The following is a 54,216-nucleotide window of genomic DNA, read 5'->3' on the forward strand; positions in this document are numbered from 1 at the left end:
CCCAGCACCGTCGCCTCGCCATGGCGCACGGACAGATTTTCTGCCGAAATCAGGGGGGTCAAGGCTGCGCCTCCGCCGTGTTTTCCGCGGCCTTGGCGCGGCAAGCCGGGCACAATCCCAGCGCCTCGAAACTGGCGCGTTCGACCGAAAAGCCAAGATCGCCTGCCACCTGATCCAGCGCCATGCGCAACGGTGCGGCCCCCGCCTCGGCCACGGTGTCGCAATCGCGACAAATCAGGAAGACCGGTGCATGTGCCTCGCCCGGATGCATGCAGGCGGCAAAGGCGTTGAGCCGCTGCACCCGATGTGCCAGCCCCGCCTCCACCAGAAATTCCAACGCGCGATAGGCTACCGGCGGCTGATTGCCAAACCCCTCGGCGGCCAAGCGATCCAGCACCTCATAGGCGCCCATGGCACGATGCGCCTCCAGCAAGATTTCCAGCGCGCGCTTGCGCACCGGGGTAAAGCGCAGCCCGCGCCGCTCAGCCTCTGCACTGGCGCGCGCCAACACCTCGCCTGCGCAATGGGCATGGTCGTGCTGCGCAAAAGCGCAAAGCGGATCGGCGGGGTGTTCTTGCGTCATGTTATTTTATCACATTCTGCTTGACCTGTTACGGTATAACATAGATAACCCTCTCCCGACCCGCAAGTTCCCTCGAGGTTTCGATGAACAAGACCCTGATCCCCGCCCTTGCCCTGTTGCCCCTGCCCGCCTTGGCCGAGGTGCCGCAGGTGGTGACCGATATTCCCGCCGTCCATGCGCTGACCGCACAGGTGATGGGCGATCTGGGCCGCCCCGCCGTGCTGTTGGAACAGGGCGCCAGTGCCCACCATTATCAATTGAAGCCCAGCCAAGCCGCCACGCTGCAAGAGGCCGATCTGGTGTTCTGGGTCGGGCCGGAGCTAACCCCGTGGCTGGAGCGTGCGATCGACGGCCTGGCCTTGGGCAGCAAGCCGGTCGAATTGCTTGGGGCGCCCGGCACCCATCTGCAGGATTTCGACGGCCATGAAATCCACCATGACGCCGAAGACGGGCATGATGATGACGATCATGCCGCACATGAACACGCCGAAGAAGACCATGCCGCGGCGGCGGATGACGATCACGATCATGTTCACGAGGGCATGGACCCGCATGCCTGGCTTACGCCCGAAAATGCCGAAACCTGGCTGGGCGTGATCGCGCAAGAACTGGCGGCGACCGATCCGGACCATGCCGCGACCTATGCCGCCAATGCCGCCGCCGCCCAAGACGCGGTGCGGGCGCTGGATACAAAGCTGCAAGCCATGCTGGCCCCGGTCGCAGGCAAACCCTTTGTCACCTTCCACGCGGCCTATGGCTATTTCACCGCCCATTACGGGCTCGATGTGGTGGGCGCCGTCAACCTTGGCGATGCCAGCGCCCCCGGCGCGGCGCATCTGAGCGCGTTGCGCGCCGATCTGGCGCAAAAGAACGTGGTCTGTGCCTTCCCCGAAGCGCAGCATGACCCCAAACAGATCGACATCTTGCTCGACGGCACCTCGGTCAAGCGCGGGGCCGTGCTCGACCCCTCTGGCTCGGCGCTGGACTATGGGCCGGGGCTTTACACCGCGCTGATGACCGATCTGGCCACGGCGCTGGTGGATTGTCTCGCCCCTTAAAGCGATGCCAACCCCTTGTTTCCCCGGGGCGGGCGTGAAACTCTCCCGGGGTCAAAAGGAGGGGACATGCCAACCGATATCCGCCGTTTCGGAACCACGACGACCGGGCAAACCGTCGAGGCGGTGACCCTGCGCGCGGGGGAACTGACCGCGCGGCTGATCACCTTTGGCGCGCGGCTGCAAGATTTGCGTCTGGCGGGCACACCTTGGCCTCTGATCCTTGGCTCGGACAGTTTGGCCGCCTATGAAAGCGGCGCGCTGCCATGGGGCGGCGCGGTGGTCGGGCCGGTCGCAAACCGGCTTGGCGGCGCAGCCGTGACGATTGCAGGCGCGCCTTGGAAGGCCCTACCCAATGAGGGCGCGCATCTGTTGCATTCGGGCGCGGCAGGCATATCCGAGCAGAACTGGCAGATCGAGGCCGCCAGCGACACAGAGGTGACCTTTCGGCTCGATCTGGCGCATGGGGCGGCGGCGCTGCCCGGCAACCGGGTGCTGCGCGCACGCTATGCGCTTGTGCCCCCCGCCACGCTGGCGCTCACCCTGTCTGCCGAAACCGATGCCGAAACGCTGATGAATTTAGCCCATCATCCCTATTGGACCCTTGATGGCCGTGCCGATATCGCGGGGCACCGCCTGTCGGTGGCCGCCACGCGCATGCTGCCCACCGATGCGCAGAACCTGCCCCTGCCCCCGGTCGATGTAACCGGCACCGGCTACGATTTGCGCGCGCCCCGCCCTCTGGCCGATCTGCCCCCGCTTGATCACAATTACTGCCCCGGGGGCACGGGGCTGCGCCCGGTGGCACAGCTTACCGGCGCATCGGGCGTGACCTTGGCGCTGGAAAGCGATGCACCGGGGCTGCAGGTCTATGACGGGCGTCACCTGAACACCGCGCCCGCGCTGGGGCTGACCGGCGCGCCCTATGGCCCCCATGCGGGTCTCGCGCTTGAACCGCAAATGTGGCCCGATGCGCCGCACCACCCAGACTTTCCCCCAATCACGCTGCGGCCCGGCCAGATCTGGCAGCAAGACAGCCGGATGCACCTGCACCGCACCGCCCCCTTTTCCGAGCCTGCGAGGACTGTGTCATGACCACCCCGCCCGCATCCGAAGTCACCGCGCTGTTTGCCGATCTGGCCACGCGTTTTGGCATGAGCCGGGCCGCCGGTGCCTGTTTGGGCACGATCTGGCGTGCGGCACAGGCCCCCTCGGCCGATGATCTGTGCACCGCCTTGGGGCTATCACGTTCCAATGTCTCGGTCGCGCTGAAGGAATTGCGGCAGGCCGGGCTGGTGCAGGTGGCCCGCGCCCCCGGCACCCGGCGCGATTTTTATGTCGCCGATCCGAACCCCTGGGCGCTGTTGCGCGCCGCCATCGCGGACCGGCACCGGCGCGAGATCGCACCGCTGACCGAACGGCTGACGACGCTGGCCGCCGCCGAGGCCGACCGGCCCGATGCCGATCCGCGGCTTGCGGCCTTGGCCGATATGGCGGCAGTGGCTGAAGACTGGTTTGGCAAGCAAATGCGGCGTGATGCGAACGAATTCGCGCAATTCCTTGGGGCCGACAAAGCCGAGAAGAAAAAGAAAAAACGCGGCAAGTAAGCCAAGGCGGCAAAGCCCCGGACAGGGAACCGCCCCGGCAGGAAACCGGGGCGCGCGGTCGCATCGCACGGTGTGACGGAGCACGATCAGAAGCGGCGCCCCGCGATCAGGCGCGGCGGCGCGCGGCGCGTTTCGTCATCCCGCTTACCCCTTTTTCGGCCTGCGCAACCTTGCGGGGCGCAGCCGCCGGGGCGGCGGCAACCGGACGCGCGGGCGGATGGGTCTCGGCCCGGTCTTGAGCGGCGCGTTCCTCGGGCACTTCCATCAGATCTTCGATAAAAAGGCTCACAAGCTGGCTGCGCGCCGACACCCCGGCCTTACGATAGATCGAAGCGGTTTGCGCCTTCACCGTGCCTTCGGAGGTGGCGCGCAACTGCGCGATCTCGGCCAAGCTAAGCCCCTTAATCGCAAACAGGGCCACGTCGCGCTCTGCCGGGGTCAGCCGCCATTCGGTGAAACGCTCTTCCAGCAGATCGGCGAATTCGCCCGAGGCCCGGCGCAGCCCTTCGCGCGCCACCCGGGCCTCGCGGCGCATCGCCAAAAGCAGATGCGCCCCGAACCCCAGCCCAGCCAGAAGCGCCACCGCCGCGCCGATCTCGAACATCTCGTGCAATTGCCACGGCACCGGTGGCAAAGCGATGCCCAAAAGCGCCGCCAGAATATCTGAGACATAGTAAAGCGCCGCCACCGCCTGAAGCGCGAACAGCACCGCCACCACAATCCGCGACCCGATCCAGTTGCGCGCGGGGCGCACCGGGGCGGCGGCATCGATCTCCTTTTCGCCCATCAGTTCATCGTCCCCGCAGAAGCAGACCCGCTGTCCCCGCCAGGTCCGCCGGACGGCGCCCCCCCAGCCGGCCCCGGACCAGCACCGGGGCCCGATCCCGGACCGGGGCGATCATGGCCACCAAAGCTGCCGCGCGCGGGCGGTGAACCGCCGGGGGGCGCGGCCCCATCGGGCGGAGGCGGCCGACCCGGACGGCCCCCTCCGCCCGGCCCGCCGCCACGCGGAGGGCGGGCATAGTCGCGCAAAATTTCATCGTTGCGGGGGTCCAACACGATCTCGCGCCGCCCCGCTTCGCCCTCGGCCACGATCCGCATCCGGCGCAGCCACGTGGTCGAAATCTCGATATCGGTATAGCCCTCGGCCTGAAGCTCCGAGACGATCTCTTTTTGGCGGTCGGCATGGGCAGGCCCCGCCATCAAGACGACAAGCCCCAGCATCACCTGCCCCAGCGCGATCTTGCCCCAAAAGGCCAAACGGCCCGGCGTGGTATCGCGCGCCGCGGGTGGCACGAGAATTTCTTGTTTCATGTCGCGCCGTTGCATCTGCCCCGCCTTGTTCGTGTCTACCCTTGCGCCAGACCGGCAGGGGTGACCTGTCCGGTTCGGAGCCTGCGCCGTCCTATTCTGCCCGGTCCTTCCCCGGCGCGGCGCGCTTCGCCGGGGGCGCCTGCGCGGCCGCGCATGGGTCGTGCGTGAGCGACAGCCAACAGCCCCGGCCCCCCCGGTCGAAGCGATGCCCCAACCCGCAGCAGTCAAACCGGGCGAAGCATGGGTCGCGCCTTGGGGAACGGACCACATCCAGCAAACGCCGATCCCCCCCTGAAAGCAAGCATCACCACCCCGGTTTCGGCACGATCTCGCGGCATATAAACCCCCGGTATACACGCCGGCGCCGCTTGACCGCGTCCCAAGGCCCGGCCAAGCTGCGCGCATGCATAATAGACCCATTTCAAAAACCCTTTCCCGCCGCCAAGCCGCTGCCCGCGCGCGCCGCAAACCGCCCGCATCGCCCGGCCCGGCGCCCCTTTCGCCGGCGCCCGCCGCCCGCACCGCTTCGGGCGCGGCGATCCTTGGGCTTTGGGGCTGGGCGGAACGCATCGTCTTGATGGGAACACTGGTGTCCATCGGGCTTGGTCTTTGGGCCTTTGGCGAGGAACGCAGCACGCGCCAAGCCGAAGCGCTCAGCCGGGCGTGGGAGGTGGTGACCACGCCGGTGCCGGGCAATTCCGGCAAACGCTCGGCGCTAGAATATCTAGCCGCGCAGGGGCTGACGCTGCGCGGTATCGATCTGTCTTGCGCGCGCATGGGCGGCAACTGGCACGAGACCGAGCTTTACTGCCAAAACCCGGTCGATCTGGAGGGCCTCGCCCCCCGCGCCCCCAAAGGCGCGCAAGTCGATCTGCGCATGGCGCATCTGGAAGGCGCGGCGCTGTCAGGGGCCGATTTCGCCGGGGCGAACCTGTCTTACGCGCATCTGGTGGCGGCCAGCCTTGACGGGGCCAATCTGCGCGGCACCACGCTTTTTGGCGCGCAACTCGACAAGGCCTCGCTTTACGAGGTGGACTTGCGGGGCGCCACGCTCGGGCTTTCGCAAATCCGCGGCGCCAATCTGCAAGGGGCCGATCTGCGCGGCGCCACGCTGATGGCGGCGGATCTGTCAGGCGCGCATGTCAGCGGCGCCGATTTCCGCGACGCCGATCTGACCCAACTGGTGGCAGAGGGGATCTGGGCTTGGGAAGATGCGCCCCCGAAGGGGCTCACCAGCAGCGGCGTGAGCGTGAAATTTTGCACCCGCGACGATATCTTCAGCGAAGCGCAGCGCTTGTTGTTGGGCGATCCCTGCCAACCCGTAAACTAACGAACCCCGATTAGACCTTCATCTCTTCGCCAAGGTGCTTGGCGACGGTGAAGATGTCTTTGTCGCCCCGGCCCGAGAGGTTGATCACGATGATATGGTCTTTCGGCAGGGTCGGTGCCAGCTTCATCACATGGGCGAGCGCGTGGCTGCTTTCCAGCGCCGGGATGATCCCTTCGGTGCGGCAGCAGAACTGGAACGCCTCCAAAGCCTCGGCATCGGTGATGCTTACATATTCCGCGCGCTTGATGTCGCGCAGCCAAGAGTGTTCCGGGCCAATGCCGGGGTAATCGAGGCCCGCCGAGATCGAATGGCCCTCCAAAATCTGCCCGTCTTCGTCTTGCAGCAAATAGGTGCGGTTGCCATGCAGCACGCCCGGCCGCCCGCCGGTCAGGCTGGCGCAATGCTGCATCCGGTCATCCACGCCCAAGCCCCCGGCTTCGACCCCGATGATACGCACCTCTTTGTCATCCAAGAACGGGTGGAACAGACCCATCGCGTTCGAGCCCCCGCCCACGGCAGCAATGATCGTATCGGGCAAGCGGCCCTCGCCCTCTTGCTGTTCCAATTGCCAGCGGGTTTCGCGCCCGATGATCGATTGGAAATCGCGCACCATCGCCGGATAGGGCGCAGGGCCCGCCACCGTGCCAATGCAATAGAAGGTGTCGCGCACATTGGTGACCCAATCGCGCAAAGCATCGTTCATCGCATCTTTCAGCGTGCCCCGGCCAGAAGTCACCGGAACCACCTCGGCCCCCAAAAGCCGCATGCGGAAGACGTTCGGCGCTTGGCGCTCGACATCGGTCGCGCCCATATAAACGATGCATTGCAGACCGAATTTCGCGCAGACGGTCGCCGTGGCCACGCCATGCTGGCCGGCCCCCGTTTCGGCGATGATCCGGGTTTTCCCCATGCGCCGCGCCAGCAGGATCTGGCCCAGCACATTGTTGATTTTATGCGCGCCGGTATGGTTGAGTTCTTCGCGCTTGAGATAGACCTTGGCCCCGCCCAATTCCTCGGTCATGCGCGGCGCGAAGTAAAGCGGCGAGGGGCGGCCCACATAATCACGCCAGAGCAGATCCATCTCTTCCCAGAAGGTCGGATCGGTCTTGGCGTGTTCGTATTGCGCCTCAAGCTCAAGGATCAGCGGCATCAGCGTTTCGGAGACGAACCGGCCCCCATGAATACCAAAGCGCCCATTCTCATCGGGTGCGGTCATGTAGCTGTTGGGCAGATCGTCAGCCATTGGTCTCATTCCCCTGATACTCCACAACCGCCAATAGCCTGCCAAGGCAGCCGGGTAAAGTTCCCCTTATGGATAAGGCGAAAATACCGCAATCAAGGGCGGCTCACGGGTCTTGTGCGGCCCCGATGAAGGCGGCGATCTTTGCGGCGTCCTTTACCCCGGGCGCGCTTTCCACGCCAGAAGAGACATCCACCTGCGCCGCCCCGGTCAACCGCACCGCCTCGGCCACATTGTCGGGCGTGAGCCCGCCCGCCAGCATCCAAGGCCGCGCCCAGTCGCGCCCGGCAATCAGCCGCCAGTCGAAGGACAGGCCATTGCCGCCCGGAAGCGCCGCGCCCTTGGGGGCCTTGGCATCGATCAGGATTTGATCGGCCACCGCCTCGTAATCGGCAATGGCGTTGAGATCTGCCGCCTCGGCCACGCCGACCGCTTTCATCACCGGCAAGCCGGTGCGCGCGCGCAGCTCGGCCACGCGGGCCGGACTTTCTTTGCCATGCAGTTGCAACAGATCCAGCGGCACTTCGGCCAAGATCGCATCGATCAGCGCATCCTCGGCATTGACCACAAGCGCCACCTTGGCCAACCCGATGGGGGCCGCCAGCGCCAGATCACGCGCTTGGGCAATCTCGACATGGCGGGGCGAACGGGGAAAGAACACAAGCCCCATATACCCCGCCCCCGCCTGTGCGGCGGCGGTCACATCTGCGGGCTGCGTCAGCCCGCAGATCTTGCAGCGCACCCCACCGGGGCGACCGCGATTGACGGCAACAGTGACCATTGCGCGGCGCAGGCGGCGCTTAGCCGCGCGGCTTGTCAAGCAGCGCCAGAACGTCGTCGCGCGGCCCTTGGGTCTTTTCTTTCAGACGGGCCAGTTCCCGCTCCAGATTCTGCGCGCGCTTGGTCGCTTTGCGCGCGGTCTTGCGGAAGCGACGCTCGCGGAAGAATTCCCAGAAAAAGCCAATCAGCAGCCCGGCCCCCAGCCCCGCAAAGATCACGAGGTAAAGCGGCACATCCACACGCCAATTCATCCCCAGATAGGTCTCTGCCTCGGCAGGCAAAAGTTGCAGTGCCACGATGCCCCGGTTGGACATCGCAAGAACGACCAGAACAAGGGCCAGCACCAACAGGAACAGATAGCGGATCAGGCGGATCATCTGGGGTTTTACTCCTCTGCCCCGTTCAGCCGGTCACGCAAAAGCTTGCCGGTCTTGAAAAAGGGGACGTGTTTTTCTTCGACCGCGACCGAGGTGCCGGTGCGCGGATTGCGCCCGGTTCTAGCATCGCGTTTTTTCACAGAAAAGGCGCCGAAACCGCGCAATTCGACCCGATCACCACGGGCCATGGCCTCGATGATCTCTTCGAAGATCGTATTGACGATTTTTTCGACGTCTCGCTGGAACAGGTGAGGGTTTTCCTCGGCAATCTTAGCGATCAATTCAGATCGAATCATAATGTCCCCCCATAGGCTTATCCGACCATCAGCCCCGTTTTATCTTACCCCCGACTATAGGGGGATTTTGCGGCGTCTCAAACAGCAAAGGCTTGGAAAAACGTGGGATTTAAGGGCGGATGCGGGGATTGACGCCCATGTTTTGCGCTTTGGCGCCCCCCGAAAAGCCCGCACCCCCACGCCAAGCCCCCGTCAAAGCCCCGCGACAGCCCGCCGCGCAAGGACAATGCGAATCGAATGCCCATAGCAAAAGGCCCCGCTTGCGCGGGGCCTTTCACCAGCCTGTGCAGGCAAATCTTATTCGCGGCCTTTGAGCGCAGCGCCCAAGATGTCGCCGAGCGAAGCGCCCGAGTCAGACGAACCGTATTGTTCCACGGCTTCTTTCTCTTCGGCGATTTCGCGCGCTTTGATCGACACGCCCAGTTTGCGGGTTTTGCTGTCGACGTTGACGACACGCACATCCACGTGGTCGCCCACTTGGAAACGCTCGGGGCGTTGGTCGGCGCGGTCACGGGCCAGATCCGAACGACGAATGAACGACTTCATGCCGTTGTATTCGACTTCGATGCCACCGTCTTCGATCGCGGTCACGTTCACGGTGATCACCGAGCCACGTTTCACGCCATCAACCGCATCCGAGAAGGTGTCGGCATCAAGCGCTTTGATCGAGAGCGAGATACGTTCCTTGTCGATATCCACTTCGGTGACCGCGGCTTTGACCACGTCGCCTTTGCGGTAATCTTGGATCGCTTCTTCGCCGCGTTTGTCCCACGACAGATCCGACAGGTGAACCATGCCGTCGATGTCGTTGTCGAGGCCGATGAACAGACCGAATTCGGTGATGTTCTTCACTTCGCCTTCGATCATGCTGCCAACCGGGTGGGCGTCAGCGAACGATTCCCACGGGTTACGCATGCATTGCTTGAGGCCCAGCGACACGCGGCGTTTCGCGGTGTCGATTTCCAGCACCATGACGTCAACTTCTTGGCTCGTCGAAACGATTTTGCCGGGGTGGACGTTTTTCTTGGTCCAGGACATTTCCGAAACGTGGACCAGACCTTCGACACCGGCTTCCAACTCGACGAATGCACCGTAGTCGGTGATGTTGGTCACGCGGCCTTTGTGCACCGAGCCCAGCGCGAACTTGGTTTCCACCGTGTCCCACGGGTCGTTTTGCAGCTGCTTCATGCCAAGGCTGATGCGGTGCGTTTCCTTGTTGATCTTGACGACTTGCACCTTGACGGTTTCGCCGATCGACAGGATTTCCGACGGGTGGTTCACGCGGCGCCACGCCATATCGGTGACGTGCAGCAGGCCGTCAACGCCGCCGAGGTCAACGAACGCACCGTATTCGGTGATGTTTTTGACCACGCCATCGACCACTTGGCCTTCCGACAGGTTGCCGATGACTTCGGCGCGCTGTTCGGCACGCGATTCTTCGAGAATGGCGCGACGCGACACAACGATGTTGCCACGACGACGGTCCATTTTCAGGATTTGGAACGGCTGTTTCAGACCCATGAGCGGGCCAGCGTCACGCACCGGGCGCACGTCGACTTGCGAGCCGGGCAAGAAGGCCACAGCACCGCCCAGATCGACGGTGAAGCCGCCTTTGACGCGACCGAAGATGGCGCCATCGACACGCTCTTCGTTGGCATAGGCTTTTTCGAGACGATCCCAAGCTTCTTCGCGGCGGGCTTTCTCGCGCGAGATGACGGCTTCGCCACGCGCGTTCTCGACGCGATCCAGATAAACTTCGACCTCGTCGCCAACGGCGATCGTGGGAGCTTCACCCGGGTTCGAGAATTCTTTCAGGTCAACGCGGCCTTCCATCTTGTAGCCGACGTCGATGATGGCTTGGCCCGCCTCGATGGCGATGACTTTGCCTTTGACGACCGACCCCTCGTTCGGGGTGTCGATCTCGAAGCTCTCTTGCAAGAGGGCTTCAAATTCTTCCATGGTTGCTTTGGCGCACATGCGTCTGAGTTTCCTTTACATCATGGTTTGACTGGCCATGCGGTTGGCTCCGCCGGTCTTTCGTTGCGAATGTCGCAAGGGGGCAGCACGCGGCTACCCCCTTCGACGGGGCTGCTATAGGCGCGAATCACCCGCAGGGCAAGGATTTGTTGGGTTTTGGCGGCGCTCAGGCGGTGGCGTGCAACAGAGCATCGATTTGATCCGCATATTCCCCATAAAGCGGGGCATCATGATCGGCCCCGCCGGTTTCGCGCAAAAACAGCGTCCGGTCGCGCGCGCGACGTTTAAGCTCGTGCAAACGTTGACACAGCATCCGGCGCGACCAATCCTCTGCGGGCAAGGCACGTTCGGCGGCAACCATTGCATTGGCATCCTTGCCGGTTAGCGCGCATCGAAATGCTTCGATCGCCGCAAGACGCGGCCTTGTTCCGGCGGCTTCACGATACAAATCGCGGCCATGATGCTGATGCAATCGCGCCGCAAGGATCTCATGGACAAGCACAGGATGATATCCCTTCGTGATCTCCGCCGGATCACAAAGATCGTGAAGCTCCTTTCGCATCTCCACCGCAGCCGAGATCACCTCGTCCAACTCTGCGGCCTCCAGATCTTGGGTGAGCAGGCACAGGGCAAGCTCCCAAACCAGATCGACATCCGTCCGCCCCAGCGCCTCGCCCAGAAGCATCATCCCAATGCCCTTAACGAAAGGGTCAGGGCGTTTGACAGCCGCAAAATCCGTGCAGAAAAAGACCAAATGCGTGAACGCATAGCTGAGATCGCGGTTAAACGCCCACGCCTGCAGCGCATCTTGCAAGATGGCCGCGCCTTCCCAATCCGGCCAGCTCGCACCACGGACCTTCGCGCGCAGATAGTCTTGCTCAAGGCGCCGATAAGGCGTGGCTTCGCACAGCTTGATCCCGTGATCGCACCAATCGAACAAAAGCCGCTCCCACGCCGGGTGCTTTGGTGCCAGCGCGCGCAAGAATACATAAGGCGTAAGGGCACGCCCGACTAAAAACGGATGCCCGCTCAACGCCAGATGCGTATCGTTGCCAAGCCAATGCATCAGTTGTCCGGCAAGCGCACTCAAACCCGGTTGCGGCCCATGGACTTGCGCCAGAAAATCGAGCGCCATCGACACCTCTGCCACGGCCTTTGTCGCTTCGGGGCCGTCCGCCGGCAACGCGTCCAGAAGAACCGGCGCAAGCCGCAAAATCGCCTGCATCGTCCGTCTCTCCGCTTTTCGTGAAAACGCCGGGCGCGATGCGCCCGGCAACGGCTCAAGGCCGAACGATCTGGGGCTTGTCTTTTTCCACTTCAGAGCCGGTGTATACGTAGTCCGGGCTGACAAAGGTCCAGGCGGCCAAGTCACCGGGGCTGATCTCTTCGAGCTTCGCAGAATGCTCCAGCATCTCGCCCAGCGTCATCTTGGTATTCACAACGCCGGATTTCTGCAGGTATTCAATTGCTTTCGCACGGTTGCTCATGTCTTTACCTCCATTCACTCGTACAAATTCAACCTCTGGGAGAATCTTTATATCCCAGTAAGGAAAGCGTGACCCCTTACCCCCCTATCCATCAAGTCGGGAAATCCTGACCCCATAGGGAAAGGGCGGCGCATCGCACCGCCCCTTTTGAAAACGCTCTAATACCGGCGCTCAGTCGATCCGGGTGACCAGATCCGAAAGCGGCTTGCGCACCTTTTTCATGCCCAAAAGCCAATCCCCCTCGTTGGCGCGGTAGCCCAGCGGCATCAGCGTGACCGAGCGCAGCCCCTTGTCGCGCAGGCCAAGGATCTCATCGACCTTGGCGGGGTCAAAGCCTTCCATCGGGGTGGCGTCCACCTGTTCTTCGGCAGCTTGGGCGAGCGCGATGCCAAAAGCGATATAGGCTTGGCGCGCGGCATGGTCGAAGTTCACCTCCGCCGGGCGGGGCAGGAATTGCGCCTTGAGGTTGTCATAGTAAGGCGTGACCATCTCGCGCGGGATCGCCCGCTCCGCCACGGTTTGATCGACCACCGCGTCGATCCGCGCTTCGGTGTAATTGTCCCAAGCGGCGAAAACGATCAGATGCGAGCCGTCGGTGATCTGCGCTTGATCATAGGCGGCCCCGCGCAGTTGCGCGCGCAGATCGGCATTGGTGATCACCAGAATTTCAAAGGGCTGAAGCCCCGAAGAGGTCGGCGCAAGCTGGGCGGCTTGCAGAATGCGGGCCACCTTCTCTTCCGGCACCGCTTTCGCCGGGTCCATTTTCTTGGTGGCATAGCGCCAGTTGAGCGTGTCGATCAGCATGCGGTGTCCTTTGCGGATGAGGGGAGAAGGTGCAAGTTATACGCACATCCAAATCACGCAACACCAAGTTCTGCGCGCCGGCGCAGGGACCCCATGCATAAGCGCGCAGATTAAAGCCCCGTCACGAAGAAGCTGGAAATATCGAAATAGAGATCGCGGTTCACGCCCGCTTTTTCCAGCGTCAACACATCAATCGGGCGCCCACCCGGCGCCATGATCATGCCCTGCGTTTGCACCTGCCAGCCGGGAAAGTGCTGCGCGACATAGGCATATTCGGCCGCCACGCTCTCTGCCGGAATGGCGCTGGCGGGGCTGGTGCCGGGGGGCTCGACCGAACCGGGGGGGTCAGCCTGATCTTGCAATGGCGCTCTCGGCGCAGACCGGGGCGCCATATCCACCGCGGCGACGCAGCCCGAAAGGGCAAAAATACCAAGCGCGGTCAAAACTTTGGCGATCGAAGTTTGCATGAAATTCCCCGGCTCTTTTGGCTTAGCCCTGCGGCCCTTGCGCGATCCGCGCGGCGATCACCTCACAGGCAGCGGCCACGGCGGCCTCGATGCTCATGTCAGAGGTGTCGATCTGCACCGCATCCTCGGCGGGTCTGAGCGGCGCATCGGCGCGGTTCATGTCGCGGTCGTCGCGCGCACGCACCTCGGCCAAGACCTGAGCTTCATCGCCGCCCAGTTCCAGCCAACGGCGATGCGCGCGCACTTCCGCTGACGCGGTGACAAACAGCTTCACCTCTGCTTGGGGGCAAATCACCGTGCCGATATCGCGGCCATCCAGCACCGCGCCACCATCGCGCCGGGCAAAATCGCGCTGAAACTGCAATAGCGCGTGGCGCACCTCGGCAATCACCGCGACTTTGGACGCCGCCTGCCCCGCTTCCAGCGTGCGCAGGTCGTCGCGCGCCAGATCCTCGGAGCACAGGGTCTGCGCCACGGTGATCGGGTCCCGCCCTTCGGCCTCGGCCTTTACGCCCACGGCGCGATAAAGGGAGCCGGTATCCAGATGCGCGAAGCCGAATTTTTCCGCGACCGCACGCGAAAGCGTGCCCTTGCCCGCCGCAGCCGGCCCATCAATCGCGACTGTGAACTGCATATCGCGCTCCTTTACTTAGCCTGCGCGGGTGATCGTGGCGCCAAGGCCGCGCATCAAATCCTCAAACACCGGGAAAGAGGTCGCAATTGGCGAGCCGTCATCCACGGTGATCGGCGCTTGGGCTGCCAGCCCCAGCACCAAAAAGCTCATCGCGATGCGGTGGTCGATATGGGTCGCCACAGTCGCGCCGCCCGGCACGCCCCCCGGCCCAAGGCCATGCACGATCAGCGTGTCTTCATCCTCTTCGATTTTGACACCGCAAGCTTCCAGCCCGCGCGCCATCGCATCGATCCGGTCGCTTTCCTTCACCCGCAACTCATGCACGCCGGGCATAGTGGTGGTGCCATGCGCACAAGCCGCCACCGCCGCCAGCACCGGATATTCGTCAATCTGGCTGGCCGCACGCGCCGCAGGCACGGTGATGCCCGTCAGCTCCGAATAGCGCACGCGCAGATCGGCCACTGGCTCGCCGCCCTCTTCGCGCTCGTTCAGGAATTCGATATCCGCGCCCATTTCGCGCAGCGTGAGGAAAAGCCCGTTGCGGGTCGGGTTTTGGCTGACGCCCGGCACAAGGATATCCGAGCCCGGCACCAACAGCGCGGCGCAGACCGGAAACGCGGCAGAAGACGGGTCGCGCGGCACGGCCACCTTTTGCGCGGTCAGTTCCGGCTGGCCCTTGAGCGTGATCCGGCTGCCCTCGGGCGTTTCTTCCACCGTCACCTCGGCCCCAAAGCCACGCAGCATCCGCTCGGTGTGATCGCGGGTCGGCGTTTTCTCGATCACCACGGTTTCGCCCGGCGCATTCAGCCCCGCCAAAAGCACGGCGGATTTCACCTGCGCCGAGGCCATCGGTGTGGTGTAGCACACCGGCATCGGTTCTGCCGCGCCGACCACCGTCATCGGCAAGCGCCCACCCTCGCGCCCATAGGCACGCGCACCAAACAAAGCAAGCGGATCGGTCACCCGGCCCATCGGGCGTTTGCGCAGGCTTGCATCGCCGGTAAAGGTCGCCGTCAGGGGCGAGGTCGCCATGCACCCCATGATCAACCGCACACCAGTGCCCGAATTGCCGCAATCGATCACCGCCTCGGGCTCGGCAAAGCCGCCCACGCCCACCCCTTCAACCGACCACGCGCCGGGGCCATGTTGGGTGACACGCGCGCCAAAGGCCTGCATCGCCTTGGCGGTATCAAGCACATCTTGGCCTTCCAAAAGCCCGGTGATTTCGGTGCGCCCCACCGACAGCGCCCCCAAGATCAGCGCCCGATGCGAGATCGACTTGTCGCCCGGCACCTCGGCCACGCCCGAAAGCGGTCCGCCCTTGCATGCGGTCATCAAAATGGGGTCGCCGTGAGCGGACATGAAAAGCCTCCCTGATGGTTGCGCCCCTGTTAGCGCAAGGTTGGGGCGCCCGAAAGCCCTTACGCACCCGGCTCAGGGTTTGCGGAAGGTGGCGTAATCGGGCACGCGGCCCTCGCGCAGGGCCTTTTGTTCGTAGCGGGTCGACATCCAGTCGTCCCACGGCGTGCCGGAATGGGCGATGAGCTCAAACCCGGCCTTGGGCACCTCTTCCATCGCTTGGCGCATGTAATCGGGAATATCGGTGGCGATGCGGAATTCCGCCCCCCGCGCGAGACACCGAAACAGCGGCACCAAATGTTCTTGCGTGACGAACCGGCGGCGGTGATGGCGGCGTTTGGGCCACGGATCGGGATAATTCAAAAACGCCTTGGCGACCGAACCTTCGGGCAGCACCTCCATCACGTCGCGCGCGTCGCCCGGCCAGACGGCCACGTTTTCCACGCCCGCAGCGCGGATCTTGCCCAAAAGCATCGCCACGCCATTGATAAAAGGCTCACAGCCCAGAATATTTATGGCGGGATAGCTGGCGGCCATATGCACCATATGCTCGCCCCCGCCAAAGCCGATCTCCAGCCAAAAGGGCGCGTCATTGCCAAAGATATCGGCCGGTGTGACCGGCTTTCGTTCGGGGTTTTCCTCGCGCGACAGGTTCTTGGGCGTCAGCGGGTCCAGATCCTCGCCCAGATACCCGCGCTGACTGGGCCGCAGCGTCTTGCCCGCGCGGCGACCATAGAAATTGCGCCACTGGGGCCGCGCGTCGGCGGTCTCGTTGCGGGCGGGCGTTTCGGAGGGGGTATCGGATGGATCGGTCATGGCCGCGCCATAAGGCGGGGGGCGGGCTCGGGTCAAGGGGGCGCGTGGATTGTTTGGCGCGGCTAGCCCGCGCGATCCGCCCTATTGGCGCGCAAGATCGTCACCAAACCGCTGGCGACGATGATCGCTGCCCCCAACAAAGTCAGCGCGTCGGGCACCTCGGCCCAAAAGAGCCACCCCAAGCCCGTCGCCCATAAAAGCGCCGTGTAATCGAGCGGGGCGATCACCCCTGCCGGGGCCAGCCGAAAGGCTTGGGTGATCAGTGCCATGCCTGCGGTGCCGAAAAGCGCGATCATCGCAAACAGCCATAAATCGCCCGCAGACACGGGCGCCCAGACGAAGGGCACAAGGCAGGCACTCATCGCGCCGCTGGTCACGGTCAGGTAAAGCAGCATCGTCCACAGGCTTTCGCGCCGGTCCACCCAGCGCGCGCCCAGCATCAAGGCCGCGTAAAGAAGCGCCGTCGCCACGGGCAGCAAAGCCACCGCGCGAAACTCTGCCGCGCCGGGGCGCAATACGATCAGCACGCCGATGAACCCTGCGACCACCGCGCCCCAGCGCCGCCAGCCGACCTTTTCGCCCAGAAAAAGCGCCGAAAGCGCGGTGATGAAGAGCGGCGCGACGAACACCAGCGCCGTGGCCTCGGCCAAGCCCATCTGTCGGATCGCCGAAAAGAAAAGCACCGTCGCCCCGATCCAAAGCGCGCCGCGCAGCACATGCGCCCAAGGCCGGTAAGAGCGCAGCGCCCCCGCGCCGCCCATCCGCCACGCCAGCGCCACCGCAACTGGCAGCGCGATCACGTTGCGCAAAAACAGGATTTGCAAGGGCGCGTAGCTTTGCGTCAGCACCTTGGCCAAGGCGTCATTGACGCTTAGACACGCCACGCCGACCAGCATCAACGCGATGCCCCTACCCTGCTGGCCCTGCGCGTTGTGCACGTCGCCCTCCTAAGACACGACCCCCAGTGTGGGGCCAGATCCTTCATGCCTTGCGGGCGGCGCAAAAGCAAACGGGCCCCGCAGGGCCCGCCGGTCGATCCATTGTTTGATCTGGGGGTGCTGCTTAGCCGTTGTAATCGGCGTCGGACACTTTTTCCATCCAGGTGACGGGCGAGCCGTCGATGCTTTCTTGGATCGCGATATGGCTCATCGCGGTTTCCGCCGAAGCGCCGTGCCAGTGCTTTTCACCTGCCGGGAACCAGACCACATCGCCCGCGGTGACCTCTTCCACCGGGCCGCCTTCGCGTTGCACGCGGCCCCGGCCAAAGGTGATCAGGATGGTCTGCCCCGCCGGATGGGTGTGCCATGCGGTGCGCGCACCGGGTTCAAAGGTGACATGGCTGCCGCTGGTGCGCCCCGGTTCTTCGGCGGTGAACAGCATGTCCACGCGGACGGTGCCGGTAAACCAATCCTCGGGGCCTTTCATCGAATGGGTTTCGCCGGAGCGGATGATTTTCATAAGAGCAGTCCTTTCTTCTTCTTTGCGCTTAGCCGCGCAATTTTTCAAAACGATAGGTCAGCGCCGGCCCCCCGGGCTGGTCATAGGCCAGTTCCGCCGTGACCATGGCAAAAGGTTCAACAAAGCGGGCCGTGCGCAGCCCGCCTGCGGGGCAAGGCGCAAAGCCAATGTCGCGGATCAGCGCATGCGCGATCTCAAGCGCTCCGGGATCCTCGCCATACACCAGCAATTGCGGCGGGTCGTCTTGCCCCTTCCGGGCAAAAACCGGCGCGAAGCTTTCCGAGGGCGAGGTGTTGAAACAGCCGACCCAGCGCGCTTGCGGCCGGGCCTTGGCCAATTCCTCGGCCCCAGAAGTGGTGGGGCCAAGGACCAAAGCGGTATTGGTGTCATTGAGCGGCACGGAACAGTTCAGCACCACCTTGCCCGCCAGATCGCCAGCTTGTTCCAGCACATCCGCGACCCGGCTCCAATGCACCGCCAGCAACAAAACGTCGGAACGCGCGACAACATCGGCCACCGTGCCGCTTTGGCCGCCCGTTTCACGGGCAAACGCGGCCAGCTTGGCGGGGCTGCGGGCATAGGCAAAGGCCAGATCATGCCCGCATTGGGCCCAAAGCTTGCCCAGCTTCGCCCCCATCAACCCCGATCCAAGAATGCCGATCTTCATCGCCTGTCTCCGCCGCCGTGCTGGATTTAGTCTGCGCGGTCTTCAAACACGGACTTCGCCACCGGCAGCGCCGAAAAGACCTTCGGCCAGCCCGCGTAGAACGCCAGATGCGACAGCATCGCCCCCGCCTCTTCTTGCGTCAAACCATTGTCCATCGCGCGGTTGAGGTGAAAGGTCATCTGCTCGGGCTGGCCCGCCGCGATCAGCGCGGCCACCGTCACCAAAGAGCGATCACGCGGCGCAAGGGCCGGGCGCAGCCACAGATCGCGGAACAAAATCTCACGCGTGGTATCCACCACCCCTTGCGAAACATTTCCGTAGGTGCCCGAGACAAAGCTTTCGCGCGCCTCCTCGGCTTCTTGATCCAGCGGCAAAAGCTCCGCTTCAACCGGCGGCAGCGCCTCGGCGGTGATCCCATGCGCCTCATAGAGCGGGGCCAGCGCCTCGGTCGCGGCGATGGCATTGCCCCATCCCGTGTAGAACGCCAAGTGGGTAATCGTTTCAGAAAGTTCCACGGGCGTCACCCCGGCGGCCAGCGCCAATTCCCCATGCGTGGCCAGATTGTCCGCCTCGTGCCGGGTCATCAGCGCGGCAAAGGTCACAAGCGCGCGGTCGCGCTGCGACAGCTCTTCGCCGCCCCAAACCTCGCCCAGCAGGTTTTCGGTGGCATAGGCTTGCAGCGCAGGGGCCACACGGCCAAGGCTGTCGGGCATGGTGCGTTGCAAGGCTTCGCCCGAAGCGCCGGTGGCAAACAGGGCAATCGCGGATGCGGCGAGGGTGGTTTTCATCTGGGCCTCCATCAGGTGGTCGTTACCCAGCGTCATGTGATCTTTCCGCCCCGAAGATTAATGGCGAAAATGGTCACCCCACTTATGAACCCAATTCATGGAACCGTATCACCTTTGCGGCGTTTGGTATCTCAGGCCCGTTCGCGCAGCGCCTCCAGCACCGCCGTAAAGGCAGATGAGGGGCGCTGACGGCTGGGGTAATAAAGGTAAAACCCCGGAAAAGCAGGCGAATATTCTTCAAGACAGGCGCGCAGCGCCCCGCTTTGCAGATCATCGGCCACAAGCCGGTCGGGCAAAAGCGCCAGCCCATGCCCGTCGCGCGCGGCCCGCATCACCGGCATGACGGTGTTGAAACAGCACTGTCCGCGCACCTTCACGCGGATTTCATTGCCCTCTTTATCTTCGAATTCCCAAGCATAAAGCGCGCCATGGGTGGAAAGCCGCAGATTGATGCATTGATGATCGCTCAAATCTTGCGGGATTTGCGGCACGCCTGCGGTTTCGAAATAGCTGGGCGCGGCTACGCACAACATCCGCTCGTCCGGGCCGATCCGCGTGGCGATCATCCCCTCGCTCACCGCATCGCCATAGCGCACCCCGGCATCGCATTGCGCGGCGGCCAGATCGGTAAAACCATAATCCATCACCAATTCGATATTGATGCTGGGGTATTTTTTCAAAAGCGGCGACAGCTTGGGCCAAAGCACGGTGTCGATGGCATAATCGGTCGAGACGATGCGCACCGTGCCGGTGGGCTGATCGCGCGCATCATCCAGCGCGCGCAGCCGCGCCTCGATCGTTTCAAAACAGGGGTTCAGCGTCGCCAGCAGGTCTTCGCCTTCAAGCGTGGGGGCGACCGAACGCGTGGTGCGCGTCAAAAGCCGCAAGCCCAGCCGCGCCTCAAGCGCCTTGATCGTGTGGCTGAGCGCCGATTGCGACACGTTCAGCCGTGCGGCGGCGCGGGTGAAGCTGCGCTCTTCGGCCACGGTGGCCAGCGCGATCAGATCGTTGATGTTTTCACGCAGCATGGCAGGAGGGTCACTTGGCGGGGCAGCGGGCATTGGCACTCCTTGAAATATATGCGCCCCGTTCATGAAGTCCATGCATAGATTGGGGACGGGACGAAGGCGAAGATAGCGCCACCGCCGGCCGCGCAGAATGACCGATCCACGCATAGATTGATGAGCCCCGCTCATGGATGCATTCGACGCCGCGCCGATTATCTTTGCCGCGCCCTGCCCCATGTTGAAGGCCATTGGCCGCTTTGCGGCCGCATCCCCCATTCCAACAAGAGGCGTGCCCATGTGCCAAGCGTGTAATGATAAGATCGAACTTCTAACCCGCGAGGGCGCGGATCGGCGCAATTTCCTGCGCGGCGGGGCGGCACTGGCCGCCGCACCGCTTGCCGCCTCTGCACTGGCCGGAACGGCCGCCGCGCAAGACAGCCAAAACACGCTTGAGGCCTCGGAGGTGCAAGCCTGGGCCACCAAGGACACCTCAGGCAGTTTTGCGCCGCAAATGATCAAACGCCGCGCCGCGGGGCCGAAAGATGTGGTGATCGAGATCATGTATGCCTCGATCTGCCATTCGGACATTCACACCGCCCATGGCGATTGGGGGATGCCCAGCTTCCCGCTGGTGCCGGGCCATGAAATGGTGGGCCGCGTCATCGGCGTCGGCGCCGAGGTGGTGAAATTCCGTGAAGGCGATTACGCAGGCGTCGGCTGCATGGTCGATAGCTGCGGCGAATGCGAAAACTGCCGCGCCGACCGCGAACAAAACTGCCTCAACGGCACCACCTTTACCTATAATTCCGAAGACAAAGTCTCGGGCGGCGTCACCTATGGTGGTTATTCGAAAAAGATCGTCGTCACCGAAGATTTCGCCCTGCGCATCCCGCCGGGGGTCGATCTGGCCGGGTTCGCGCCGCTTTTGTGCGCGGGCATCACGACCTTTTCGCCGATCAACCACTGGGATCTAAAACCCGGCGAGCGTTTCGGCGTGATCGGCATGGGCGGGCTGGGCCATATGGCGGTGAAACTGGCCGTCGCCAAAGGCGCGGAGGTTGTGGTGTTCACCACATCCGAAGACAAGATCGCTGATGCGAAAGCCTTTGGCGCGAAAGAGGCCTATCTGTGGACCGATGAAGCGGCCCTGGCGAAAAACCGCGCCAGCTTCGATCTGATGGTGTCGACGGTGCCGGTGGCCTATCCGATGCAGCAATTCATGAACCTGCTCAAGCTCGACAAGACGATGGTCAACGTTGGCGCGCTGTTCCCGATTGAAGGCGCGCAGGGCATGTTGATGGGTTTTGGCCGTCAAAGCCTTGCCGGGTCGATGATCGGCGGCATCGCGGAAACGCAGGCGGTGATCGACTTTGCCGCCCATCACGGCATTGCGGCGGATTATGAAATGATCTCCCCCGATCAGATTGGGGAGGCGTTCAAGAAAGTGGTCAACAAAGAAGCCCGCTATCGCTATGTGATCGACATGACGAAAGCCTGATTGCGCTGCCGGGGCAGCCCCTGCCCCGGCCCCATATTAAGAAAGGAGCCGCCATGTATCGCCGCGCGTTTCTGTGCCTTGCGCTTTTGGCGTTTGGCTGGGCCGGGCCGATGCAGGCCGAGCCCTCTGCCGCTGAGGATGCACCGACCATGACCAAAATCCGCGTAATTTTGCCCGATGCCACGCTGACCGCCACGCTTGACGATACCGCCGCAGGCCGCAGTTTCGCGGCTCTTTTGCCGCTGGATCTGACACTCGAGGATTACCACGGGATCGAGAAAATTTCGGACCTGCCCGGCAAGCTCGATACCACGGGCGCACCGCGCGCCTACAAGCCTGAAACCGGCGACATCACGCTTTATGCGCCTTGGGGCAATCTGGCGATTTTCATCAAGCCGTTTTCAAGCTCGGCGGGGCTGGTGCGGCTGGGCGCCTTTGAAGGCACGATTGCGCCGCTGAAAAAATCTGGCGCGCTGTCGGCCCGGTTTGAACTGGCCGAGTAAACGCGCCGGAACCGCATAAAAACCGGGGCCGCCGTTGGGCAGCCCCGGTTTTTGTTTAGCTGCGCTTACTCGGCGTATTCGGCGTCGGTCACGTGCTCGCTCCAGGTCACGGCAGACCCATCGACCGTTTGCTGAATGGCCAGATGGGTCATGGACGTGGTCGCGGTCGCGCCGTGCCAATGCTCCACCCCCGGCGGGCACCACACGACATCACCCGCTTGGATCAGCTGTTTTTCCTGCCCACGCTCTTGCACCCACCCGCTGCCCGCGGTCACGATCAGCTTTTGGCCTGCCGGATGGGTATGCCACGCAGCCCGCGCGCCGGGCAGGAACGTCACCTCCCCCGCGCTGACATCGCCCATATCCGGGCCAAAGACCGGTGCGACCAAAGCCGTCCCGGTGAAAAACTCGGACGAGCCAAGCTGCGCCGCGCGGCTTTCGGCCGGGGTAACGGTCATGTCTTGGGCGAAGGCGGCGGGGGCCGCAAGCAACAGCGCAAAGGTCGCGAGGTGAAGTTTCATCTGGTGATCTCCCTTGAACGTCAAGCGGCCCTTCGGCCGGCAGACGGGCGCCGCCCGCTTGCGAAAGATCAGCTAGCCCGGCAGGCGGGGCAAAAAATGCCGCCAAACCGGATGCATTCATGAGTGGATTTCACGAAACCCAACACGCGGCTGCGCGCTGCACGCCCGCCGCTAAACGGGGGGCACGGCAGGCCGCACGGCAAAAGGGGGGCGCATGGGCCACGCCCCCCTTGCAGATCCGGCCGGAAGGCCGAACCTGTTACCAGGGCAGCGCGCCCTGATCGTTGAAGAAGCCGCCGGTCGGGCCGTCGTCTTCCAAAAGCGCCATTTGCAAGATCACCACTGCCGCTTGATCCACGGTCCGATCGGGCATGAAATTCGTCGCCGCTGTCGCGGTGTAGCCCGGGCAAATCGCGTTCACCTTGATCCCTTTGTCGGCCAGCGCCTTGGCATAGCCAACCGTCAGCGCGTTGACCGCCGCTTTCGAGGCCGCATAGGTCGGCATGATCTTGTCGTGGTGGTCCCAAGCCGGATCATGGCGCAGCCCGAAGGAGGCCAGCTCCGACGACACGTTGACAATCCGCGGCGCGGCGCTTTGTTCCAAAAGCGGCACCATCGCCTCGGTCAAACGCAGCCCGCCCACGACGTTGATCGCCAGCGTCTGCTCCATCTTTTCAACCATGCTCATGCCCGGCACGTAATCCAGCCCGACCCCGGCATTGTTCACCAAAATATCGATATGGCCATAATCGCCTTGCAGTTTTTCGGCCAAGGCCGCCACGCTCATGGCATCGGTGACATCAAGCTGCACCGGGGTGACCGAGCCGCCCTCGGCCACAAGCGGCGCGGCGGCCTCTTCGCCCGCCTTCAGGTCGCGGCACCCCAACAGCACATGCACGCCCGCGCGCGACAGCCCCGCAGCCACCGCCGCGCCAATGCCCCGGTTGGCGCCGCTGACCAGCGCGATTTTTTGCTCTTTGTCTGACATTACCCTGTCTGCTCCGTGTCTTGCGCGACGCGGGAGCCTTGCGCCCGGTCCGCCACAGTCCACCCCGGCAGTCCTCTGTCCGGGGGGCTTGCACCCACAAGCCGACACGCTTTATAAAACCTCAAGTTAAGTTGAGGTCAAGGACGGAATCGCATGCCCGCAGCGACAAATGCGCCCAACAGGAAATCCCGCCGGGCCCCGGCGGCGGTGTTAAGCGTTGGGCAGGTGGCCGCGCGGGCCGGGGTGGCCGTTTCGACGCTTCATTTTTACGAGAAAAAAGGGCTGATTGCGGCCTTGCGCAGTTCGGGCAACCAGCGCCGCTATGCGCGTGATGTGCTGCGCCGGATCGCGGTCATCCGCGTGGCGCAGGATCTGGGATTTTCGCTCACGGAAATCGCCGCGCTGTTGCGCCCTTTCCCACCCGACAAAACCCCCGATGTGCATGAGGTGCGCGAGATGGTGGCAGGCTGGAAAGCGGCGATTCAGGCGCGCATCGACGGGCTGAGCGAATTGCGCGATACGCTGGATGGCTGCATTGGCTGCGGCTGCCTGTCGAAGGAAATCTGCCCGCTGCGCAACCCCGATGATGCGCTGGCGCGCAAAGGCACCGGGGCGGTGTTGCTGGGCGCAGGCCGGGCGCAAGCGGAATAAGGCTGGAACGCAGCCCGCCAAAGGCGTAAACTCTACCCCGTCACGCAAGCACGGAGGGATCGATGTTGGATCTTGTAAGCCTCCGGGCCGGGGCCGTTTAAGCGGAAAGTTCCGCGACCGCCTCGCCCACCTGACCTGTTCGCGGCGCCGCTTTGGCGCCCTTCTTTCAGTGTCTTGCGAGGATATTCCCTTGACCGATCTTGATACGCTCGCCGCTCTTGGCTGGGCGCCCGACTTCTTGCGCCAGCTTACGCTTGAAGAGCTTTCTGTTTTAACCCCGTGCCGCGTGGCCGCCGTGCACCGCGACCGCGTCTCCGCCCTTTGCCCCGGCGGCCCGGTCAGCTTGCACCCGCCCGCCGATCTTACGACCGGTGACATTGCCGTTGGCGATTGGGCCCTTTGTCTGGGCAACCAACTGGTGCGGCTGCTGACCCGGCGCACGCTTTTGGCGCGCCGCGCGGCGGGCACCGGGGTGCAACGGCAATTGATCGCGGCCAATGTCGACAGCTTGTTCATCGTCAGTTCCTGCAATGCCGATTTTAACCCGGCACGGCTGGAACGGTATCTGGCGCTTGCCCGCGCGGCCAATGTGGCGCCGGTGATCGTGCTGAGCAGGGCCGATCTGAGCGCCGCGCCCGATCATTGGCAAGATCGCGCGGCGGCGGTGGACCGGCGCGTGCCGGTGGTGATGGTGGATGCGCGCGCGCCCGGCACGGCATTGGCCGATTGGTGCGGGCGCGGGCAAACGGTGGCGCTGCTCGGCTCGTCTGGTGTGGGTAAGACCACGCTGGCCAATGCGCTGACCGGAGGCACCGCGGCGACGGGCGAAATCCGCGAAGATGACGCCAAGGGCCGCCACACCACAACGGAGCGGCAATTGCGGGCGATGGCGGCCGGGGGCTGGCTGATCGACACCCCCGGCATGCGGGCGCTGCGGCTCAGCGATGCCGCCGAGGGGATTGCCACCACCTTCGACGAAATTGAAACGCTGGCGCAAAGCTGCCGCTTTGGCGATTGCAGCCATGACCCCGAACCGGGATGTGCGGTGCAAGCGGCCATTGCGGCGGGGACGCTGGACCCGGCGCGGCTAGAACGCTGGCACAAGCTGCAACGCGAGGATCGGCACAATTCCGAAACCTTGGCCGAGGCTCATGCGCGCGACCGTGCCTTTGGCAAGATGGTGCGCACTGTGATGCGAGACAAAACCAAGCGGCGCGGCGGCTAGACAGGCCGTTTCAGCATGCAAGCCCCGGGCATGGCCTCACCCCCAGCCCGGGGCGATCTTTTGGGCCCGGAAGTTAAGCGGCCGAGGCCACCCCTTCGAAGACCAGCCCCGCCAACGGATCGGCCCCGTTCCATGTGCCCTCAGACCCGATCACGCGCAGCCGGGCATACATATCCTCGGTGAACCATTTGTCGTCATAGGCCGAGCGGATGGCCTTGCCATGCGGGGTTTCGCCCCGCGCAAAGGCATCCATCGTCGCGCGATTGGGCCAAATCGAGAAGGTCATCTGGAAGAACAGCGGAAATTCACCAAGCCCAAGCTTGAAGCGCACATTGGGATCGGCGCCGATCATCGTCTGGATTTTCGGCACCCGGCTCCAGAACGCCACCGCCGACCCCGGGCGCACCTGCGCGCGCGTCAGCGCGACCACCGGGCCATCGGGCGTGCTGGCATCATCGGGCACCGGGCGCAGACGTTCGGCACCGCCCCATTGGCCACGCGCCCGCGTCGGCTCCATGAACACGGTCCAGCTTTCGGCGGCGCGGCGGCGATAAGCATTGAAGAACGGATGGGTCATCACCTGCATGCGTGCGGTTTCCGCATCGGGCCAGACCGTCAAGATGCCCCAAACGGCGGTGTTCGGGATCGGGGTGAAGCCTTCTTGGGTGCCCGACCCCATCAGTCGGTAAAACTCCAGCCCCTCCATCCGCGACAAAGACCAATGGCCCAGCGCCATTTGCCCCACGGCCCACAAGCGGTCCATCACTTTTGGAAAACGGAAAACGGTCAAGCAGACAACTTGCATGAAAAACCCCTGTGGCTGAACTTGGCCCACCTTTCCGCTTTGCCCCCCAAAAGGAAAGCGTCGTGCCCAGGCTAAAGCCGCGGCATATTGCCTAGGGCAGCGCCAAACGCCCCTGCCCCCGCGAGTCAGGCGCGCTGCCCGCCACGCAACGATATGTCCGAAAGACACGCTGTAGAGAAAGATTCTACAGTGACCACATTTTCTTTCGCCACCCCGACAAGACGAGTAACATTCTTGTCATTCCGTTACCGCAAACCTGCCCCGCGCGCAGGTCTAACGTATTGATTTTGTTTCATTTCATAAAATGACCCGAGGTCAAGATTTCTTGCTTCACTGGTCTGTTTAAGTTACCAAAAATGCATCTGGAGGTCTCTCCACCAAGCGCCAAGGCATCCACTCTGCCGCAACGGTGCCCCTCAGGCGAGCTTCCCCACTCCGACCGCTCAGGCCGTAAGCGGGCGCTTTGCGCCCGGCAGGAAAGGACTGCCCAATGAATGCCTTCGTCGACACCTCGATCCACAGCCCCCTGATTGGCCCCTGGGACGGTTTTTCCGAAGGCACTTGGCGCGAAAGCATCGATGTGCGCGGCTTCATTCAGGAAAATTACAGGCCTTTTGAAGGGGATGCGGGTTTTCTTGCGGGCCCTACGGCGCGCACGCAAAAGCTGTGGGCCGATATTGCCGCGCTGCTGAAGTTGGAACGCGAAAAGGGCGTTTTGGATGTGGCCGCCGACCGCCCTTCCACGATCACCGCCCATGATGCGGGCTATATCGACCGCGAAAACGAGCTGATCGTCGGGCTGCAAACCGATGCCCCGCTCAAACGCGCGATCATGCCCAATGGCGGGCTGCGGATGGTCGAAGCCGGGTTGAAAGCCTATGGGTTTGAGCCCGATGCGACGATCTCTGAAATCTGGACGAAATATCGCAAAAGTCACAACCAAGGCGTTTTTGATACCTATTCCCCCGACATTCTGGCGGCGCGGAAATCGGGCATTATCACCGGCCTGCCCGATGCCTATGGGCGCGGGCGGATCATTGGCGATTACCGCCGTGTCGCGCTTTACGGGATCGATGCGCTGAAGGCCGCGAAACTGGCCGAATTCCGCGAATTGGACGATGCGGTTTTCGACGAAGACACGCTGCGCCAACGCGAGGAACTGTCCGAACAATTCCGCGCCCTTGAAGAGCTGCGCGAGATGGCGCGGAAATACGGCGTCGACCTGTCTGGCCCCGCCACCACCGCGCAAGAAGCCGTGCAGGCAACCTATTTCGGCTATCTGGCGGCGGTGAAGGAACAAAACGGCGCCGCCATGTCGCTGGGACGGGTTTCGACCTTCCTTGATATCTATTTCGAACGCGATCTGGCCGCAGGCCGGTTGACCGAAGAGGCCGCGCAGGAACTGATCGACGATCTCGTGATCAAGCTGCGCATCATCCGCTTTTTGCGCACGCCCGATTACGACGAACTGTTCTCGGGCGATCCGACTTGGGTTACCGAAGCGATTGGCGGCATGAGCGAAGATGGCCGGACACTGGTGTCCAAGACATCGTTCCGGGTGCTGCAAACGCTTTACAACCTTGGCCCTGCGCCCGAACCGAACCTGACCGTGCTGTGGTCGGTCAACCTGCCGCGCGGGTTCAAGGATTTCTGCGCCAAAGTGTCGAAAGACACCTCGGCCATCCAATATGAAAACGACGATCTGATGCGCCCGAAATGGGGCGACGATTACGGCATCGCCTGCTGTGTGTCGGCGATGCGGATCGGCAAACAGATGCAATTCTTCGGCGCGCGTGCCAACCTTGCGAAAGCGTTGCTTTACGCGATCAACGGCGGGGTGGACGAGAAATCGGGGGTTCAGGTGGCCAAGGGCCTGACCCCGATTTCCGGTGATCTTTTGGACCATGACGAGGTGATCGCGAAATTCGATCTGGCAATGGACTGGCTGGCGCGGACCTATGTCAAGGCGCTGAACGCGATCCACTACATGCATGACAAATACGCCTATGAACGGATCGAAATGGCGCTGCATGACCGCGATATTTTGCGCACCATGGCCACCGGCATTGCCGGGCTGTCGATCGTGGCGGATTCGCTTTCCGCGATCAAAAACGCGCAAGTGAAGGTGATCCGCAACGACGCGGGCCTTGCGACCGATTTCGAAATCACCGGCGATTACCCCGCCTTTGGCAATAATGACGACCGGGTGGATGAGATCGCCGTCTGGGTGGCCGAAACCTTTATGAAAAAGGTCGCCGCGCAGCCGCATTTCTACCGCGGTGCCACGCCCACGCAATCGATCCTGACGATCACCTCCAACGTGGTCTATGGCAAGAAAACCGGCAACACCCCCGACGGGCGGCGCGCCGGGGCGCCGTTCGCCCCTGGGGCAAACCCGATGAACGGGCGCGACAAGAAAGGGTTTGTGGCCGCCGGGGCCTCGATCTCCAAACTGCCCTATGATGCGGCACTGGATGGCATTTCCTGGACCGCAAGCGCCACGCCGGATTCGATGGGCCATAGCGAGATTGAGCAGATCGCCAACCTTGCCAATTGCCTCGACGGGTTTTGCAAGGCGGGAGGCTTCCACGTCAACGTCAACATGCTGACGCGCGAAACGCTTGAAGATGCGATGAACCATCCCGAAGCCTATCCGCAACTGACGGTGCGGGTGTCAGGCTATGCGGTGAATTTCGTCAAACTCACCCGCGCTCAGCAGCTTGACGTGATCAACCGCACCTTCCACGCCAGCATGTGAGACCCGACCGGATGACCATTCCCCAGCCGCACCAAGGGTTTGACATGGCGCTGTGCGACCCGCACGACGCGCCTTGCCATGGGTTCCTGCATTCGCTGGAATCGGGCGCGGCGGTGGATGGCCCCGGCATGCGCTTTGTCTTCTTTCTGGCGGGGTGTCAGTTTCGCTGCCTATACTGCCACAACCCCGACACTTGGAAGCTGCACAATGGTCGCCGCATCGCGGTCGAGGAAATCTTGGCCGAGGTGGCCCCGGTGGCCAGCTTTCTGAAATTCGCGGGCGGCGTGACCTTTTCGGGGGGCGAGCCGATGATGCAAGCGCCCTTTGTGAACGCCGCCGCCCAAGCGCTGAAAGACTGTTTCGGGCTGCATATCGCGCTTGATACCCAAGGCCATCTGCATGATCGCGTGGCCGATGACTGGTTCGACCCGATCGATCTGGTGATGCTGGATATCAAACATATCGATCCCGCGCGCCATCAGGCCCTGACCGCACAGGCGCTACAACCGACGCTGGATTGTGCCCAGCGTATGGTGCGGCTTGGGAAAAAGATGCGCATTCGCTATGTGCTGGTGCCGGGCTGGACCGATGCCGCCGATGAAGTGGCGCGGATGGCCGATTATGTGGCGGATCTGGGCCCGGCGGTCGAGATGGTGGAGGTGTTGCCCTTTCACCAAATGGGCCAGTCCAAATGGGAAAGCCTTGGCACGCCCTATCATCTTAAGGACACCCAGCCCCCCAGCCGCGAAGCGACAGAGGCCGCCCGCGCCTTGTTTCGCGCGCGCGGCCTTGTCACCGGCTAGACGATCCGATCAGGCCCGGATCATCACCGATTTCAGCTCGGTATAGTTTTCGATGAAGGCCGAGCCATATTCGCGCCCGATGCCCGAGCCCTTGGCCCCGCCAAAGGGCACCGATGGGTCCACGATCGTGTGCATGTTCACCCAGACCGTCCCCGCCTCGACCTGCGGCACCAGCCGCAGCGCGGTCGATAGATCATGGGTCCAGACAGACGCGGTCAGCCCATAGGGCGTGTCGTTCATCTCGCGCACAAGCTCGTCTTCATCGTCATAAGCGACCAGCGTGCCCACCGGGCCAAAAACCTCTTCGCGCCACGAGGTGCTTTGCAGTGATTTCGGCCGGATGATCGTCGGCTTCACATAGAAGCCGGGCCGGTCAAACGCCGCGCCCCCGGTGACAATGTCATCCCCCTCGGCGCGTGCGGTCTCAAACGCCTCAAGACATTTTTGAAACTGCGCTTCGGTCGCAACGGGGCCCACAGCGGCCTCAAGATCCAGCGGATCGCCCGGTTGCATCGCCTCCAGCCGCGCGCGGATCGCCTCTGTCACCGCCTCGATCTGGCTGCGATGCACCAAGAACCGCTCAGCCGAGGCACAGATTTGACCCGAATGCATGAAGCCCGCTTCGATCATCCCATCGACGATTTCTTCGACCTTCATATCCGGCAAGAACCCCGCCGCGTTCTTGCCGCCCAGTTCCAGCGTGACGTGTTTCAGGTTCGCCTTCATCGATTCCTGCGCCACGATATTGCCGGTATTGACCGAGCCGGTCAGCGACACCTTGGCGATCCGTTTGTCGGGAATGATGATATCGCCCAAACGACCGGGACCGTTGATCACGTTCAGCACGCCATCGGGCAGACCGGCCTCCTTGCCAAGCTCTGCCACGCGCAACAGCGAAAACGGCGTGGGCGAGGCGGATTTGAGCAGCGCCGTATTGCCGGTGGCGAGCGCCGCGCCGAATTTCCAAACCGGGATCATCACCGGGAAGTTCCACGGGATGATCCCAAAGACCACGCCCAAAGGCTGGCGCAACGTCATCGCGGTGTAGCGTTCCTTGCCCGCCGCCGGGACCGAAGGTTGGATCGTCTCGCCCGTGATCTTGGTGGCCCAGCCCGCGTAATAGCGCAGGAATTGCGCCGCCCAGCCCACCTCGATCATCCGCGACAGGGCCAGCAGCTTGCCCGATTGCAGCGTTTCAAGCTGGGCGATTTCCTCGCCATGTTGTTCGATCAGATCGGCAAAACGATAAAGGATGCGCTCCCGCTCGGCCGGGGCGGTGTCTGCCCAAGCGCCGCGAAAGGCGGCATCGGCACTGGCGATCGCCTCTTCCACCTCGTCGGGCGTCGCCTGCGCGACAGAACCGATCACATCGCCATTGGCGGGGGTCTTGATGTCGATCCGTTTGCCTTTGCCCTCAACGGCTTTGCCATTGATGAAATGCCCCTGTTGGCGCGCCAGAAAGGCGCGCACTTCGGGCAGAATCTCTTGTTGTGCCATAGTCTTGGTCTCCGTTCTTATTCGGCGGCAATCGCGGCGCTATTGGGCCGGCCGCAAATCAGGTCGCTGGCCTTTTCGGCAAGCGCGATGGTGGGGGCGTTGGTGTTGCCCGAAGGGATATGCGGGAAGGTGGAACTGTCCGCGACGCGCAGCCCTTTGATGCCATGCACCCGCAATTCCGGGTCCACGACCGAGGTAGCGGGGTTTTGGCCTATGCGGCAGGTGCCAACCGGGTGATAGACCGTGCGCGCGGTGCGCCGCACCCAAGCTTCCAGCCCCGCAAGGTCATCCGCTGAAACGGTCGGGTTGAACAACTCTTTCACATGCCCCTTCAGCGCGGGCTGATCGAAGAATTTCAACGCCAGTTGCGCGGCGCGGATCTGCCCTGCCACATCGCGCGGGTCTTCCAGATACCCGGCGCGAATGCGCGGCAGATCCTCGGGGTTGGCAGAGCGGATTTCCACCGCGCCCCGCGATTTCGGCTGCAAATGCCCGGTCTTGATGGTGATGCCGTGGTCGCGGCCCTTTTGGTTCAGATCCGGGTCATCCCACGTATCAAGCACGGGCAGAAAGTGGAATTGCACATCGGGCCGCCCCGCCCCCGTGCTGTCGATAAAGGCGAAGGCTTCCAAAATCGGCGAGGTCAGCACGCCCGAGCGTAAAAAGGTCCATTCGATCCCGTGGCGCAGCGCGTTCAGCCCCTTATCTTGCCCATAAAGCGAGATCGGCTGGGTGATCGCGGCATTGACCGACATATGCAGATGGTCGTGGAAGTTGCGGCCCACCGGAAGCTCGGCCTTTTGCGCCACGCCCGCACGGCGCAGCACCTCTGCCGGACCAAGCCCCGAAAGCTGCAATACCTTGGCCGAGCCAATCGCGCCTGCTGTCACAATCACTTCTTTGCGGGCATGGGCGGTCACGGTCTTGCCATGCTGGTTATAGGTCACGCCGGTGGCGCGCCCGTCTTCGATCTCGACCCGCTGCACCATCGCATTGAGTTGCAGCTTAAGGTTCTTGTCCTTGCGGATACGGCGCAAATAGGTCTGCGCGGTCGAGGCCCGCAGCCCCTTATGCGTGGTGGTCTGATAAAAGCCTACGCCCTCGGATTGGGCTCCATTGTGATCGACGATATAAGGATAGCCCGCCTGTTGCCCGGCGCGCAAGAAGGCTTCGCTCAGCGGGTGGCGATAGCGGTTTTCGCTGACCGGCAAGGGCCCATCATTGCCATGATAGTCATTCGCCATGGCCTCGTTGTTTTCGGCCTTTTTGAAATAATGCAGCATTTCATCGCCATTCCAGCCGGTGGCGCCAAAATCCTGTTCCCAAGCGTCATAATCGGCCTTGTGGCCGCGCACATAGACCATGCCATTGATCGAGGAACTGCCGCCCAGCACACGGCCTTGCAGCACATCCATGGGCCGGTTCATCGTCGCGGCTTCGGGCTCGGCCATATAGGGCCAGGATTTCGTGGGGATCACCCGCGACATGCCGCCGGGGGCGCGGATGAACAGGTTGAAATCGCTTCCGCCCGCTTCAAGCAGCAACACGCTGCCACGCTGGCGGCTCAGGATGTTATAGGCCAGAACGCACCCGGCCGAACCGGCCCCGATGATGATATAGTCAAAATTTTCTGCGGACATGATGCCCCCCTTTCGTGCAATGACGGCCCCATGGGCAAAGCGTCGTGGCTCTGTCCGGTCTGTGCCATTGCGCCAAAACTAGGTAGGTTTGCTAATTAGTTCCAATCCGAACAATTGGCGTCATCTTGTGCGAATTTGCACATATTTTGACGGAACCTTTTAAAAATAGGGTTTTATCACTTCATCTTTACCGCGAGCATTCGGCGCACTCGACCTCTTGCCAGACCAACCTCCGCAAATTAGATAGCAAACCTATCAAAATAGGAGGCAACAATGCTCGCTTCGGGAGCGCATGAGGATTTGGGGCATCGGTTGATCACCGTGTCGCGCCGCTACCGGCGCGTGATGGATACGGTCTTTGCGGCGCATGGGCTAAGCACCGCCTCGACTCTGCCGCTGCGCTTCTTGGCGCGGCAAAACCGGCCCTATCGGCAAAAGGAGTTGGCCGACCATCTCGATATCGAAGGGCCGACCTTGGTGCGGGTGCTTGATACGCTGGTCGCGCGAGGTTTTGTTATGCGGAGCGAAGACCCCGAGGACCGGCGCGCCAAGCTGATTTCGGTCACCGACCGGGGGCATGCTTTCCTTGGCTCGCTTGCCAGTCCGCTGGGCGCGCTGCGCCACGAAATCTTTGCCGGTGTGCCCGATGAAGAGGTCGAAATGGCACGCCGCCTGCTCGACCGGCTCGAGGCCAATATCGACACCCTTCTGAGCGCCACCACCAAGGCGTGACCGCTTTTCCGTTTTCCCTGCCCGACGCGCCCGCGCGGGACCAATAAGGTTTCACACATGACACGAACCCAACTGGGCCAAGCACTGCGCCTTGGCTTGGCCGCTTGGACGGCCTTTGCTCTTGCCACTGCCTTGGGCATTGACCATGCCTTCTGGGCCGCGATGCCGGTCTGGGTGGTCGCGCAGCCGTGGCGCGGCGTGGTGTTTGAACGTGCACTTTGGCGGCTTTTGGGCACGGTGATCGGCGGCGCGCTGGGACTCGTGCTGCTGACACTCTCCCCCTCGCCCTGGGTCACCGCCGTTGCGATGGCCGTGCTTTTGGCCGCTGGCGGCGCGCTGACACATTTGTGGCAAGGCGTGCGCAACTACCTGCCGCTGATGACCGCGCTCACCATTGCGGTGGTGGTGATCCCGGCGCTGCTGGACCCTTCTGGCGGGTTCGATCTGGCGATGGACCGGCTGGCCTGCACCGTGATCGGCGGGGTCAGCGTGGCGGTGATTGTGGGGCTGTTCACCCCCAAGGCCGACAGCGCGGGCTTTCGCGCCGAGGGCGCGGCGCTTGCACAGCGTTTTCCCGAAGTGGCGCGGCTTTTGCTTGACACCCGCGCCACCACGACCCGCAAAGATGAGGCCGTGGCCGAGGTGATCCATCTGGGCGCGGAGCTTGAAACCAAGGCGCGTCTGGTCGCGGCAGGCTCGCGCGAGGGGTATCAGCGCATGGCCGCGCTGGATGCCATTCTGGCAGCGGGTCTGGCGCTGCTGGAAGCGGCGACCGAGGCGGCGCGCAACTACCCGACGCGGCAGGCTGCACAGCGGCTTTTGTCCGATGCGCCGGGCACTGGGCCGCTGCCCGACACCGGGCCTTTGCCCCGACTGGCGCATGCGCTGGCCGCGCTTGGCGCGGCGACCGACGATTTAAGCGCCACCGCGCCTTCGGGGCGCGACCTGCCGCGCCTTGCCCCCCCGGCCAACCCCACATTGGCGCTGCGCGGCGCGGTTGTGGCGGCCTTGGCCAGCCTTGGCGGCTCTTTGCTGCAAATCCTGATCGGCGGGTTTGCGATGGAATTGACGGCCTTTTCGATGGCGATCTTTGCGCTTGTCATGGGGTCTTTGCCGCAGCCCAAGCTGATCGCGCCGAAAATGGCGGTTGGGGTGGTGATCGGGGCGCTGCTTGGCGCGGCCTATCGCATCGAATTGCAGCCCTATTTGACGGGCTGGCTGGATCTGGTGGTGACCATTGCCCCCTTTATCGCTGTGGGGGCGATTGCGCGCGCCTATCCGCGCACTGCGATCTATGCGCTGGATGCGAACATGTGCTTCATGCTGGCCAGCCAAGCGGGCGCGCCGCCCGCGCTGATGGCCGAAGTGGTGCAGTCGGCGGGCGCGATGACGGTGGGCACCTTGGCAATTGTCGCCTGCTATGTCGCCCTGCCCCGGCCCGGCCCGGCCCTGATTGGCCGCACCGAAGCGCGCCTTGCGGCCGATTTGGAACTGATCGGCAAACGCGCCGAACCGATCAGCGCACAACGCTGGACCGCGATCTGGGGGCGGCGCGTGGTGACCTTGGCGATCGAACTCGAAAAGGCGGGCGAGGCGCTGCCGCGCCGGGTGCTGCGCTTGGCCAGCGCGGGCCATGCGGCAATTGAACATCGCCGCGCGCTGCAAGACCGCACGCACTAAAATATCTGCGCGGGCGCGCCTTTGCCCGCCCGGGTGTCAGGGCGCGCCGGTCCAATCGGCAATGGCGGCACCATAGATCGCCTGTGCCTCTGTCAGCCGATTGATCTGCACATATTCATCGGTCTGATGCGCCAGCGCCGGATCGCCCGGTCCCAAGATCATCGTCGGAACCTCCCCCAAAACCGGTGTGAAGATCGAGGCATCGGTGAAATAGCTCACCACGGCGGGGGTGGTGTCAGCCCCAGCAAGCCGCGCCGCGTGGCGCGCCAGCGCCGCCATCCACGGATGCGCGGGCTCGGTCCAGACGGCAGGCAGGTCGATAAGCCGCTCAAGCTGGATCTCGGCCCCCAGCACCTTGGCCACCCGCGCGTGCAGATCGTCATGCGTGACACCGGGCACCGAGCGCAGATCAAGCGTCGCCGTGCAGCGGTCCGGCACGGAATTGGTATTCAACCCGCCCGCAATCGTGCCAAGGTTCTGCGTCGGCGGCCCCATCACCTCATGCGCCGGACCGAGGGAAAGCCCCTCCAGCCGGGTCAGCGCATGGGCCATTTTCATCACCGCATTCACCCCATGGTGCGGCATCGCCCCATGGGCGGTTTTGCCCCTTGCCGTCAGGCGCAACCACAGCGCGCCCTTATGCCCCTGCACCGGGCGGTTCAGGGTCGATTCCGCCACGATCATCGCGCCGATCTTGGGCAAGGGCGCAGCGGCCATGGCGCGCGCGCCCTCGGCCCCGGTTTCCTCGCCCGCGGTCAGCAAAATCACAAGCCCGCCCGGCGGCACATCGGCACGGATCGCGGCCAGCAAAAAGGCCGCAACGCCGCCTTTCATGTCAGAGCTGCCCCGGCCATGGATCGCGCCCTCTGCCACCACCGCCTCATGCGGATCATAGCGCCACGGCTGCGCCCCCAAGGGCACGGTATCCAGATGGCCCGAAAAGGCGAGCGCCGCGCGCCCCGGCTCCAGCCCCTTGCTGGCCAGAAGGTTGCGCCGCCCCGCCCCAAAGGGCGTAAGCTGGCAGTCAAACCCGGCGTCGCGCAACAAATCCGCGCAAAAGGCCATTACGTCAGCCTCGCGCCCCGGCGGGTTCACCGTGTCAAAGGCCACAAGGCGGCGGGTCAGATCAACGACATCAAGCATGCTCATCCCCAGAAATCGTATCAAAAAGGGGCGACCACGCCGCCCCCCTGCTTAGTCCAGATAGGCCGCAGAATGGAAATCGATCTCCAACTGCTGCACATGGCCGAAAACGCGCACGGCCTCGTCTTGTTGCGCCGGGGTCATGTCTTCCGACAGCCGGTCGATGCGGTCGCGCAACCAGTGCGCCTGCGCCGCAAAGCCCGGCGCGGCATGCATCGCCACCCAGTCATGCACCATCGGATCGCTCATCTTGTGCGCCATGCAAGCGGTGCACCACGTCCAATACATCCATTCGGCAGCAAACATCGCGGTGATGATCGCGGTGAAATCGCCATCGCGCGCAATGGCCAGCATGCCTTCGCGGAAGGCCGCCACCCGCGGCTCTGCCTGAAGCGCCGGATCAGGGGCGATCCCCCGCGCGGCAAAGGCATTTTCGAAATAGGGCATCTGCTCATTGGCCAGCGCATCGAGCGAAGCGATCAGCTTGCGCCGGTCGCCCATGTCAGAGGTTTTCGCCACCGCATAGCCAAAAATCGCAATCGCGGTTTCGACAAAGGCACCTTCGATCAGCAGATACCGGTCAAACACAATCTTCGGCAGCGTATCGGCGGCAATATCTTGCGTGAACCGATGCGCGACCATCGCGGCAAAGACATCGGCATTTTCGCGCAAAATGCGGTCACTGAGGCGTTCAGACATCGTGGCGCTCCTTGGCGGCGGCGACAAAGGACTTCACGCGTTCCGGATCGACCGGGTTCCACCACACGCCGCCTTCCTTGAGCGACGAGGCCACGATCACGCCATTGGTGCGATCAAGGATCATCGAGATATTTTCCTCGGTCACGCCCGAGCCCACCAGTAGCGGCAGATGGGTGGCGGCGCCGATTTCATCGATTTCTTCGACCGTGGCCGAATTGCCGGTGCGCTGGCCCGTGGCGATGATTGCATCGGCATCGAAAAACGCCAGATCGCGGGTCAATTCACCAATCGTGCGGTCCGCAACAATGGCGTGGGCGCCGTGTTTCACATGGCTGTCTGTGAACACCTTGACCCGCTCGGCGCGCAAAAGCGACCGATAGCGCATCGCCTCGGCGGCGCGGCCTTCCATGAACCCCTCGTTGGCGACATAGGCATTGGCCCATTGGTTCACGCGGATGAATTGCGCCCCGCCGGCGACGGCGGTGGCCAGCGCGGGCAGCGGCGCATTGGCCAGCACATTGATGCCCAGTGGCACGCCAAAAGCGGTGCGCAGACGATCGGTCACCACCGCCATCATCGCGGGCGTTTCCGGGCCGATATCCTCTGGCTTCGAGAACGGCACATCGCCATGGTTTTCGACGATCAGCCCGTGCAAACCACCCGCGATCAGCCGTTCGGCATCGCGCATACAGGCGTCATAGATCGCATCGACCGTCTCGCCGCGATAGCGCGGCGCGCCGGGAAAAGCAGGGCAATGGATCATGCCGATCAAGGCCTTGTCCCGCCCAAAAATCTCACTTATCGCTCCACCTGTGCGGTCAGAGATGAGTTGCATAGTTTACCTTTCACGAAAGAGGAATGAGAGATGAAGGCCTACGTCATCGGCAATGCTGCACTCGACGAGACGCTTGCGATCGATCGGTTTGTGCAGCCCGACGCTTCGGTCTTCGGCCGCCCGCTGTCGCGGGATTTGGGGGGCAAGGGCACCAATCAGGCGATTGCGCTGGCGCGCACCGGATTGCCTTGCCAGTTGTTTGCCGCCGTGGGCCAAGATGCCCGCGGCCAAGAAATCGCCACCCGGTTGCAAGCCGAGCCGGTGATGGCCGAGTTGATCACGCAAGACGGCGTGTCCACCGATGCCTCGACCATCTTGATGGCGGCCACCGGCGAAAATGCGATCATCACCACCCGCGATGCGGCGGAGGCTTTCACCCCCGATCAAGCGCGCGCCGCGCTGGCGGATGCGCAAGCCGGTGACCTGCTGGTGATGCAGGGCAATCTGAGCGGGCAGACCACGCTCGCCGCGCTGCAAGAGGCCAAGGCGCGCGGCCTGACCACGGCGTTTAACCCCTCGCCCCTGCAAGATTATTTCGCGCAGCTTTGGCCGCATGTGGACATTGCCTACGTCAATGAAGGCGAGGCCGAGGCTTTGGGCGGCGTGGCCGCCTTGCAAGCGCAGGGCGTCGCGCAGGTGGTGCTGACGCTGGGCGGCGCGGGGGCGCGACTGATCACGGCGCGCCAAGACCTGCACGTGCCCGCAAGCCCCTGCACCGTGGTCGATACCACCGGCGCAGGCGATTGTTTCATGGCGGTCTCGCTCGGCTCGGCGGCGCTGCGCGGCACCGATCTGGATGCCCGTGCGCTGGCCCATGGCGCGGCCGCCGCCGCCCATACCGTGGCGCGGGCGGGCACCGTCAGCGCCTTTCCGAGCATGGCCGAAATGCGCGCGCTTCTGGCCAGTTAAGTCTTGCGCGTGGCGGGGGCAGATCGCCCCGCCACGCCCCTTGCACATCGTGGTCACCGCGCGACAAGCCAGCCCAGAACATTCACCCAAAGCTGCTTGTAGCCCGGCCAATCGCAAAACGCGGGCGACAGCCAATGCGGCCCGATATCCGAGGTCCAGGCGGCGGTGCGCCCCTTGCCAAAGGTGCCGGTGACCAGAAGCGGATGCCCGCCTTGATCTTCGGGGAGGCGGGCCAGAACCTCGGCCCCCGCTTTCACCTCGACCTCATTGACCCCAAGGATCGGCGGCCATTCGCCGTCCACCCCCGCGAAAACAGCATGCTCCGGGGCGGTCAGTTCGGCCACGGCCCCTTCGGGGATTTCGACGCGGTCATCCCAAGGATGACAGGTGACGGGCAGAACCTCTTCCACCGGAGTGCGCCGCCAGCGGGCTTTGCCGTCAATTCCTTGGAACGAGAAATAGCCCCCCATCATGATCAGATTGCCGCCTTCGGCCACCCATTCTTTCAGCAGGCGCAGCCGGTTCGGCACGCATTTGGAGCGCAGCCAGACATCGGGCGGCAGCAAGAAGGTATTGGCGCCAATATCCGACAAGATGATGATGTCATAGGGTTTAAGCCCCTCCATCTCGAAGGGGAACCCCTCGGCCGCCTCGTGGGCGGTCATATAATCCACTTCAAACTCGGTGCCCTTAAGCGCCTTGAGAAGCGGATCGGCCCCGGTGTGGAAATGCACCGAGCCGAATTGATCGAACCCTTTGAAATGGGTTTCCGATGTGGTCCAGCTTTCGCCGACCAGAAGAACCTTGAAGGCCATGTTGGCTCCTTTGGGACAGATCAGAAAGTGGCGTCAAAAACCCGGCGCGGGTTTGACACCATCAACACGTCGCGCATCGCCGGGTCGAGCCCGTGGCGCAACAAACGCGGCAGGAAATGGCGGGTGACAAAGCCGTAGCCATTGCCGCCATAGCGGGTGAGCATCATTTTCACGAAGACATCATGCGAGAGCAGGATCTTGTGGCCAAAGCCCGCATCGGTCAGGGCAAGGATCGCGCGTGCCACCTCGTCATCAGAGGGGCATTGCACATTCTGATCGGCATAGAAGAAATCCATGCCCACCATATCGAATTCCAGATAGGCCCCGCGCTGCGCCAATGTCGCCTGATAGATCGGGTCCATATGCGAGGGGTTCATGTGGCACAAAACGCAATGGTTCAGATCGCCCCCTTCGGCCTCGACGATGTCTAGCACCTTATGCCCCAGCCGGAACCAGCCCGGCAGGTGCACCATCAAGGGCAGGCCCGTGCGGGCCTGCGCCCGCGCTGCGCCGCGCAGCGAGGTTTCTTCCAGCTTGGTGAAATCCGACGAGACGCCGATTTCGCCGATCAAGCCGATTTTCGCATCGGTGCCATCGGTGCCGTTCAGCGCCTCGGCCACGATCTCATCGGCAATCGCATCGGCCGACAACCCGCGCGCGGCCTGAGGGATCGAGCTGTCCAGATAATAGCCCGCCCCCATCACGATATTCACGCCCGCGCCCTTAGCGATGTGGCGCAGCTTTCGCGGATCACGCCCAATGCCACGGCAGGTCGGATCCACGACAGAGTGCCCCCCCGCCGCCGTGAACGGGGCCAGCTCCGCAATCGCCAGATCCGGGTCATCCAGCGCGATATTGTGCTTGTTGACAAAGGGATCTTGGCGCAACTCGCCCAAAATCTCGATCGAGACCTTGGCCTCGGCCAGATAGGCGCGCTCGGGCTCTTTGGGCGGGTTCCACCAGCAGGAACAATCGTTTTGCAGGTGTTCATGCATCAAGGTGTGGCCCAGATCGGCGCTTGGGATCGGGCCATTGACCGTCATCACAAGCCCCGAACCGGTATGGGCTACGGACCGCTCGCTCATGCCTTTTTCCTTTTGCCGAACCGCCAGTTCCGTTCGAACAGCCGGGTGTTCATCCAGATCGCGATCAAGATGATCGTGCCGGTGACGATCTGCGTGAAGAAGGGCGAGATATGCAGCAAGATCAGCCCGTTGCCGATCACCGCAATGGTCATTGTGCCCAACACCGTACCAAACATCGACGCCTTGCCGCCCAAAAGCGAAGTGCCGCCCAGAACAACCGCGGCGATCACCTGCAATTCGAAACCTTGCGCCGCGTTCGACGAGCCAGAGCCCAGACGCGCCGCGATCAAGATCGCCGCGATGGCCGAAGCAAGCCCCACCACCACATAGACCGAAGCCAACACCTTGCGCGCGGGCATGCCCACACGGCGCGCGGCTTCCATGTTGGAGCCCACGGCGATGACCTGACGGCCATATTGCGTGCGCAACATCACGATAAAGCCGATGATGGCGATCAAAATGGCGATCAGCGCGGGCACCGGCAGCCCCAAGATTTCGCCCCGGCCCAGCCAGAAGAACCCGTCGGCATCGCGGATCGGGATCGAATAGCCCTCGGTCAGGTAAAGCGCGGCACCGCGCAGGATCGACAGCCCCGCCAGCGTGACGATAAAGGCCGGGATCCCTTGATAAGAGATGAACCACCCCTGAACCCCGCCGATCACCGCGCCCATCACCAGCATCAGCACGATCGCCAGCGGCCAAGGCAGGCCCATCGCCATCAAGACCGCCGCCGACGCATTGATCAGCGCAACCATCGAGCCCACCGACAGATCAATGCCGCCCGTGGTGATGACCAAGGTCATCGCCACCGCCACCACCATGATCGGGGCGGCTTGGCGCACGATATTGAGCAGGTTGCCCATATTGAGGAAGGTCGGCGACAGCATGCCGAAAAACAGCACACACAGCGCGAAGAAGGTCGCAATCGACAAAACCTGCGCATGATCGCCGATGAAATCGGCCAGTTTGGAGCCGGCCTGACGCTCTGTATAGGCAACCATCAATGGCCTCCTTTGCCGACGATCAGGTCGACCAGTTCCTGCAAATTCGTCTTGTCGATATCGCGTTCTGCGATTTTCGTGCCTTCATACATCACCGCGATCCGGTCGCAGACGCGGAACAGATCCTGCATCCGGTGGGTAATCAGCACCACGGCCACACCGCGCGCCTTGACCCGGTTGATCAGCGCCAGCACCGCCTCGACCTCGGCCACGGCCAGCGCCGAGGTGGGCTCGTCCATGATCAGCACTTTGGGGTTGAAGCTGGCCGCGCGCGCAATCGCAATCGCTTGGCGCTGCCCGCCCGACAGCTTTTCGACCTTGGCGGTCAGCCGCGGGATGCGGATTTCCAGCGCGGCCAGCATCTTTTCGGCCTCTTCCAGCATGCGCGCCTGATCGAGGAACGGGCCGCGCTTGAGTTCGCGCCCCAAGAACAAATTGCCCACAACATCGACATGGTTGCACAAAGCGAGGTCTTGATAGACCATCTCGATATGCAGATCGCGCGCCTCAGAGGGCGTGGTGAAGCGCACCGGCTTGCCTTCCATGGTGATCTGACCACCATCGGGCACATAGGTGCCAGAGATCACTTTCGACAGCGTCGATTTCCCGGCTGCGTTATCGCCGATCAGCCCCAGACATTCGCCCGGACGGATATCCAGATCGACCCCGCGCAACGCCTGATGCGAGCCAAAGGTCTTTTCGATGCCGCGCAGCGACAGGATCGGCGCCGGTGCCGAGAGGGGGGCATCCCCCCTCCCTTCTTGATTTACATCCGCCATGCTCATTCGAACAGCGACCGGAAGTCGTCCACGTTTTCTTGGGTGACGATGGTGACCGGAACCGAGATTTGCGGCGCAACGGTTTCACCATTCGAGATCGCCAAAAGCGCCTCGACCGCCGCAGCGCCCATCGCCGCCGGATCTTGCTGCACAACACCTTTGAGATAGCCCGCATCGATCGCATCGATCGCCTGCGCGGTCAGATCCCAGCCGTACAGGTCGATATCCGATTGCTTGCCTTGGCTTTCCACAGCGGCCAAAGCGCCCATCAGCGCCGGCTCACCCGTGGCGTAGATCGTGTTCAGATCGGGGTTGGCGGTGATCAGGTTTTCCGCCGCGCCCAGCGCCACGTCTTGGATGTTTTGCCCGTCGACGGTGCCCGCGATGGTGACATCGGCGCCCAGCGCATCCTTGAACCCATCCATACGCACGTTTTGGATATAGGAGTTCAGCGCGCCGACGATGCCCAGTTTCGTCGGATCGGCATAGCTTTCCGTGTAGAAGGCCGCCATATCGGCCCCGGCGGCGGCGTTATCGACACCGATTTGCGCCTTTTGCGGGCCTTCGGGCAGGATCGCATCAATCGCCACAACCGGGATGCCCGCCGCATCGGCCTGTTCCACCGCCGGCATGATGCCATTGACGTCGATGGCGACCACGGCCAGCCCGTCCACGCCTTCTTGGATATAGGTCTCGATCGCCGAGTTTTGCGCGAAGGAATCATTGTTGGCGTTGAAGATCACCAGATTCACGCCCGCCTTTTCGGCCGCTTCCTCGGCACCGCGGTTCATTTCATTGAAGAACAGCGCCTGTTGGTTGATTTGCACCAGCGCAAGGGTCTTGGTCTCTTGCGCCACGGCAGGCAGGGCCGCAGTCAGGCTGGCGGTGGCCAGCAATGCAGCGAAACCGCGACGGGTCAAGGGAGACAGCATGGGTAGTCCTCTCTGTTGGGTCGGTGTCAGGTTGGCATCGGCGGGGCCACCGAAGCCCGCTCGATGAGGGTGACAGGCAACAGCACCTCTGACGGGGGCTTGCTGCTGTCTGCGGCGCGCGCCAGCAAAAGCGCCAGCGCGCTTTTGCCCAGATCGCGCACCGGTTGGCGCACGGCGGTGATCGCCGGTGCAAACAGGTGCAAGGGCCCGACATCGTCGAACCCCACAACCGAAACCTCTTCGGGCACGCGGATGCCCGAGGCTTGCAACACTTCCATCAGGCCCATCACCAATTCATCCGAAGTGGCGAAAATGGCGCTTGGGCGCTGATCGGCGGGGCTTTGCAAAAAGCGGCGCGCCGCATCGCGCCCGGTCTCAAGCGTATAGGTGCCCTGATGGCGCAAAACCCGGACTTGCGGCCCGGCGACCTCTTGCAAGCCGCGCAAAAAACCGGCGTGGCGGCGCTGGCCGGAAATCATCTCTTCGCCGCCGCCAATCACCATCAGATGGCGATGCCCGGCCTCGGCCAAATGCCGCCCGGCCAGATAGCCGCCCTGTTCGTTGTCGGAAAACACCTTGGGCAGATCGGTGCCTGCGATATCTTCATCGACGATGATGCAATTGCCCGCTGCCTGAAGCCGCCGCCCCAATTCGCCATCATCGGCATGGTTGGTCACGAAAATCAGCCCATCGGCATGGCCGCGTGCGACGGTATCGATATAGGACAATTCCCGATCCCGCCGGTTCAGCGTGGCATGCAAGGACAACGACAAGGCGCGCGCATCCGCCTCGGCCTCGACGGCGGCCACAAAGGTGGCAAAGAACGGCGAGGAAATATCGGGCACGATCAGCGCAATGGTATCGGACCGCCCAAGGCTAAGACGGCGCGCATGCGGGTTGGGGCGATAGTCCAGATCGCGGATCGCGGCATGGATTTGTGCCGCCGTGCGCGCGGGCAGGTCCAGCGACCCATTCAGGTAGCGCGACACGGTCGTTTTCGACACGCCCGCCGCATTCGCCACATCCTGCAAGGTTGCCAATTTCGCGCTCCTTCGCCGTGATTCCGATTGTAAATCGGTTTAGTAACCCGGTTTACCTAAGTGACAGCGCAAGTTTGGCCGACTGTAAAGGGCGAATCTGGCGCAAGGCGCGGCACGCCGAAAAAAGATCGAAAATTGCGCATCGAAGATGAGTTTTTCACCATCTGCGAGTCGCCTGCCTGCGCGCATCGCAGCTTGCAGCACCGATTGCCCCGCCGGACAAACCGCCGGACAAACCGCCGCGCGCCGGGCGCGCGCGTCAGCGGATCACAGCCGCCCTTGTGGTGCGGCGATAAGCATCAGCGCCGCACAAGCCCCGAATAACGCTAACAGACCACGCCCGAGGCATTGCATTGCGCGATCAGCCCCAGAAAGAAACTAATGTTTCAAGCTTGGCTTACGGTGGACAATATTCTTCATTCTTTATATCGAGCCGCTTGGGGCACTGGGAGGTGCGTCGAACCAAGGGCCTTGCGCCCAAGCCACAGGATGAGACGGATGAAATTTGGAACCTTGAGCGGCATCGTTGGGAAAACCGCGCTGGCGGGCATGATGGCCGGCGCGCTGATGGCTGGCAGTGCCGCCGCAGAGACCCTGCGCCTGTCGCAAAACACCGGCGACACGACGACATGGCAAAAAGGGGCCGAGAAGTTCGGCGAGCTGGTTGCCGAGGCGACGGACGGCGATTTTAAAGTGCGCGTCTTCCCCAATGCCCAGCTTGCGGGCGGCGACCAGATGAAACAGGCCGAGATGGTGGGCCGTGGCGCAATTGATCTGGTGGTCAGCTCGGCGATCAACGTCACGCCGCTGGTGCCGGAAATGGCCGCTTTCTCGCTGCCCTATCTCTATGCTGATTACGCTCAGGTTGATGCCACCACCCAAGGCGAGCCGGGCAAGATCTTGTCGGAGATCTTGAAAGAAAAAGGCATCATCGTTCTGGCTTGGGGCGAAAACGGGTTCCGCGAAGTCACCAACAATGTGCGCCCGATCACCGGGCCGGAGGATATGAAAGGCCTGCGCATGCGCGTGGCGGGCCCGATGTATATTGATGTGATGAATGCGCTCGGTGCCAACCCGCAGCAAATGCAATGGAGCGAAACGCTCACCGCGCTGCAACAAGGCGTGGTCGACGGCCAAGAAAACCCGATCGGTGCTGTGATCATTCCGCAGCAAGTCTATGAAATGCAAAAGTATTTGACCACTTGGCATTATTCTTATGACCCGATCTTCTTGGGCATCAGCCAAGCGAAATGGGACAGCTTCGACGACGAGACGAAAGCCAAGTTCCAAGCGGCCGCCGACGAGGCGATGGCCTATCAGCGTGAAATCTCGCGCGAGGCCACCGCGACGGGCGTCGAATTCCTGCGCGAACAAGGCGTCGAAGTCTATGAACCCACTGCCGAAGAACTGGCGGCGTTCAAAGCGGCGACCCAGCCTGCCTTTGACAAATGGGCCGAAATGGTCGGGCCGGAATTGGTGGGCGCGTTCCAGACCGCCATCGCCGCCGCGCAATAATCGCTCTAGCGATCCGCCTTTGCGGGCGCCCCGAACCGGGGCGCCCCATGCCATCAAGCGCCCCCCGGAGGCCCTATGTCTTTCTTTCTGTTGCTTCTGCGTGAGGCCGAGAAAATCATCTGCGCGGTGATTTTTCTGGCCATGACGCTTCTTGGCTTTGCCAATGTGGTGGTGCGCTATGGCACGCATTATTCTTTGGCCGCGACCGAAGAATTGCTGACCAACGGGTTCTTGCTTTTGACCATTTTCGGGGCGGCGATCGCGGCACGGCGGGGCGAGCATCTGGCGGTAGAGCTGGTGAACGACCTTCTGCCGCGCGCGCTGCAACGGGTGGTGCTGGCGCTGTCGGTCCTTGCCTCTGTGATCTTGCTGGTGCTTTCGGCCTATTTCTCGTGGGAGGCGTTGCAAAACCTTCTGTCGAACGGAATGCGCTCTTACGCGCTGGGCATTCCGGCATGGTATTATCAGGCGGCGGTGCCTTTTGGCTTTGCGCTGATCTTGATCCGGTATTTGCAGCACGCATGGGAAGAATGGCGCAAAGGCCATGCGTTCGGGGTGGTCGGCGATGTATGATCTGATCCCTGGGCTGGCCACAGGCACCGAAATGGTGCTGCTGTTTTTCATTCTTCTTGCGCTGCGGGTGCCCGTGGCCTTTTCGCTGGGCCTCTCCGCGATCTATGCCATGTGGCAAATGGGCTTCGGGCTTGATCTGGTGGGCGATCTGATCGCCGCCGGGATCACGAAATTCTCGCTTTTGGCGATCCCTTTCTTCATTCTGGCGGGCACGCTTTTGGGCACGCTGGGCATTGCCGAGCGGATGATCCGCTTCTTTCGCGTGCTGATTGGCTCTGTGCCCGGCGGCATGGGGCTTGTGGGCACGGTGGTGTGCCTGTTTTGGGGCGCGGTCAGCGGCTCCGGCCCCGCCTCGGTGGCGGCGATCGGCCCGATGATTATCAAAGGCATGGAAGAAGACGGCTATCCGCGCGCCTATTCCGCCGGGCTTGTCTGCACTGGCGCCGCGTTGTCGATTGTGATCCCGCCCTCAATCGGGCTGGTGATCTATGGCGTGATCGCGGAAACCTCGATCTCAAGCCTGTTTCTTGCCGCGATCCTACCCGGCATTTTCATGGGCGTGATGATGCTGCTGACCCTGCCCTTTGCCAAGGCGAAGGCCAAAGGCACCGCCACCGCAGCACGGCTTGAGGAACTGAGCCCCATGCCCTACGCCGGAAACGGCTATCTGCGCCGCCTGTTTTTGGCCTTCAAAGACAGCTTCTGGGGGCTGATGACCCCAGTGGTGATCTTGGGCGGGATCTATTCGGGCATGTTCACCCCCACCGAAGCCGCTTTGGTCGCCACGGTCTATGCGCTTTTGGTGGGCGGGCTGGCCTATGGCACGCTGACCCTCAAGGGGCTTTATGCAGCACTCAGCAATGCGGCCGCCTCTTCCGCGATGGTGATGCTGGTTGTGGCTTACGCCAGCCTCTTTGGCTGGGTGGTGTCCGTCGAAGATTTGGTCGGCTCCTATTCCGGTGCGCTTCTTGGCCTGTCGGAAAATGAAGGGGTGATCTTGTTCGTGATCATGGTGATCTTGCTGATTGCCGGGATGTTCATGGATGCGGTAACGGTGATGTTCATCTGCCTGCCGATCTTCTTGCCGGTCGCGCGCGAGTTGGAATGGAACCTTGTCTGGTTCGGCGTTCTGGCGATGGTGAACCTGGCGATTGGGCTGATCACCCCGCCGGTGGGGATCAATCTATACGTGGCGGCGCATGTCGCCCGCCTGCCGATTGAACGCATTGCCAAAGGCACCCTGCCCTTTTTGCTGGTCTGTCTTGTGGGCCTTGCCGTGATCGCCGCCTTCCCCGCGCTGTCCTTGCTCGGGGCCGACAGCCCCTAAGCCGGGCCAGAAGCGACCAGACATGCCATCACGCGGCTTGCAAACGGCAACGCGCCAAGAGACCTGAAATCAATGGCGTCCGCGCCAGTTTGCGCCTTGCAGCATGCCGCGCAGGCAGGCTAAAAGGCGCCCGTTGGGTGATTAGCTCAGTTGGTAGAGCGCCTCGTTTACACCGAGGATGTCGGGAGTTCGAGTCTCTCATCACCCACCACCCTAAACCGTTGAAAAAAAGACATTATACCCCATTGGGGATCGCGCCGCTTCTAGTGAGACACAGAGGTGGTACACATGGGTCTTATGATGCCGACGCCGACGAAAGCGACAGCAAAGCGAAACTGCCTGCTCCGAGTCCGTGTTCCTGCCGATATTTTGAGCAAGGTTCGCGGCACCACACTCCAGATCGAACTTGATGGGCGGCCCGTCCGCGTTGGAGCCGCCCGCCTCACCATAGTCCGCACCTTGTGGCGGCATGCCGCCCACTGACAGAAGCAAGGACCTGCTCGCTGGATACTTGACCAAACCCGCCCGATCACAGAAGAAATCACAGAAGAAGTGGAAGGATGAGCGCAAATTATCGTCTGCAAGAAGAGTTCGAGACAGCCCGCTACTACCTCCGTCGCGTGAAGGTGGATGACGCCCAGCCCATTTTCGACAGCTACGCGACCGATGCTGAGGTCACACGCTTCCTCGGCTGGAAACCCCATCAAAGCCTCGCGGACACGTCCGCGTTCTTGGAAATAGCGGCCGCCGAATGGGACTTGGGAAGCGGCTTTCCCGTTGTCGCATTTGACCGCAAAAGCGGTGGCTTCGTTGGAATGTTTCACCCCAAACTGATTGGCCATAGGGTGAGCTACGGCTACGTTCTACAGAGATCGGCATGGGGAAAGGGCTGCGCAACAGAGGTGATGCGGTGGCTTGTGGAACAGGCTCTCGCTCACCCCATGATTTACAGGGTGGAAGCCTTCTGTGACGTGGATCATCCTGCATCGGCCCGAGTGATGGAAAACGCAGGTATGGAGCGCGAGGGCATCCTGCGGCGCTACTTCCACCACCCCAACATTTCCGAAGCGCCCCGCGATTGCTTCATATACTCCAAGGTCCATTAAGGGCTCGAACCGGTCACGCGGCGCTGCGGCGTGCGGCGAGATAGAGCCGCAACGTCGGACCCGACGTGCTCGGCCAAGGCCGTCGGTCACGCCCCGACGTGCTTTTTGCGAAGCAGCCGCTCAGGCAAGGCGGAGCGATAGGCGCTCACAGTCCAAAATGCTCCGGCCGAATGAACCTCAGGGCCGAGCATTCATACGGTTGGCTTCGCTGTTTTCGTGCCTGCTACGGGCTTTTCTGCACCAGTCGTGCTGCCAACAACCGGGCTGCTGGGGCGACGAAAGGCCATGGAGTTGCGGAACGGTCGCTTCGTCGCCGGCTGCGCGAGGAAGTCCTTGAGATCCAGTTGTTTCTTAGGGGTAGAATATCCCATGTCTATATCCTTGCATGAAAGGGCCCTGATCGGGTTTGGTTCGTTTGGCAGAAGCGGCGGAGACGTGCCCCGCCGCTTCTCCTCCCGGTGAAATAGTCACGGACGCGGAACGCCTCGGACGAGGCGGCATCGCGTCAACGTCCTCACCGGGAATCCGAAACCGGCGTGTAAGCAACGAAGGATTGCACCGGTCTGTGCACGGCACGGGGTGTGCGGCGGGGAGCGGCGGGAAGCGTGCCGTTGCCGAGCCGCTCGAAAAATTCGCGCCAGCCCAGTCCGGGCAGGGTCTTGTCGACACAGCGCACCGGATTGGCGCGATGCTTGGGGGGAGATGTTTTGGTCATTACGTCCTTTCGGCGCTGCGATTGTCGCGGCGACCGGAGATCACTCGGAAAATTTTGATGGCGTCTTTAGGATTTGACAGCGCTTGAATCACGGGCAAGCCGCGCGGCGCGCAATGTTGCCGTGCGCTCCGCTCTTTCTTGCGCTTCCGTCTCAAGAATGAGCCGCGCGGCAGCGGCCGTCTTGTCATGCGCCGTTTTCGGAGCGGGCAGTATCTCCCGGAACAGTCCGGAAGATGCCATGTTGTTGCGCGATGCGCTGCCGCCTTGAGGCTTCTGGCTCAAGCGAGCGCCAGCGCGCAGGCCGACTCCCGACCGTCGCGACCAGTTTCGACATCGAAGCTGACCTTTTCGCCTTCATTCAGTCCGCGCAGACCGGACCGCTCGATCGCCGAGATGTGCACAAACACATCGCGCGAGCCGCCTTCCGGGGCGATGAAGCCGAAGCCTTTGGTGGTGTTGAAAAACTTCACGGTGCCAGTGGCCATCGTGAGAACTCCTTCTATAGGGTGATGCCCGCAGAATGCGGCAACTCGGCTTGGTCAGAACGGAAAGCAGACTGAAGCCGATGAAGGAGACAGGGTGCGGTCGAAAAACTTCGCAACACCACCAATACGTGATTTTGCAAAATTTGCAAGACAAATACACGAATTTTGAAAATTCGTTCGAGCGCCCGTTTCAAACAGCGTTTTCTTTGCCCATGCGGCGCGATGGCGCTTGCCGCACAGGGCGAAACTCGTGAGGGTAGGCGCACGCCACCGGTATCGCCAAGCGATCCGGCCGGGATTGCGCCTTCCAGACTGTCGGTGCGGGCTTACGCGAAGGATATCCCGTTCGCCACATCATCCCTTTGACCCTTTTCACAGGATCGCCCCCATGCCCGGCCCGCGCGCGCCTTCCCGGTCGAACGACCCACACTCCGAAATCGCGGAGTATTTCGCCCAGATCGAAGCGGCTTTGACAGATATCCCTGTGCCGGAGCCATTGCGACACGCGCTTGCGCGCTTGCAAGAGGTGTGCTCTGGGCAAGCGGGCGCACTTGAGGAAATGATCGCCAGAGCATCGGCCGCCCAAGCGACCTTGCCGATGGATGATTTGATTTTGCGCCTGCCGTTGCCGGTGGTTCAGGTGAAGCACGACTTGCAGATCGTTGCATGGAACGCCCTCGCGGAAAGCCTTCTAGAGGCGATGTCGGGCACCGCGCGCAGCGGCGACCGGGCTGGCATCTTACGGCGCGGATTGGATCGGCAGGATCGCATCGGCGTTATGGCGGCCCTCGACACACAGCTTAAACACGCCCAAGCAGTGGAGCCCGAAGCTCCATCGCAAACAGGGCCGTGCGCGATCTTGGTGCAGCTCAGGTCGGTCGCTGGGCAGCTCGGGACACTAAGGCTTCAAATCCTTCCCACACTTCGCGGTCCCGGCCAGGAACGGGCGCGGTGGTGGGTGATCTTGTTGACCACAGACATCGCCCCGGGGAATGTTTTATAAACAACCAGCCTGTTTGCAGAGATCGGCTTCGATGACCGGTTGCCCTGCAAGCGCCAGCGGCATCCGCCATGCTTGGTGGGACCTTCTCGGCGCAATCGAAGTTGCGGCGCCTTCCCGAGATTTGGGGAACAGCACTGAGCATCGGTTATCACAAACTTCCGCGCCCGCGATGCTACGAGGTCAAGGTCCGGAAACCTGAAGGTTTTTCGACGTGGACCCCAACGCAACTGTGGCTGCCAGATGGTAGCGGTCCACATTGGCAAACCTCGGAAGGACCAAGCCGCGGGGTGCGAAGTGCTGCCTTCCAGATTGACCGCATCTTCGCCGATGAGGGCGTCTCGGGCGTGTTTACTGCCTGTGCAGATAGGCCCGCCGCCGCGCACCTCTTGCGTGCAACAAGGCCCGGTGACGCGGCCGTGGTGCGGTGGGTGGACCGCCTACGGCGCAATTACGATGACGTCACAAACATCATTAAAACTTTTATGAAGCAGGGCGTTACCGTCAAAACAGTTATCGATGGCTTCACGTTCGAGCGGTCCACCACTGAGCCTGTGCAAAAGGTCGTCCGGGACTCGTTGATTGCCTTCATGGCCGCAATCGTGCAGCGTTTCGAAGAGAGAGTTCCAAGTTTCTCTCTCTAGCTGCACCTTATTGTCAGCCCAAATACTGGCGCTGCGGGGACTCAATCCCCATCGGTGAATCTTAAGACGTCGAGGCGGATGAACTGAGAGCCTCAAGGGCGGCGTCAGGCGCCCTTTTTCGTATCGAGGCAATGCTTACCCAGAAAGAGTCCCAACAAGCCGATTCGGCACCTGGTCAAAATCGCTATTTTCCATGCAAAATCAACACCTTGAAAAATGGCGGAAGCGGTGGGATTCGAACCCACGGTGGGGTCTCCCCCACGCTGGTTTTCAAGACCAGAGCCTTAAACCACTCGGCCACGCTTCCGTGCGCTTGCCCTAGCCCCTCTCACGCGATTCTGAAAGCCATCCGTCAACGAAAACCGCCTGCGGCCTTTGCGCGTGCTTTTCTTGCCCCCGCGAAGCCGCTACAGTCCGCAAGAGAGAAGGCAAACCCCGTTCGCGGCGGAAAAACGGCGCGAAACGGCGCGATAACGAGGTCCCGCAGGGGGCCGAAAGGGGCAAATGGGCATGTCGAATTCGATCCGCTGGGTCTGGACGCTGGGGGCCGTGGCCGCGCTGGCGGGCTGCACCGAGGGCACCCAGCCCTTCGGGTTTCTGAAGGGCGCCCCCAAAGAGAGTGCCACGGCGGAAACGAGCCCCGCGCCCGCCACATCAAGCCGCATCGTCGAGCGCGATGTCGAGGCACCCGAGGTCTTTTCGGTCACGGAACCGGGGCTTTGGGACGGTCGGCCCTCGCTTGGCGGGGTCTGGGTGGCACATCCGGGCGTAAAAGACCCCGAGCGGGTGATCATTCGCAACCCGGCCAATGGCAAATTCGTGATCGGCGCGCTGTTCCGGCGCGAACGCGAAAACCCAGGCCCAAGGCTGCAGGTTTCCTCCGATGCGGCGGCCGCGCTTGGCGTTCTGGCTGGCGCGCCCACAGAACTGGCCGTTGTCGCACTGCGCCGCGAAGAGACGCCCGAACCCGTCACCATGCCCAGCCCGTCCACGCCCGAAGGCGCGCTGCCTGAAAACGAAACGATTGCCGCCGCGCCCCTTGATGCGCCCGCGCCCCCAACGCGCCGCCCCGTGGCCAAACCGGGCACCGCACTGGCACGCGATGTCGCCGCCACCGCAAGCGCGGCGATTGCCGCGGCCGAAGCGCCCCCCGCACCACCGAAACCGACGAAACCCGCCGCCCCGAAAGGCAAGATGTTCCTGCAAATCGGCATCTTCTCGATCGAGGCGAATGCCAAACGCGCCACCGACCAGCTTGCCAAAGTCGGCGTCAGTGCCACGATCCGCACCGAAAAAACCCAAGGCAAAACCTTCTGGAGCGTGGTCGCCGGGCCCGCCGCCTCGGTGGCCGACCGCGATGCCATGCTCAAAAAGGTCAAGGGCGTGGGCTTCCCCGACGCCTATGCCGTTTCGAAATGAGGCTTTCCGATCCGATGATGCGACCTGTCCTGTCCTTTGCAAAACCGATGCTGCGGCTTGTCGTGCTTCTGGCCGCGCTTCTTGCTGCGCTGCCCGCTGCCGCCTTTGACACCCGTGCCCGCGCCGCTTGGGTTTATGACCTCACAACACAGACGGTGCTTTTGGAAAAGAATGCCGATGTGGCGCTGCCGCCCGCGTCGATGTCGAAGCTGATGACGCTCAACCTGCTGTTCGAGGCGCTGCGCGAAGGCCGGGTGACGATGGACACGACCTTTGCCGTCTCCACCCGTGCCAAGCAGATGGGCGGCTCGACCATGTTCCTCAATGAGATGGACCGCCCCTCTGTGCGCGATCTGATGCAGGGCATTGTGATCAATTCGGGCAATGATGCCTGTGTCGTGGTGGCCGAGGGGCTGGCGGGCACCGAAGAGGCGTTTGCGCAACGGATGACCGAGCGGGCGCGCCAACTGGGCATGCGGCATTCGACCTTTGCCAATGCCTCGGGCTGGCCGCACCCCAATCAGCGCATGTCGATGCATGATCTGGGCATTTTGGCGGTGCGCCTGATCACCCAATTCCCCGAATATTACCCGCTCTTTGCGGAGACGCAGTTCAATTACAAAAACCGCGCGCCCGCCAATGCGCATAACCGCAACCCGCTGTTGAAAATCTCTGCCGCCGATTGGCGTGCCGATGGGCTGAAAACCGGCCATACCGAAGAGGCGGGCTATGGCCTTGTCGGTTCGGCGGTGATGGGGGAACGGCGCATCGTCTTTGTGATCTCGGGCCTTAGCTCCGAGGCAGAGCGGGCACAGGAATCCGAGGCGATTGCCAATTGGGCGTTTCG

Annotated in this window: 58 protein-coding genes and 2 tRNA genes (2 of these 60 running past the window's edge); 22 read left to right on the plus strand and 38 right to left on the minus strand. The window is 62.7% G+C overall.

Annotated features, from left to right (window positions below; genetic code table 11):
* Together CKO11_RS05350 and CKO11_RS05355 are read right to left on the minus strand one after the other, a co-directional pair.
* Positions 1 to 62 carry the 5' portion of a metal ABC transporter ATP-binding protein gene (locus CKO11_RS05350; protein ID WP_223633895.1) on the minus strand. The gene continues 748 nt to the left of window position 1, outside the view, so 62 of the gene's 810 nt are visible here — the first part of the coding sequence; the start codon lies at positions 60 to 62; its stop codon lies beyond the left edge, outside the window.
* A complete protein-coding gene (locus tag CKO11_RS05355; RefSeq protein ID WP_223633898.1) occupies positions 59 to 583 on the minus strand; it encodes a Fur family transcriptional regulator in 525 nt (174 codons plus the stop codon). Before CKO11_RS05355 ends, CKO11_RS05350 begins: the two co-directional genes overlap by 4 nt.
* An 83-nt stretch (positions 584 to 666) precedes the next feature.
* Here CKO11_RS05355 and CKO11_RS05360 point away from each other — a divergent pair, with 83 nt between their 5' ends.
* From CKO11_RS05360 to CKO11_RS05370, 3 genes are all read left to right on the plus strand, one after another.
* On the plus strand, positions 667 to 1,641 hold the full coding sequence (locus tag CKO11_RS05360) for a zinc ABC transporter substrate-binding protein (protein WP_223633901.1): 975 nt from the start codon (positions 667 to 669) through the stop codon (positions 1,639 to 1,641).
* A 66-nt stretch (positions 1,642 to 1,707) separates the two neighbouring features.
* Positions 1,708 to 2,733, plus strand: a complete 1,026-nt coding sequence (locus tag CKO11_RS05365) for an aldose epimerase family protein (protein ID WP_223633904.1) — start codon at positions 1,708 to 1,710, stop codon at positions 2,731 to 2,733.
* The gene (locus CKO11_RS05370) at positions 2,730 to 3,245 is read left to right on the plus strand and encodes a GbsR/MarR family transcriptional regulator (protein ID WP_223633907.1); all 516 of its coding nucleotides are present in this window, start codon (positions 2,730 to 2,732) and stop codon (positions 3,243 to 3,245) included. The genes CKO11_RS05365 and CKO11_RS05370 overlap by 4 nt, the downstream gene beginning before the upstream one ends.
* Before the next feature lie 106 nt (positions 3,246 to 3,351).
* Here CKO11_RS05370 and CKO11_RS05375 read toward each other — a convergent pair whose 3' ends face one another.
* Together CKO11_RS05375 and CKO11_RS05380 are read right to left on the minus strand one after the other, a co-directional pair.
* Positions 3,352 to 4,032, minus strand: a complete 681-nt coding sequence (locus CKO11_RS05375) for a helix-turn-helix transcriptional regulator (protein WP_223633910.1) — start codon at positions 4,030 to 4,032, stop codon at positions 3,352 to 3,354.
* Positions 4,032 to 4,574 carry a hypothetical protein gene (locus CKO11_RS05380; RefSeq protein WP_223633927.1) on the minus strand — a complete coding sequence of 181 codons (543 nt, stop codon included), beginning with the start codon at positions 4,572 to 4,574 and terminating at the stop codon, positions 4,032 to 4,034. The genes CKO11_RS05375 and CKO11_RS05380 overlap by 1 nt, the downstream gene beginning before the upstream one ends.
* Before the next feature lie 388 nt (positions 4,575 to 4,962).
* On the opposite strand from CKO11_RS05380, the gene CKO11_RS05385 reads away from it, so the two are divergent.
* Positions 4,963 to 5,889, plus strand: a complete 927-nt coding sequence (locus tag CKO11_RS05385) for a pentapeptide repeat-containing protein (RefSeq protein ID WP_223633947.1) — start codon at positions 4,963 to 4,965, stop codon at positions 5,887 to 5,889.
* Positions 5,890 to 5,899: 10 nt separating this feature from the next.
* Here the strand turns inward: CKO11_RS05385 and trpB are convergent, their stop codons facing one another.
* From trpB to CKO11_RS05470, 17 genes are all read right to left on the minus strand, one after another.
* Complete coding sequence (gene trpB, locus CKO11_RS05390; protein WP_223633951.1) at positions 5,900 to 7,132, minus strand: tryptophan synthase subunit beta; 1,233 nt, start codon at positions 7,130 to 7,132, stop codon at positions 5,900 to 5,902.
* 103 nt (positions 7,133 to 7,235) lie between these two features.
* Complete coding sequence (locus tag CKO11_RS05395; protein WP_223633954.1) at positions 7,236 to 7,910, minus strand: phosphoribosylanthranilate isomerase; 675 nt, start codon at positions 7,908 to 7,910, stop codon at positions 7,236 to 7,238.
* Positions 7,911 to 7,929: 19 nt separating this feature from the next.
* On the minus strand, positions 7,930 to 8,286 hold the full coding sequence (locus CKO11_RS05400) for a LapA family protein (protein ID WP_223633957.1): 357 nt from the start codon (positions 8,284 to 8,286) through the stop codon (positions 7,930 to 7,932).
* A gap of 8 nt (positions 8,287 to 8,294) precedes the next feature.
* The gene (ihfB, locus tag CKO11_RS05405) at positions 8,295 to 8,582 is read right to left on the minus strand and encodes an integration host factor subunit beta (RefSeq protein WP_076485707.1); all 288 of its coding nucleotides are present in this window, start codon (positions 8,580 to 8,582) and stop codon (positions 8,295 to 8,297) included.
* A gap of 297 nt (positions 8,583 to 8,879) precedes the next feature.
* On the minus strand, positions 8,880 to 10,559 hold the full coding sequence (rpsA, locus tag CKO11_RS05410; protein ID WP_223633960.1) for a 30S ribosomal protein S1: 1,680 nt from the start codon (positions 10,557 to 10,559) through the stop codon (positions 8,880 to 8,882).
* A gap of 166 nt (positions 10,560 to 10,725) precedes the next feature.
* Complete coding sequence (locus CKO11_RS05415; protein ID WP_223633963.1) at positions 10,726 to 11,784, minus strand: DUF6895 family protein; 1,059 nt, start codon at positions 11,782 to 11,784, stop codon at positions 10,726 to 10,728.
* Positions 11,785 to 11,839: 55 nt separating this feature from the next.
* The gene (locus CKO11_RS05420; protein WP_223633965.1) at positions 11,840 to 12,046 is read right to left on the minus strand and encodes a hypothetical protein; all 207 of its coding nucleotides are present in this window, start codon (positions 12,044 to 12,046) and stop codon (positions 11,840 to 11,842) included.
* A 171-nt stretch (positions 12,047 to 12,217) separates the two neighbouring features.
* A complete protein-coding gene (locus CKO11_RS05425) occupies positions 12,218 to 12,850 on the minus strand; it encodes an NAD(P)H-dependent oxidoreductase (RefSeq protein WP_223633970.1) in 633 nt (210 codons plus the stop codon).
* Between the two features lie 110 nt (positions 12,851 to 12,960).
* Positions 12,961 to 13,317, minus strand: a complete 357-nt coding sequence (locus tag CKO11_RS05430; protein ID WP_223633973.1) for a hypothetical protein — start codon at positions 13,315 to 13,317, stop codon at positions 12,961 to 12,963.
* Positions 13,318 to 13,339: 22 nt separating this feature from the next.
* A complete protein-coding gene (locus tag CKO11_RS05435) occupies positions 13,340 to 13,951 on the minus strand; it encodes a (d)CMP kinase (protein WP_223633976.1) in 612 nt (203 codons plus the stop codon).
* A gap of 15 nt (positions 13,952 to 13,966) precedes the next feature.
* Positions 13,967 to 15,313, minus strand: a complete 1,347-nt coding sequence (aroA, locus tag CKO11_RS05440) for a 3-phosphoshikimate 1-carboxyvinyltransferase (RefSeq protein WP_223633980.1) — start codon at positions 15,311 to 15,313, stop codon at positions 13,967 to 13,969.
* Between the two features lie 72 nt (positions 15,314 to 15,385).
* Positions 15,386 to 16,126, minus strand: coding sequence for a tRNA (guanine(46)-N(7))-methyltransferase TrmB (gene trmB / locus CKO11_RS05445; RefSeq protein WP_223633983.1), 741 nt, complete (start codon positions 16,124 to 16,126; stop codon positions 15,386 to 15,388).
* Between the two features lie 62 nt (positions 16,127 to 16,188).
* On the minus strand, positions 16,189 to 17,064 hold the full coding sequence (locus CKO11_RS05450) for a DMT family transporter (protein ID WP_223633986.1): 876 nt from the start codon (positions 17,062 to 17,064) through the stop codon (positions 16,189 to 16,191).
* A 124-nt stretch (positions 17,065 to 17,188) separates the two neighbouring features.
* The gene (locus tag CKO11_RS05455) at positions 17,189 to 17,584 is read right to left on the minus strand and encodes a cupin domain-containing protein (RefSeq protein WP_223633989.1); all 396 of its coding nucleotides are present in this window, start codon (positions 17,582 to 17,584) and stop codon (positions 17,189 to 17,191) included.
* A 28-nt stretch (positions 17,585 to 17,612) separates the two neighbouring features.
* Positions 17,613 to 18,251 carry an NAD(P)-binding domain-containing protein gene (locus CKO11_RS05460; protein ID WP_223633992.1) on the minus strand — a complete coding sequence of 213 codons (639 nt, stop codon included), beginning with the start codon at positions 18,249 to 18,251 and terminating at the stop codon, positions 17,613 to 17,615.
* Between the two features lie 26 nt (positions 18,252 to 18,277).
* Positions 18,278 to 19,075, minus strand: a complete 798-nt coding sequence (locus CKO11_RS05465) for a carboxymuconolactone decarboxylase family protein (protein WP_223633994.1) — start codon at positions 19,073 to 19,075, stop codon at positions 18,278 to 18,280.
* A gap of 95 nt (positions 19,076 to 19,170) precedes the next feature.
* Entirely contained in the window at positions 19,171 to 20,100 is a 930-nt protein-coding gene (locus tag CKO11_RS05470; RefSeq protein ID WP_223633997.1) for a LysR family transcriptional regulator, read from the minus strand.
* Positions 20,101 to 20,341: 241 nt separating this feature from the next.
* On the opposite strand from CKO11_RS05470, the gene CKO11_RS05475 reads away from it, so the two are divergent.
* Both CKO11_RS05475 and CKO11_RS05480 read left to right on the plus strand, forming a co-directional pair.
* Positions 20,342 to 21,544, plus strand: a complete 1,203-nt coding sequence (locus CKO11_RS05475; protein WP_223634000.1) for an NAD(P)-dependent alcohol dehydrogenase — start codon at positions 20,342 to 20,344, stop codon at positions 21,542 to 21,544.
* 53 nt (positions 21,545 to 21,597) lie between these two features.
* On the plus strand, positions 21,598 to 22,047 hold the full coding sequence (locus CKO11_RS05480; protein ID WP_223634002.1) for a cyclophilin-like fold protein: 450 nt from the start codon (positions 21,598 to 21,600) through the stop codon (positions 22,045 to 22,047).
* A 65-nt stretch (positions 22,048 to 22,112) separates the two neighbouring features.
* Here CKO11_RS05480 and CKO11_RS05485 read toward each other — a convergent pair whose 3' ends face one another.
* Together CKO11_RS05485 and CKO11_RS05490 are read right to left on the minus strand one after the other, a co-directional pair.
* Positions 22,113 to 22,568 carry a cupin domain-containing protein gene (locus CKO11_RS05485; protein WP_223634005.1) on the minus strand — a complete coding sequence of 152 codons (456 nt, stop codon included), beginning with the start codon at positions 22,566 to 22,568 and terminating at the stop codon, positions 22,113 to 22,115.
* Positions 22,569 to 22,827: 259 nt separating this feature from the next.
* The gene (locus tag CKO11_RS05490; RefSeq protein ID WP_223634016.1) at positions 22,828 to 23,556 is read right to left on the minus strand and encodes an SDR family oxidoreductase; all 729 of its coding nucleotides are present in this window, start codon (positions 23,554 to 23,556) and stop codon (positions 22,828 to 22,830) included.
* A gap of 153 nt (positions 23,557 to 23,709) precedes the next feature.
* Here CKO11_RS05490 and soxR point away from each other — a divergent pair, with 153 nt between their 5' ends.
* Complete coding sequence (gene soxR / locus CKO11_RS05495; protein WP_223634024.1) at positions 23,710 to 24,207, plus strand: redox-sensitive transcriptional activator SoxR; 498 nt, start codon at positions 23,710 to 23,712, stop codon at positions 24,205 to 24,207.
* A gap of 190 nt (positions 24,208 to 24,397) precedes the next feature.
* Complete coding sequence (rsgA, locus tag CKO11_RS05500) at positions 24,398 to 25,432, plus strand: ribosome small subunit-dependent GTPase A (protein ID WP_223634026.1); 1,035 nt, start codon at positions 24,398 to 24,400, stop codon at positions 25,430 to 25,432.
* Between the two features lie 73 nt (positions 25,433 to 25,505).
* Here the strand turns inward: rsgA and crtA are convergent, their stop codons facing one another.
* The gene (gene crtA / locus CKO11_RS05505; protein ID WP_223634029.1) at positions 25,506 to 26,237 is read right to left on the minus strand and encodes a spheroidene monooxygenase; all 732 of its coding nucleotides are present in this window, start codon (positions 26,235 to 26,237) and stop codon (positions 25,506 to 25,508) included.
* A gap of 490 nt (positions 26,238 to 26,727) precedes the next feature.
* Between crtA and pflB the strand changes: the two genes are divergently transcribed.
* Both pflB and pflA read left to right on the plus strand, forming a co-directional pair.
* On the plus strand, positions 26,728 to 28,995 hold the full coding sequence (gene pflB / locus CKO11_RS05510) for a formate C-acetyltransferase (RefSeq protein ID WP_223634031.1): 2,268 nt from the start codon (positions 26,728 to 26,730) through the stop codon (positions 28,993 to 28,995).
* Positions 28,996 to 29,006: 11 nt separating this feature from the next.
* Positions 29,007 to 29,798, plus strand: a complete 792-nt coding sequence (gene pflA, locus CKO11_RS05515) for a pyruvate formate-lyase-activating protein (protein ID WP_223634034.1) — start codon at positions 29,007 to 29,009, stop codon at positions 29,796 to 29,798.
* A gap of 9 nt (positions 29,799 to 29,807) precedes the next feature.
* Here the strand turns inward: pflA and CKO11_RS05520 are convergent, their stop codons facing one another.
* Positions 29,808 to 31,295: an aldehyde dehydrogenase family protein gene (locus CKO11_RS05520; RefSeq protein WP_223634037.1), complete on the minus strand. Its 1,488-nt coding sequence runs from the start codon at positions 31,293 to 31,295 to the stop codon at positions 29,808 to 29,810.
* Between the two features lie 17 nt (positions 31,296 to 31,312).
* On the minus strand, positions 31,313 to 32,935 hold the full coding sequence (locus CKO11_RS05525) for a GMC family oxidoreductase (RefSeq protein ID WP_223634039.1): 1,623 nt from the start codon (positions 32,933 to 32,935) through the stop codon (positions 31,313 to 31,315).
* 273 nt (positions 32,936 to 33,208) lie between these two features.
* Between CKO11_RS05525 and CKO11_RS05530 the strand changes: the two genes are divergently transcribed.
* Both CKO11_RS05530 and CKO11_RS05535 read left to right on the plus strand, forming a co-directional pair.
* Positions 33,209 to 33,667 carry a MarR family winged helix-turn-helix transcriptional regulator gene (locus tag CKO11_RS05530; RefSeq protein ID WP_223634041.1) on the plus strand — a complete coding sequence of 153 codons (459 nt, stop codon included), beginning with the start codon at positions 33,209 to 33,211 and terminating at the stop codon, positions 33,665 to 33,667.
* Positions 33,668 to 33,724: 57 nt separating this feature from the next.
* On the plus strand, positions 33,725 to 35,347 hold the full coding sequence (locus tag CKO11_RS05535; protein WP_223634043.1) for an FUSC family protein: 1,623 nt from the start codon (positions 33,725 to 33,727) through the stop codon (positions 35,345 to 35,347).
* Between the two features lie 36 nt (positions 35,348 to 35,383).
* Here CKO11_RS05535 and CKO11_RS05540 read toward each other — a convergent pair whose 3' ends face one another.
* The 3 genes from CKO11_RS05540 to CKO11_RS05550 are packed head-to-tail and all read right to left on the minus strand — an operon-like array spanning position 35,384 to position 37,961.
* Positions 35,384 to 36,490, minus strand: a complete 1,107-nt coding sequence (locus CKO11_RS05540) for a M20 family metallopeptidase (RefSeq protein WP_223634045.1) — start codon at positions 36,488 to 36,490, stop codon at positions 35,384 to 35,386.
* Between the two features lie 51 nt (positions 36,491 to 36,541).
* The gene (locus CKO11_RS05545) at positions 36,542 to 37,189 is read right to left on the minus strand and encodes a TenA family protein (RefSeq protein WP_223634047.1); all 648 of its coding nucleotides are present in this window, start codon (positions 37,187 to 37,189) and stop codon (positions 36,542 to 36,544) included.
* Entirely contained in the window at positions 37,182 to 37,961 is a 780-nt protein-coding gene (locus CKO11_RS05550) for a BtpA/SgcQ family protein (RefSeq protein ID WP_263298401.1), read from the minus strand. The genes CKO11_RS05545 and CKO11_RS05550 overlap by 8 nt, the downstream gene beginning before the upstream one ends.
* Positions 37,962 to 38,054: 93 nt before the next feature.
* Here CKO11_RS05550 and CKO11_RS05555 point away from each other — a divergent pair, with 93 nt between their 5' ends.
* Entirely contained in the window at positions 38,055 to 38,933 is an 879-nt protein-coding gene (locus CKO11_RS05555; RefSeq protein WP_223634051.1) for a PfkB family carbohydrate kinase, read from the plus strand.
* 53 nt (positions 38,934 to 38,986) lie between these two features.
* Here CKO11_RS05555 and CKO11_RS05560 read toward each other — a convergent pair whose 3' ends face one another.
* From CKO11_RS05560 to CKO11_RS05585, 6 genes are read right to left on the minus strand one after another with little or no spacing between them, the layout of a single operon-like run.
* The gene (locus CKO11_RS05560) at positions 38,987 to 39,748 is read right to left on the minus strand and encodes a glutamine amidotransferase (protein WP_223634054.1); all 762 of its coding nucleotides are present in this window, start codon (positions 39,746 to 39,748) and stop codon (positions 38,987 to 38,989) included.
* A 20-nt stretch (positions 39,749 to 39,768) separates the two neighbouring features.
* Complete coding sequence (locus tag CKO11_RS05565; RefSeq protein ID WP_223634057.1) at positions 39,769 to 40,833, minus strand: phosphotriesterase; 1,065 nt, start codon at positions 40,831 to 40,833, stop codon at positions 39,769 to 39,771.
* Entirely contained in the window at positions 40,830 to 41,834 is a 1,005-nt protein-coding gene (locus tag CKO11_RS05570) for an ABC transporter permease (protein WP_223634060.1), read from the minus strand. Before CKO11_RS05570 ends, CKO11_RS05565 begins: the two co-directional genes overlap by 4 nt.
* Positions 41,834 to 42,613: an ATP-binding cassette domain-containing protein gene (locus tag CKO11_RS05575; RefSeq protein ID WP_223634063.1), complete on the minus strand. Its 780-nt coding sequence runs from the start codon at positions 42,611 to 42,613 to the stop codon at positions 41,834 to 41,836. Before CKO11_RS05575 ends, CKO11_RS05570 begins: the two co-directional genes overlap by 1 nt.
* Before the next feature lie 2 nt (positions 42,614 to 42,615).
* On the minus strand, positions 42,616 to 43,545 hold the full coding sequence (locus tag CKO11_RS05580) for a substrate-binding domain-containing protein (RefSeq protein WP_223634066.1): 930 nt from the start codon (positions 43,543 to 43,545) through the stop codon (positions 42,616 to 42,618).
* A gap of 26 nt (positions 43,546 to 43,571) precedes the next feature.
* The gene (locus CKO11_RS05585) at positions 43,572 to 44,585 is read right to left on the minus strand and encodes a LacI family DNA-binding transcriptional regulator (RefSeq protein ID WP_223634069.1); all 1,014 of its coding nucleotides are present in this window, start codon (positions 44,583 to 44,585) and stop codon (positions 43,572 to 43,574) included.
* Between the two features lie 498 nt (positions 44,586 to 45,083).
* Between CKO11_RS05585 and CKO11_RS05590 the strand changes: the two genes are divergently transcribed.
* The 5 genes from CKO11_RS05590 to CKO11_RS05610 all read left to right on the plus strand — a co-directional run bounded on the left by CKO11_RS05590 (position 45,084) and on the right by CKO11_RS05610 (position 49,106).
* Positions 45,084 to 46,100 carry a DctP family TRAP transporter solute-binding subunit gene (locus CKO11_RS05590; RefSeq protein ID WP_223634072.1) on the plus strand — a complete coding sequence of 339 codons (1,017 nt, stop codon included), beginning with the start codon at positions 45,084 to 45,086 and terminating at the stop codon, positions 46,098 to 46,100.
* A 75-nt stretch (positions 46,101 to 46,175) separates the two neighbouring features.
* The gene (locus tag CKO11_RS05595) at positions 46,176 to 46,673 is read left to right on the plus strand and encodes a TRAP transporter small permease (RefSeq protein WP_223634074.1); all 498 of its coding nucleotides are present in this window, start codon (positions 46,176 to 46,178) and stop codon (positions 46,671 to 46,673) included.
* Positions 46,666 to 48,000: a TRAP transporter large permease gene (locus CKO11_RS05600; protein WP_223634076.1), complete on the plus strand. Its 1,335-nt coding sequence runs from the start codon at positions 46,666 to 46,668 to the stop codon at positions 47,998 to 48,000. The genes CKO11_RS05595 and CKO11_RS05600 overlap by 8 nt, the downstream gene beginning before the upstream one ends.
* A 135-nt stretch (positions 48,001 to 48,135) precedes the next feature.
* Positions 48,136 to 48,211: transfer RNA gene (locus tag CKO11_RS05605), tRNA-Val, on the plus strand.
* 349 nt (positions 48,212 to 48,560) lie between these two features.
* On the plus strand, positions 48,561 to 49,106 hold the full coding sequence (locus tag CKO11_RS05610) for a GNAT family N-acetyltransferase (protein ID WP_223634079.1): 546 nt from the start codon (positions 48,561 to 48,563) through the stop codon (positions 49,104 to 49,106).
* Between the two features lie 514 nt (positions 49,107 to 49,620).
* On the opposite strand, the gene CKO11_RS05615 is transcribed toward CKO11_RS05610, so the two are convergent.
* Both CKO11_RS05615 and CKO11_RS05620 read right to left on the minus strand, forming a co-directional pair.
* On the minus strand, positions 49,621 to 49,821 hold the full coding sequence (locus tag CKO11_RS05615) for a hypothetical protein (RefSeq protein ID WP_223634081.1): 201 nt from the start codon (positions 49,819 to 49,821) through the stop codon (positions 49,621 to 49,623).
* A 278-nt stretch (positions 49,822 to 50,099) separates the two neighbouring features.
* Positions 50,100 to 50,306: a cold-shock protein gene (locus CKO11_RS05620; RefSeq protein WP_223634083.1), complete on the minus strand. Its 207-nt coding sequence runs from the start codon at positions 50,304 to 50,306 to the stop codon at positions 50,100 to 50,102.
* Between the two features lie 388 nt (positions 50,307 to 50,694).
* On the opposite strand from CKO11_RS05620, the gene CKO11_RS05625 reads away from it, so the two are divergent.
* Both CKO11_RS05625 and CKO11_RS05630 read left to right on the plus strand, forming a co-directional pair.
* On the plus strand, positions 50,695 to 51,309 hold the full coding sequence (locus CKO11_RS05625; protein WP_223634085.1) for a hypothetical protein: 615 nt from the start codon (positions 50,695 to 50,697) through the stop codon (positions 51,307 to 51,309).
* A gap of 68 nt (positions 51,310 to 51,377) precedes the next feature.
* On the plus strand, positions 51,378 to 51,950 hold the full coding sequence (locus CKO11_RS05630; protein WP_223634088.1) for a recombinase family protein: 573 nt from the start codon (positions 51,378 to 51,380) through the stop codon (positions 51,948 to 51,950).
* Positions 51,951 to 52,167: 217 nt separating this feature from the next.
* On the opposite strand, the gene CKO11_RS05635 is transcribed toward CKO11_RS05630, so the two are convergent.
* Positions 52,168 to 52,257 (minus strand) — tRNA-Ser (locus CKO11_RS05635).
* A gap of 203 nt (positions 52,258 to 52,460) precedes the next feature.
* On the opposite strand from CKO11_RS05635, the gene CKO11_RS05640 reads away from it, so the two are divergent.
* Entirely contained in the window at positions 52,461 to 53,369 is a 909-nt protein-coding gene (locus tag CKO11_RS05640; protein WP_223634090.1) for an SPOR domain-containing protein, read from the plus strand.
* 14 nt (positions 53,370 to 53,383) lie between these two features.
* Positions 53,384 to 54,216 carry the 5' portion of a D-alanyl-D-alanine carboxypeptidase family protein gene (locus tag CKO11_RS05645; protein ID WP_411741990.1) on the plus strand. 358 nt of this gene lie beyond the right edge of the window, so only the first 833 of its 1,191 coding nucleotides appear in the window; its start codon is at positions 53,384 to 53,386; its stop codon lies off the right edge, out of view.

The sequence above is a fragment of the Rhodobacter sp. TJ_12 genome (genome assembly GCF_020023995.1).
Taxonomy (GTDB): domain Bacteria; phylum Pseudomonadota; class Alphaproteobacteria; order Rhodobacterales; family Rhodobacteraceae; genus Rhodobacter.

What these genes read in the sequence shown, in the direction of transcription:
- CKO11_RS05355 (WP_223633898.1), bottom strand. Translation starts at nt 583, where the DNA reads ATGACGCAAGAACACCCCGCCGATCCGCTTTGCGCTTTTGCGCAGCAC.
- CKO11_RS05360 (WP_223633901.1), top strand. Translation starts at nt 667, where the DNA reads ATGAACAAGACCCTGATCCCCGCCCTTGCCCTGTTGCCCCTGCCCGCC.
- CKO11_RS05365 (WP_223633904.1), top strand. Translation starts at nt 1,708, where the DNA reads ATGCCAACCGATATCCGCCGTTTCGGAACCACGACGACCGGGCAAACC.
- CKO11_RS05370 (WP_223633907.1), top strand. Translation starts at nt 2,730, where the DNA reads ATGACCACCCCGCCCGCATCCGAAGTCACCGCGCTGTTTGCCGATCTG.
- CKO11_RS05375 (WP_223633910.1), bottom strand. Translation starts at nt 4,032, where the DNA reads ATGGGCGAAAAGGAGATCGATGCCGCCGCCCCGGTGCGCCCCGCGCGC.
- CKO11_RS05380 (WP_223633927.1), bottom strand. Translation starts at nt 4,574, where the DNA reads ATGCAACGGCGCGACATGAAACAAGAAATTCTCGTGCCACCCGCGGCG.
- CKO11_RS05385 (WP_223633947.1), top strand. Translation starts at nt 4,963, where the DNA reads ATGCATAATAGACCCATTTCAAAAACCCTTTCCCGCCGCCAAGCCGCT.
- trpB (WP_223633951.1), bottom strand. Translation starts at nt 7,132, where the DNA reads ATGGCTGACGATCTGCCCAACAGCTACATGACCGCACCCGATGAGAAT.
- CKO11_RS05395 (WP_223633954.1), bottom strand. Translation starts at nt 7,910, where the DNA reads ATGGTCACTGTTGCCGTCAATCGCGGTCGCCCCGGTGGGGTGCGCTGC.
- CKO11_RS05400 (WP_223633957.1), bottom strand. Translation starts at nt 8,286, where the DNA reads ATGATCCGCCTGATCCGCTATCTGTTCCTGTTGGTGCTGGCCCTTGTT.
- ihfB (WP_076485707.1), bottom strand. Translation starts at nt 8,582, where the DNA reads ATGATTCGATCTGAATTGATCGCTAAGATTGCCGAGGAAAACCCTCAC.
- rpsA (WP_223633960.1), bottom strand. Translation starts at nt 10,559, where the DNA reads ATGTGCGCCAAAGCAACCATGGAAGAATTTGAAGCCCTCTTGCAAGAG.
- CKO11_RS05415 (WP_223633963.1), bottom strand. Translation starts at nt 11,784, where the DNA reads ATGCAGGCGATTTTGCGGCTTGCGCCGGTTCTTCTGGACGCGTTGCCG.
- CKO11_RS05420 (WP_223633965.1), bottom strand. Translation starts at nt 12,046, where the DNA reads ATGAGCAACCGTGCGAAAGCAATTGAATACCTGCAGAAATCCGGCGTT.
- CKO11_RS05425 (WP_223633970.1), bottom strand. Translation starts at nt 12,850, where the DNA reads ATGCTGATCGACACGCTCAACTGGCGCTATGCCACCAAGAAAATGGAC.
- CKO11_RS05430 (WP_223633973.1), bottom strand. Translation starts at nt 13,317, where the DNA reads ATGCAAACTTCGATCGCCAAAGTTTTGACCGCGCTTGGTATTTTTGCC.
- CKO11_RS05435 (WP_223633976.1), bottom strand. Translation starts at nt 13,951, where the DNA reads ATGCAGTTCACAGTCGCGATTGATGGGCCGGCTGCGGCGGGCAAGGGC.
- aroA (WP_223633980.1), bottom strand. Translation starts at nt 15,313, where the DNA reads ATGTCCGCTCACGGCGACCCCATTTTGATGACCGCATGCAAGGGCGGA.
- trmB (WP_223633983.1), bottom strand. Translation starts at nt 16,126, where the DNA reads ATGACCGATCCATCCGATACCCCCTCCGAAACGCCCGCCCGCAACGAG.
- CKO11_RS05455 (WP_223633989.1), bottom strand. Translation starts at nt 17,584, where the DNA reads ATGAAAATCATCCGCTCCGGCGAAACCCATTCGATGAAAGGCCCCGAG.
- CKO11_RS05460 (WP_223633992.1), bottom strand. Translation starts at nt 18,251, where the DNA reads ATGAAGATCGGCATTCTTGGATCGGGGTTGATGGGGGCGAAGCTGGGC.
- CKO11_RS05465 (WP_223633994.1), bottom strand. Translation starts at nt 19,075, where the DNA reads ATGACGCTGGGTAACGACCACCTGATGGAGGCCCAGATGAAAACCACC.
- CKO11_RS05470 (WP_223633997.1), bottom strand. Translation starts at nt 20,100, where the DNA reads ATGCCCGCTGCCCCGCCAAGTGACCCTCCTGCCATGCTGCGTGAAAAC.
- CKO11_RS05475 (WP_223634000.1), top strand. Translation starts at nt 20,342, where the DNA reads ATGTGCCAAGCGTGTAATGATAAGATCGAACTTCTAACCCGCGAGGGC.
- CKO11_RS05480 (WP_223634002.1), top strand. Translation starts at nt 21,598, where the DNA reads ATGTATCGCCGCGCGTTTCTGTGCCTTGCGCTTTTGGCGTTTGGCTGG.
- CKO11_RS05485 (WP_223634005.1), bottom strand. Translation starts at nt 22,568, where the DNA reads ATGAAACTTCACCTCGCGACCTTTGCGCTGTTGCTTGCGGCCCCCGCC.
- CKO11_RS05490 (WP_223634016.1), bottom strand. Translation starts at nt 23,556, where the DNA reads ATGTCAGACAAAGAGCAAAAAATCGCGCTGGTCAGCGGCGCCAACCGG.
- soxR (WP_223634024.1), top strand. Translation starts at nt 23,710, where the DNA reads ATGCCCGCAGCGACAAATGCGCCCAACAGGAAATCCCGCCGGGCCCCG.
- crtA (WP_223634029.1), bottom strand. Translation starts at nt 26,237, where the DNA reads ATGCAAGTTGTCTGCTTGACCGTTTTCCGTTTTCCAAAAGTGATGGAC.
- pflB (WP_223634031.1), top strand. Translation starts at nt 26,728, where the DNA reads ATGAATGCCTTCGTCGACACCTCGATCCACAGCCCCCTGATTGGCCCC.
- pflA (WP_223634034.1), top strand. Translation starts at nt 29,007, where the DNA reads ATGACCATTCCCCAGCCGCACCAAGGGTTTGACATGGCGCTGTGCGAC.
- CKO11_RS05520 (WP_223634037.1), bottom strand. Translation starts at nt 31,295, where the DNA reads ATGGCACAACAAGAGATTCTGCCCGAAGTGCGCGCCTTTCTGGCGCGC.
- CKO11_RS05525 (WP_223634039.1), bottom strand. Translation starts at nt 32,935, where the DNA reads ATGTCCGCAGAAAATTTTGACTATATCATCATCGGGGCCGGTTCGGCC.
- CKO11_RS05530 (WP_223634041.1), top strand. Translation starts at nt 33,209, where the DNA reads ATGCTCGCTTCGGGAGCGCATGAGGATTTGGGGCATCGGTTGATCACC.
- CKO11_RS05535 (WP_223634043.1), top strand. Translation starts at nt 33,725, where the DNA reads ATGACACGAACCCAACTGGGCCAAGCACTGCGCCTTGGCTTGGCCGCT.
- CKO11_RS05540 (WP_223634045.1), bottom strand. Translation starts at nt 36,490, where the DNA reads ATGCTTGATGTCGTTGATCTGACCCGCCGCCTTGTGGCCTTTGACACG.
- CKO11_RS05545 (WP_223634047.1), bottom strand. Translation starts at nt 37,189, where the DNA reads ATGTCTGAACGCCTCAGTGACCGCATTTTGCGCGAAAATGCCGATGTC.
- CKO11_RS05555 (WP_223634051.1), top strand. Translation starts at nt 38,055, where the DNA reads ATGAAGGCCTACGTCATCGGCAATGCTGCACTCGACGAGACGCTTGCG.
- CKO11_RS05560 (WP_223634054.1), bottom strand. Translation starts at nt 39,748, where the DNA reads ATGGCCTTCAAGGTTCTTCTGGTCGGCGAAAGCTGGACCACATCGGAA.
- CKO11_RS05565 (WP_223634057.1), bottom strand. Translation starts at nt 40,833, where the DNA reads ATGAGCGAGCGGTCCGTAGCCCATACCGGTTCGGGGCTTGTGATGACG.
- CKO11_RS05570 (WP_223634060.1), bottom strand. Translation starts at nt 41,834, where the DNA reads ATGGTTGCCTATACAGAGCGTCAGGCCGGCTCCAAACTGGCCGATTTC.
- CKO11_RS05575 (WP_223634063.1), bottom strand. Translation starts at nt 42,613, where the DNA reads ATGGCGGATGTAAATCAAGAAGGGAGGGGGGATGCCCCCCTCTCGGCA.
- CKO11_RS05580 (WP_223634066.1), bottom strand. Translation starts at nt 43,545, where the DNA reads ATGCTGTCTCCCTTGACCCGTCGCGGTTTCGCTGCATTGCTGGCCACC.
- CKO11_RS05590 (WP_223634072.1), top strand. Translation starts at nt 45,084, where the DNA reads ATGAAATTTGGAACCTTGAGCGGCATCGTTGGGAAAACCGCGCTGGCG.
- CKO11_RS05595 (WP_223634074.1), top strand. Translation starts at nt 46,176, where the DNA reads ATGTCTTTCTTTCTGTTGCTTCTGCGTGAGGCCGAGAAAATCATCTGC.
- CKO11_RS05600 (WP_223634076.1), top strand. Translation starts at nt 46,666, where the DNA reads ATGTATGATCTGATCCCTGGGCTGGCCACAGGCACCGAAATGGTGCTG.
- CKO11_RS05610 (WP_223634079.1), top strand. Translation starts at nt 48,561, where the DNA reads ATGAGCGCAAATTATCGTCTGCAAGAAGAGTTCGAGACAGCCCGCTAC.
- CKO11_RS05615 (WP_223634081.1), bottom strand. Translation starts at nt 49,821, where the DNA reads ATGACCAAAACATCTCCCCCCAAGCATCGCGCCAATCCGGTGCGCTGT.
- CKO11_RS05620 (WP_223634083.1), bottom strand. Translation starts at nt 50,306, where the DNA reads ATGGCCACTGGCACCGTGAAGTTTTTCAACACCACCAAAGGCTTCGGC.
- CKO11_RS05625 (WP_223634085.1), top strand. Translation starts at nt 50,695, where the DNA reads ATGCCCGGCCCGCGCGCGCCTTCCCGGTCGAACGACCCACACTCCGAA.
- CKO11_RS05630 (WP_223634088.1), top strand. Translation starts at nt 51,378, where the DNA reads ATGCTTGGTGGGACCTTCTCGGCGCAATCGAAGTTGCGGCGCCTTCCC.
- CKO11_RS05640 (WP_223634090.1), top strand. Translation starts at nt 52,461, where the DNA reads ATGTCGAATTCGATCCGCTGGGTCTGGACGCTGGGGGCCGTGGCCGCG.